Raw genomic sequence first — 57,671 nt, 5'->3', positions numbered from 1 at the left:
TTGCAGCCAGGGAGCTGCAGATCTCATAAAATCAACCACATTCCGGCTTGAATGACCTCTGGAGTAAGTGTTCCATTCTTCAGCAAATGCCTCTATTTTATTCAGATCATACGCTCCCCTTTGAATCAGGCTTACGACCTCTTCTGTACTTCGAGCTGCAGGTCCCGGTAAACCTTCAAGGTAATGCTTCTGCAAACCTCTTTCTTTCTGATACTGATTAAAATCATAAATATAGAAAATCATGGGTTTGTGGAGCAGCGCGTACTCAAACGGAATAGATGAATAGTCGGTTATTAACAGATCACAAGAGCACAGCAACGGATTAAGATCCGGCCAGTCCGTACAGTCAATCACAAAATCATCGCTCCAGCCGGATCGTTCCCTGGCGTATCTCAAATGATCCAAAGGATGCAATCGTAAAAATAAGAGATACTCTTTTCCTAATTCTCGCTCCATCAGATCTAAGTCAAGAGACAGCTGCAAGGGTTCTCCCTGGCCCTCGCGAAATGTCGGCGCATACAGGATCTTCTTTTTTTTGCCGTATCTGGATGTTATAGAGTTAACGGAATCCCTGATATAATTGCGATCATAAAACCGGTCTGTCCTCGGTACACCTGACCTGAGCATATGTTTATCATCCAGATGAAATGACCTGCTGAAAATCTCAGCCATACGATCGGATCCGACAACAATTTGGTCAAAATGACTGTAAACACGTAAAAAACGTCGTTTTGCCTGTTTCGATCTGAACGACACGGTGTGATCCTCAAGTCCAAATGTCTTCATGGCTCCTGCAGCATGCCATAGTTGGAGGCAACGAACCCCCTTTTTAAAATGAACAACCGAAAGAAACCCATAATAATTATCGACGAAAACTACAGATGCCGTGGCTAAATGATACGCCGATAAGAAGATGGTCACAGGATTGTCCGTTTCAAATGGCAGAACCTTTTGGCCTTTAAAATCATCGATACACTTTCCCCTGCAGAGAAAGATCAGCTGTGCCCGAATGCCTTGTCGCATAATTTCCCGGGCAACACATTTTGGGTTATCGCTGAATGAAACAACAAAGACAACTGTATTTTTCCTTCGGCAACAGATTTTGAAAACAAAAAAGATGATTCTAAAGAAAAGAAGATATAGAAAAACGGCTGCTTCTCTGATCATTTTTTCATTGAGTAAAGATCCCGTTTAATTTTAGTCGTTGAAATGCCGACAGTCCTCGGCAGATAAACCACCTGACAATAATCCTTCAGAAAATCAAATTTACCTTTCCAGTCGTCACCCATGACAAAAATATCGACATCATATTTTTTTACATCATCAACTTTTTGTCCCCAATTTGATTCCGGTATGACAAGATCCACATAACGGATAGCCTCCAGAATCAGTTTCCGATGTTCAAAACTATGATAGGCTTCCTTATGCTTCTGCGCATTGAACTCATCGGTTGATAAGCCGACAATTAAATAATCGCCTAATTCTTTCGCACGCTTTAACAAGTTAATATGACCATAATGAAGAAGGTCGAATGTGCCGTATGTCAGAATTTTTTTCATGTATATAATCTCCTTTGTTTAATCAACCTGCAGTTAATTACAATAAATTATTCGTTCATTGTAAATCTAAGGTTGCCGTAAATCAATTTTCCGTTCATTGCAGAATATCTGCTCTTCACCCTGTAATCTATCTTACATCGTATACAATGAAGCAAATAAATAAAGCGGCACTTTGCATCCTTTTCACAAGATCTACGAAGAACAAATTTATATAGCGCATCCCCGATGCATAGCGGGTAAGGCACAAATGATTATTTTTAACATAAATCTTCAACAGGTGAAACACGATACTGTAAGCTTTTAAAGATAATAACCGAATGGCATCAATCCGCCATTACTGATAAAAATCCAGTAACTCCATGATCATAATTTCCGATTATTTATGATGTATATATCAAAAAGTATATCATGATAAAAGGCAAACACCAATTGCAGTTATAGAACATTAATTTTTAAGCAAGTTCATCCATAAAATATTGTTCAGCTGCTTTACTAATTTCTGCTCTGTTAAGTGGATGATCGGTAATCCTGAGCATTGCATCTGCTAATTGTTCAATATTGCCTGGACTGACTAATTTACCGTTTTTTTTATGAATTAGATCGCTTGGACCATAATTTGAAGAGTAAGCCACAACGGGGCACCCATTGTTCAAACTTTCCATTACAGATAGACCTAATCCTTCACCAAAGCTGGCAGAAACGGAAAATAGAGAGCTTTGATATAACTTATCGACTTCATTGGAGTACCCTTTAAGAAACACACAAGAATCCAATTCCAGATGTTCAATCAAGTGCTTCAGTTCATCATAAGCTTCTCCCTCTCCATAAACTTCAAGAATGATATCAGACTTTTTCTCATGAAACAATTTAAATGACTGAATTACATGATCAATTCTTTTTACAGCGGCCAACCTTGAAACAACTACAATTCTTTTCTTAATATCCACATGATACTCGACAGGCTTAGATATTGAGTGAGGAACGATCTTCGTTTTATCAATTAACGAGGGATACAAGCTACAAATATCATTTTTCTGCCTTGGAGTTAAAGTTATCATAGTGCCATTTTTTATTTTAAGCTCATCAAATAGTGCCTTATAATCCGTCCGTAAAGGGGAATGAACGTTTAACGGATCTTTATAATGATAATTATGCAATTGAAAAATTCGCTTAATCGGTTTATCAACTTTAAATAAAGCAGGATCTAACCTGCGCACATCGCTGACCACAATAGAATTAGCGTTAATGATTTGATTAAACCAATAAAAGAAGAATTCAGTTTCATTTTGAAAAACTATAGTTTTCTTTGCTGTTGGATAATAAATAATCCTGTCAAGCTTTTTCCCATTGATCGAAGGAGAATATTCTTTGGTAAGATATACCTTGCCTTTATCATTCAGAAATGTATCAACATAACTTATTTTTATATCTTGTGAAAAATAACGGATTCTATGGATATTTCCTTTTCGATCAATTAGCAGACGTTTAACGGTATCTTTTCTTCCTTGCTCAAATACATCAATTTGGCGAACCATTTGAGTTTTGGGATCATATGAAATATTAAATATTGGTCTGCCTTCATTATAGTAATAAACTACGTGACTATTACTATACCCTTTAAATTTATGCAATTTTTTTAGATTAAATGTCTTCTTTAAGTACTTTAAATAATTATTTGAGACTGTTCCCTTACTTCTTTTTATATCTTCATAAATATTGCTGTATATCATTTTTTCGTTTCGTTTATTCTTCTTTTCAAAATCCTTATATACAAACTCAATATCAGGATCATAATGTACAGTTAATATATTGATTTTCGGAATTCCTCCTAATTCAGTTAATAACTTTGCCCGCCTAATGATTGATTTTGTTCTTCCACCATATTGAAAATCCAGCCAATCTGTCAAAAAGAAAATTTTATTGTTATTTCCCCGCATTTATCATTTCTCCCCAGACTATTCGTTTAATCATCCATATTTTATCAGGAACCAGCCCCAAGAGAACAACAAGAGAAGCCTTAACTAACTCTTTTGTATAGATTAAGTCCCGAAATGACCGGTTAAATTTCCATTTACAAGCAAAGAATTTTTATTCCAGGCAGGTCAAATTTCTTTACGTCTGGCCATTCATTTTAAACGCATCAATTGCATACACGTATTACTCCGATTATGGATGACTATATATTAATGTTAGATGTTAACTTTTCCATTACTTCATTATAATTAAAAATACGCACTCTATCTTTGATTTCATGAATAAGAATATGAATTGTGCGCGTTTACCAATTGAGATGATGCCTTGCTACCTTGCTAAACAGACATCTCCAAAAGTGAAATTACTGAGCGAGAAGCCTTGTGATTCACAGTTCTTCTCATCACTTTTTAGCCAAAGTATTTTTCAATTAATGATAGTATAACTCGTTTTGCATCATGATCATCCTCCATTTCATTTGGTGGGTACCTGTCGTATTAATAAGGGACAGGCAACCGCAAGGAAGAAGAGTCCTCATGTAAATGTACTTCATATTTTTATCTTTGCCTGTAAAAAAATGCACTTATCTGTTTTACTCGATTTTTAACAGATTTACATAGATCCCTGATCATTCTTGATACACTTTTCAGAAGATTGGACGAAAGTCCTGATGTTCTATCAAGTGGTCTTGTATTTTTTTTATGTGCGACCCAATGGGTGATGACTAAATGATCAAGACTGCTGAGATAATTTCTATAAAACTGAGATTCAAGATGATCTGGTGTCACGCTTTCTGGATGATTGTAAACTGAGTGATATTCTTTTTCTGTAGAATCTATAATCTGGACATGAGGCAGCACGTTAATAAAATAGTCTTCCATATATTCAAACAAATAATTGCTTCTCTTTATATGCCGCTCATATTCCTTAAATTTGTGTAGATGACCCTGACTATCCAGATAGTCAGCTGCTTTTTTTATTCGATGAAGAATGATTCGATCCTGTGGAATAATCTTTACAATTTTTTCTGCAAATGCTCTAATGCTTTCTTCCCATATTTTTAAATATAACTGAATATCTACATGTGTGAGCTTTGATGACCGACGGATTTTATATAAATACTCTTTGTTTTTTCTCAGCATATAATTTACAGAAATAGCATGATCCTTGTCGAAAAATATAACGTCTTTAGAACCATCAACATAAAAATCCAAAATTAAAAAATCAGGCTTTGCCTTTTTCAACTGAGCAAAAAAATCTTTTGAAAAATCACTTTTTAAATACTCTACTTCCCTTTTATTATAGCCCCTGAATAATTCGTCAGGAAATTGTGATGGCTGACTCATTAAACTGATAATTGAAGAATGATATTGCGTATAAACAACGTTATACTTATTTTTGTAGTCTGGATTATAAAAGTCTGAAGAAGAAAACGCCAGCCTTGAAAAACATGAGCCGCAGACCGCAAGTCGTACAGCCTTTTCATCAGGTAATATCCTTTTTTTATCTATCAATAAATGTATTTCGTGATTTTGAATAGAACCGATCAATGAAAAAGAATATGATAAACGATCTCTTTTTAATTGCTTAGCCTCGTTCAGATGCATCCCTTCATCAGAGTAAGCCACTGGTGATATTAAATGATGTCCTGAGGTATCGGAAGCTTCATAATATAAAATGAATTCCATATGATTTACATGCGCTTGACTCATCATATATTTAAAAGGGATTTTGACTATTATGAGCTGATCAGTCCCTTGAACATAATTTATTCTGTATCTTTTTGATTCGAGTAAACCGTTATCATAATGTTTCTTATTTATTAAAAACAAATCGTTTAAACTTAGAATTTCTGTTCCTTTTTTTAACCACAGGTTAATATTATGTTCGGTAAAGCGGGTATCAATTAAAACAAAATTATCAGGTGATGCCTTTATATTTATTGAGAGTTGATTTCTAAAATTGCCATACACAAAATAATTAAATGTTGTATTATTAATTGTTGTACTTCTGTAAGATTTGGAGACAGTTAAGTAATATTCAAGATTTGAATCGGTTTGTATAAAGAAATCCCATATTCCGTGTTTGAGAATACATCTATCATTACAAAAATCCTGTAAGGGTATATCCACAGAAGCAATTGCCTTTTCCTTAAAAGGGTACTGGATTGTAAAATGATAATAAATAATATCTGGTTGTATTCTGTTTTTTACCGTCAAAGACAGTTTTTCATTATCATAACTCTGATCAACTGAAAAACTAATATGAATATGATCATTAAATAACTTGATTGCTTTCACTGCAAATTTTGCCTGTTCTTTTTTTACCGCAAGACCAATAGAATGAAACTTAGTCATATACATTTTGGCCATCAAATGATGTTTAATGGGTCGATAATTTTCTGAAATTAGGCTTATTTTATTTTCTGAATTTATTCTTTTTACTTTATTTTTATATAAAAAACATAAGTCCCAGATTTGATGATCTGCAAACTTATGAATCAAACAATCCATATCAATTTGAAGTTTGAATATGTCATCCCCCCATGCGACATCTGGATAATATCTGACTGGAAAATCAAAATCATCTTTGACAGTATTACGAAGTTCTAAAAAAACAGAACAATTTTTTGAATTGATACGACCACCATAATGGCCTTCAATCATATACTGGTTACTATGCTTGTTATAAACTGCGTTTGTTAATTCTATCATAATAAAATAGCCCATCTCGTTAATTTTTGTTTTTTCCCTGAAGAAAGGTTTTTACTACCCGTTCTGAAGCATGTCCATCTTCCCATGAACAGAATTTATTATAGAATTCTGGATAAGGATTATCACCGTTATACGTCAATGCATCCCGCACTGCAGGGATTAAATGCTTCATATCTTCAACTATTGGTCCTGGTGCTTCCTTACGAAAATTAAAGTAAAATCCTCGAATCGTATTAGCATAATCATCCAGGTCATATGCGTAGAAAACAATCGGTCTCTTGAGATTAGCGTAATCAAAGAAGACAGATGAGTAATCAGTTATCAGAATATCAGAAACCAGATAGAGTTCACGAATATCTTCATACCCGGACATATCAAACGCAAAATTTTCATATCCACTGAGATCTAAATTCTCGGAGATCAGGTAATGTAATCTCATCAGTATCACTGCATTTTCGCCAAAAGATTTTCTCATAAGATCCAAATCAAGTTTTAGATCAAATGTGTAATGATCAATCATTTTATATTCGTTGTCACGCCACGTAGGAGCGTATAAAATCACTTTTTTTTCAAGAGGAATGTGCAGCTTTTTTTTAATTTGATTGATCATATATTGATCGTTTTTCTGATATAGCAGATCATTTCTTGGGTAACCTGAATTAATCATTTGACCCTGTACTTCAAAGGCTCTTTTGAAAATTTTTGATGAATATTCATTTGGGGCTATACAATAGTCCCATTTTCTGGCTTCTGAGGTGAACTGGCTATGATATTTTGCCAATGTCATTCCAGGCATTGTAATGTGCTGTATATCTGCTCCCAATGTTTTTAATGGTGTTCCATGCCATGTTTGAATATATATTGTGTGTTTTGGCTTAGGTAACCATAGTGGCCAGCGGCTGTTTGTTATCCAATATCTTGCTCTGGCCCATGACCAAATTCCTTTAAAAGAATATTTAATAACATAAGGCACATTATGCTTTTTAAAAGTTTCTTCATACCCTTTCTTTACATTCCATATCAATCGGTATTCGGGATAATTTTTTTTCATATACTCATAAATAGCACGAGGGTTGTCGGAATACTGTTTACCAAAAAAGCTTTCAAATAAAATCAGGTTATTCTTCGCCGGAAGCTGTCCGACTTTACGAAAAATTTTTGGATAGAATGATTTTATTCTGTTCTTTATCTTTTCACGAATATAAGGTTCTCCCCGTTGCAACTTAATGTCGGAATATAGAAGCTTTTCTGCAGCAATCCTGGATGAATCGCCTCTCCCAAAAGTACAGAATTTCTCATAGAAAGTACTATATTTAGATTTATAAGCTTCCAGTGCATCAGGATCAAGAATATGCTTAATGATCCCTTCAGTATTTTTAACTATTGGGCCAGGGACGGTTTCCTCATAATTTAGATAAATCCCCCGCAGGTCATTACGATAATAATCCAAGTCATAAGCGTAAAATATCATAGGTCGCTTCAAATGTGCATAATCAAACATTACAGAGGAGTAATCAGTAATCATCATATCCGAAATGAGATACAGGTCATTTATATCCGGGTAAGAAGAAACATCATATATAAAATCTCTGTATTTCTCCACGTTAATTCTACGTGCAATAAAATAGTGAAGACGCAAAAGTATAATATAATGGTCAGATAGCTTTTGCTGAAGCAAGTCAAAATTCAACTGAATATTAAACTGCCCCTTATTGCGAAATGTCGGCGCATATAAAATGATCTTTTTCTCATGTGGCAGATTTAGTTTTTCTTTAATTTTCCTGATTGAGTCAGGACTGTTTTTTTGATACAGTGCATCGTTTCTTGGAAATCCTGATTCAATAACCTGGTGCTTAAAGCAAAAAGCATTGGTTGCTGTTTTAGTCATATAAGGGCTTGGGGTAATAAGTAAATCCCACCGGCCTGATCGCTTCAACAGGGATTCCTGCTTTTTCTTCGTATTAAAGGTCACTTTCTCGTCCAATCCCATAGTTTTCAGGAATGTCCCATGAAGGGTCTGCATCTCTATTTGTCCATATCTTTTTACATAGAAATTAGGTAAATTCGTATTCTCAACAAAATACTTACCACGAGACAGGTAGTAAAAATAAAGCCAGCTGTTTCTTCTTACAGTTACTCCCGGTCCAGTTATTGGCGTATATTCATTATTGAGAATCCAAATGCACTTGTATTTATTTCCAAAGACACGTGAAATATATTCATATATAGCTTTCGGATTATCACTGAATGAACGTCCCCACAAGCTTTCAAAGACAATAACATTTTTTTTGATTGGGAGCAGTCGCATTAAGGGATAGAGGTACCATTTCACAAATTTTCTTCTTCTGGATGTCCGATCAATTCTGTCCCACTTTATGGATGTCCGAAAATAAAGTGACATATGCCTACCCTTAAGTGCTCTAAACAACAAATTATGGTACGTAAATGTGAAGTTCAGAGAGTCTGTCATCGATTCATCGATGATGACAGGGATTTGTTCAGCAATTTGTTTTTGCTCGATATTTACCCCAAAAATCTCTAAGAAGATGTTCCATCTTCCAGAAGTATACATTTTAAAATGACCGGAATCATCAAAGAGATTTATCGAAATATCAATAAGGTTTCTGTCATCATCTGAAAGATCCATAAAGAAACTTGGACCATTTTTCTCTGATTCAAACACCAATCTTCTCTTTTTTATGTTGATTTTTTCAGAAATAGTCCTGGCCGGAATATCAATTTTGATTTTCATTTTGTTTTCTGATAAGGAAATATCTTTTAATACTGGATGCATATATTTTGATGAATATAAATATATTTTTCCAGATTTGTTTTCAACCCAAACATTATGTGACCTCATATTGAAAATATGATGAGTTTTTTCTAAACATGCTGTAACAGGATATGCAATGGATTCGCCTGAACGATTATATTCCAATAGCCAGTCAGAATTTTGTTCACTCATAAGTTCAATTTGATGAGCAGGTATCGTTATACTGAATTGATGTGAGTTATTGAAAAATAATGCAGGGGAGAAATAGTTAAACTGCTTATTTACTGGATCAAATGTTTTAAAAGTGAATCCTTCAACTTTATCTTCACTTTTTCCTGCAATAACGAGTTCGTTATTATTAACAGAGCATTCAGTAATGATCGTTTTGGGACGAGTTACATCGATAGCCAGGTCCCATCTGCCATTATATTTAACATCCCAGGTAAAATCTCTAAATAATTTGAATTTTACTTCATTACTCCCTTTTAAAGGACTACCCAAACGAATCGTCCTTGTTACGCCCTTAACATTGATTGTAAGCATAACTGCCCATCTTCCACTATTAAGAAGATTTAACGTATTTTCAGTATCACATTTAATATTGAAATGTGACCAGTTATAGTTGTAAACTCTTCGAAGAGGATTTATTTTTCTTACTTTTGACACTCCCCATTTTCTGGTTATTGAGCGGTCCTTCGAAAGGGTTACTGGTAATTTTACACTTCGATTATTACTGAGGTTAACAATTTCTGCACTCATGGAAACGTGAATAGACCTTTTGGAATCTAAGCATTCAATATATGCGTGGCCAGTGATTTCAAGCTCGTTATTTTCATTCCATCTCACTTTATGAATTTTTGCGACAGGTTCTAAGGATTCATCAATGCAAACAGGCTGATCATTTAAGGTTTCAGAAAGTGAGTATCGTTTATACCATTTTTTTCCTTTGCGATAAGGTTTTATATTCAGGTCCTGTTTTCTATTCATTTTGCTTAGTTTTAGCACATCATCCATATTATTAGCCAGAACCTGTTTGTAGGACAAGGCTAATTGGGCGGGCAGTTTTCTAAACAAAGACTTGTTTATCTTCGTTAACTCTTTAGACAACATAGATTGAAACTGATTAATATAATTTGAATCCGCATATTTTAAATCTTTTAAATATATACTATAGTCGACTGTTAATAATTTGAATTGGTTTGCTTCAATTAATTTTTGCGTTGCATTATGTTTCAGAAATTCATCCAGCATGTGCAATGCTTTTAATCGATCTTTAAAATTAGTAATATCACTTCTATTTTGTGTAATGGACCCATCATTCGTCTCCCGAATTCTCCAATAATACACTGTTTGTTCAACTACAGAAACTGATTTTGCCAAAAAATGAGCTGGAATAGTTACAGGTATATCTTCGTAAAGCATTCGTTCCGGGAAAGAAAGTTTATATTGCAGCCAGAAAGAGCGTTTGTATAATTTATTCCATGCCGTTGTATCATAAAGAAGAGCAAAATTTTCAGTAATATGGGTTTTTTCTATTGTATCTGACACTGCTTTACTATGTAGCCAGGATTTTACATTCTTTTTTGAATTAAATCTGTTAACACCCCCTATAACGATGTCTGACCCTGTACGTTCAGCCATTCCATACAGGATTTCATAGGCGTTAAGGCTTACATAGTCATCACTGTCGAGAAAAGCAATATACTTTCCATCAGCATGTTTCACACCGACATTTCTGGCTGCACCAAGACCTCTGTTATTTTGATGAATAACAATAAAGTCATCATATCTGGACGCGTATTCATCCATTATCTTTCCTGTTTCGTTATCCGTTGATCCATCGTCAACCATTATGACTTGTACTTTTATACTCTGATGTACCAATGAATCAAGGCACTGTCTAATGAACTGAGCTACATTATATCCAGGTACAATGACGCTAACATTGTAATCCATAATTCATATCTCTCCTTAAGGACTTTACCAACCGATTAACACAATATATCTTATCATTTTTTATTATAAAAGATTATCCTGTTTGATCATATGTGGAGTTTATCTCGATCTATCACCATATCACCAACATTGATCAAGATAGTCAGCTATCCTTTCACGGAATAACACATGAACTGAAGCAGCCAATTGATCATTGAATTAAAAAGCTGTTCATATGATTTTCGATAAGAAAGGACCATTTAAGTCGGCTGATCTTCAAATAAGGGAAGTATCATTGGCTATAAATTTTCTAAAGTTATGGACGAACATGATCTATACGAATTCAAAAAAAATCTATCCTATTCGATAGTAATAATGGTGCAATCGACCATCAGGACGTAAAGACAATTATGGTTCGATTGGATGAAACGAGCTATCATTTTTTTCAAAATTATACAAGAAATACAATGTTCTGCCGTGTCTTTGACTAGTGGACTGAGCATTTATTTTATTAATCCCTGAACACCCACATTTTGCTCAGGACAAAATTAAACACCATTCCCACACCCGTACTGATCAGCTTATTCAGATAAAGCGGGAGGAACAGAAGGCTGTGCATAACAACAAGTGTGAGGCACAGCACAGAAATATTTAAAATGACAAATTTAATGAACCGGGTTCTGGATTTCCTGGAACTGGAGAAAGTCACCTTTGCATTTAAAAAATAACTGTTTAACATCCCTGAACCGTAAGAGGCGACCTGAGCTGCTGCATAAAAAATATGAATGAAATGGGTCAGCAGAAAGAAAACCAGAAAATCGACGACGGTGTTAGAGATACCGACCAGGCCAAAAATGAAGGCCTGTTTAATCACTTGCGGATTAAGCCGGCGTGCGAACGCTCTTTTCACATTTGTTCTGCTGTGATCACTCATAGCTGTGTGTCTGCCCTTGATTCAAGGGTTTTTCCTGTTTGTGACTTAATGTATTCCACTCAATGGTATATCTTGGGCGTCTTTTTGTTTCTTTGAATATTTTCCCGATATATTCACCAATCACGCCGATGGCAATCAGCTGCATCCCGCCCACCAGCCAGATGGACAGGATCAGCGATGTCCAGCCGCTGATCGTATGATCAAGCAGCCAGACGACAAAGGCATAGATCCCGATACCCATGCCAATCAGGACAAGAATCAGGCCAAGATTCATCACAAACTTGATCGGAGCTATACTGAATGAGGTAATACCGTCAATCGCAAAAGCGATCATTTTCTTCAATGGGTACTTAGATTCTCCGGCATATCGTTCTTTGCGGTCATAATACACCTTCGTGGATTTAAAACCCAGAAGAGGGACAATCCCTCTGAGAAACAGGTTTTCCTCTTTATACTTCATCAGTTCCGCAAGCGCACGCCGGCTCATCAGCCGGTAGTCAGCATGATTAGGAACAAGACGGACACCCATCCTGTTCATCAGTCTGTAGAATGTGAGTGCTGTATTTTTTTTGAAAAACGTATCCGTATCCCGTTTATCCCGGACCCCATAAACAATGTCATAGCCCTCATGGTACTTCTCGATAAAAGCGTAGATAGCCTGAACATCATCCTGAAGATCAGCATCAATCGATATGACGCAGTCCGAGTACTTCCCGGCTGTCTCCAAGCCGGCAATTAATGCACTCTGATGGCCGAAGTTTCTGCTCAGTTTCAATCCCTGAACGTATTGATTAGTCAGGGTATTCTGTTCGATGATCTGCCATGTGCGGTCTCTACTTCCGTCATCAACGAACAAGATCATACTTTCCGGGCTGATCTTTCGTTCCCGGACAAGTGTATCCATTATTTCCGTTAATTCTCTCATTGTCTCCTTAAGCACTGCTTCTTCGTTATAACAGGGGACAACGATGCTTAGCTTTGTTTGATAGGCTTCCGACATCATCTACCATCTTTCTAAAATTTAATTTCCCCGTCATTTAACTTCAGTATAACTTAATTTCAGTCTGTTTCATAAAAAATGTAAATCTAACCAAATGAAGCTGCAGATCAGCGGCTGAGAACATCCACGGCAAACACTGACCAGCTTTCCATCTTCTCTTTCTTTGCTGTCAGTTCATCAAGAGTCATCCATGCTCCCGCGAGCTTGTCTTTTTCGCGAACCGATACCGTCGCGGAATCGGGGAGTTCGATGGATATAAGGACGCCAATATGAACACGTCCGACTTCTGTTGCGTCATCATTAATCAGACCGATGGTACGAAGATCCAGCCGGTTTACTCCCGTAATGTTCAGTTCTTCATCTATTTCCCGGCGCAGGTTTACGTTCAGGACCTGATGAAAATCATCTGCTCCTGCTGCCTGGTTCATGTGACCGCCCACCCCGACAGACAGTCTGCCATGCAGTCTTTTTTCTCCGCCGCCGCCAAGACGGGTATATGTAAAAAAGTGATTTCCTCTATGCAGTACAGCATACGGAATCGGCTGTTTATATTCAGGATTTTCTTCCGCATCGCCACGTCTCATTACCTGGTAATGTCTGGCCATATTATGTTCCATTTCTGAAATAGAGTCACCGGATTGCTCCGTCCCCTGAAAAGTCAGATCACTGCCCTTGTTTCCGGTGAATAGCAGTGCCCTGTTGACTACGATGATCTGTTCATCCATTTTTCCCATTTTCCATCCTCCAGACACTTGATCATTAATAAGAATGAGGGAATGGGCAGAGGTTGTCAAGCCCACCTCAGGCCGGGCTTGAGTCTGTCCATCATGGGTGGCGCTTAGATCAGTATGAATCACATCAGCCGCACGATCCAAACGATCGACAGGATCATTATTTTCTGCTTAATAAGCGGAGATTCTCTTCTTAAATGCAGAACCGAACGAGTTTCGGCGTATCATAAGCGGAGGATTTCCGATTAGGCAATGTAATATCCCCCATTTTCATGTTTTTTGAGTCAACAGGCGGAATCTCTCCGTCTATTGAAGCTCGCTTGTATCCTTTTTCCTAAGTTAAGCGGAATTTCTCCGTCTGCTCATTTCAAGAGCCACCAGGTCTTGAGCGATGTCGGGCCCATTTTCTGCGCAACGTTCGCGATTGACCGGGATCATCCTTCTTTCTTCTCTTCCGGCCAGTCCTTGCAGACGTTAACCCCGGCTCTCCCTCTTTCCATATGAAAAAGCTTATCCACAGTCAGTTCAATAGCGGAATGACTGCTTCCACATGCCGAAAAAATGGTTTTAAACCTTTTGAGCGACTCATCCATATAGACCGGCCAGTCATGTTTTACAGCAAACAGGCGGACACTGCCAATGGGTACGTCCGACAAGATCAGTCGATTGCTTCCGCGGAAAGCATGTGCGCTTCTGTGAGGGCTTTTCGAGCGCACAGGACGCCCTTGTTTTTAGCCTGCGCGCATCCCGCATTGATTATCAGTTAAACCCATTGGGCTGCTGCAGACAGTTAAGCTCCATCTATAATCAGACAATAAGGCACTGCTAAAACGGTTCCGGAACGAGCCCGGGGTAAATCGCAGCAAGCTCTGCCTCGCTTATCGAAGCGCGTCGCAAGTATCCCCAAAAGTGCCGTACTTCTTCAGTATCGATGTCTTTCCTTTACACAGATGCATCTGGGCGTCCGCACATCTCTTCCCGGAGATGTTATTTTTCATCGCCAAATACCCGGGGACATCATAGAATATCATATCACTTGGTAAAGGAGTGACTTGAATGGGCAACTTTGGTTTTGGCGGCTATCCGTCCAACCAGGCTTACGGCGGCTATGGGGACAGCTGTGGCTGTAAACCTCAATACCCGGTAGGCGGGGTATCCTGCGGTAACAGCTTCGCGCTGATTGTGGTTCTGTTCATCCTGTTAATCATTGTAGGCGCGGCTTTCGTTTGTTGATCGCCTAAAAAAAATGTCCGGCTGAAACCAGCCGGGCATTTTTCATATGTCCTCATTAAATGACGCATCAAGCATGTGTTTTAAATGATCCGGAACATCCAGCTGATAGAGCCGGCGGTATCTTGGATACGTCCTCATTAAATGACGGTGATCCCCTTTCATACAGAATCGCCCGTTTTCCATGAAGAAAATCTGATCCATTTTTTCAGCCCCTGTCAGATGATGGGTAATCCAGATCAACGTTTTCCCTTTCAAAGTTGAAAATATCGTCTGCAGCAGCTTTTTCTCCGTGATCGGATCAAGCCCCACAGTCGGTTCATCAAGAATGACGACTGGCGTCTGTTTCAGCAGAATTCGTGCCAGGGCCAGGCGCTCCTGTTCTCCGCCGGAAAAAATCGATCCGGCTTCGTGCATCTGCGTCCGGTACCCTTTCGGTAACTGCTCAATAAGCTCATGCAGCCCGACTGCCTTGGCTGCCTGTACGAGTTCTTCTTCAGTCGCCTGCTCATTACCCAGAGCAAGGTTATTCCGGACTGACGTATCAAAGAGATGCGGGTTCTGATCCAGTACAGCAATATACTCCGACATGTTGTCGCCAAACCGGTATGCAAGTACCCCATTGAGCGTCAGAGATCCTCTGGACGGTCTGAGCGCTCCGTAAATGGTATGAATCAAGGTCGTCTTTCCTGCCCCGCTTCTCCCGATTAATGCGACGCGCTCACCCTGCCCGATACGAAAGGAGAGATCCTGCAGTGCCCATTCGTCCTTTTTCTTATACCGATAAAAGACATGGTTCGCCTCAATGACTATTTCGCGCATATCCGGCCGGACAGGCTGACTGTCCGCAACTGAGGGGAGATCCGGATCCCTTTTATCCACTTTAGAGAGTCTTGTAAAAGCCTCCCTGTATTGCGGCAGACGTTCAACTGCCTCTGAAACCGGGACAAATGATTCTGATATGGTAAACGTCACCAGGACAAATGCAGCGATCAGTGTGGACTGCATATGCCCGCCAGACGCCATATGTCCGGACCATATCAAGAGAAAAATAACGGCCAGTCCGATCAGCAGCTGACAGACAAAGTCACGCCAGATCTTGATCTGGTTCAGGCGTCTCGTGACGAGCATGGACTGATTTTCCAGTCCCTCATAACTGCTGATAAAATCCTTCTGACGGCCGGACATCATCCAGTCACCCGCGCCGAGAACGGCATCAGTCAGTTTGTCATACAGCCCGTGCCTGATTCCTGATAAGCGTTTATGTGCCTTCCCGGCCCACATCAGTGAGACCAGGGGAAAAACGACCAGTAAAATCAGAAAATATAAGCCCAGAAGAATCGCAAAGACCGGGTCAAACCAGCCGAGAAAGCCAATCCACAGCGCATAAATCAGAAGGGCCGTTCCCCCTGGCAGTGCGGTTCTGAGAAAAATATCCTGAAGATGCTCAATATCATCAGAAAGCACACCTAACAGATCTCCGGTACGAAACCTCGACCGGATAAACAGGGCCGCAGGTTCAAGACAGTGATACAGTCTGATACGCATTTCTGAAAGAATGCGCAGGATGGTACTGTGACTGGTCAGGCGCCCGGCATACTGGAAGACCGCACGGAAAATCCCGAAAGCACGGACACCCACAATCGGAACATAAATCATCAGGATGTTTTCCGGCTGAAGGGCCGCTTTTGAAATCAGGTACCCGGATGTAAAGAGCAGTCCGGCTGCACAAAAGAGTGCGAAGAACATCAGAACGGCTGAAAGAACGAGCCCTCTCCAATGTTTCTGTGCATAAGGTACAAACCATTCTTTCATGATTGTCCCTCCAATTGTGACCGTACCAGACGGGTGTACACACCATTTTTGCGGATCAGCTCATCCTGCGGCCCGGATTCAACAATCCGGCCCCTGTCAATGACCAGAATACGGTCCATCTGATCCATCCAGTGCAGTCTGTGTGTTGCCATCAATACAAGTTTCCCTTTGAATAAACGGATCATCGTCTGTTTCAGTTCATACTCAGTTTCAATGTCGAGATGAGCAGTGGGTTCATCAAGCAGCAGAACCGGCCGGTTACATAGAAAAGCCCGTGCCAGAGCGACCCGCTGTTCCTGGCCACCGCTTAATGGCCTTCCGCCTGCGCCAATCTTCTCATCAAGCCCGCCCGGAAATTCCTTCACCAGCTGATCCAGTCCGGCGGCGCGAACAGCCTCCCGGATCTGGTTTCCGGATGCATCCGGCTGATAAAAGGCGACATTTTCGCCAAGGGAGGCGCTAAAAATATAGGGATGCTGGGGAATATAGGTCACCTGTTTTCTCCAGGCTCCTGAAGCAAATGATCCAGGTACGCCATTGACTTCAATATGACCGGATGCCGTGGCCAGAAAACCACCGATGACATCAATTAAAGTCGACTTCCCCGCCCCGCTGGATCCAATGATCCCGATGGTTTCATCACCCCGTGCGGAAAAAGAGATATCATTCAGTGCCTTTTTCCCGTTGCTGTCCTGATAAACCGCCGAGACCTCATTTAGTTTCAGAATCGCGTGATCCGACCATTGCCACCGGTCGGCACTGGCCTCTTCCCCTGTCGTCTCTTCTTTTTCTTGCTGAGGGGCGATATGATTGATTTTTTCAGCAGCTTCCTTCCCGTCCAGAGTCGCATGGTAGTCCTGCCCGAGTTCACGGACAGGCGTAAAATATTCAGGGGCCAGAATTAGTACAGTGAGCGCCGGCTCGAGTAATATATGCCCGTCAATCAGCCGGAGACCCAGAGCAACAGCGACAAAAGCTATAGACAACATGGTAAAGAAATCAAGTGCAAATGAGGAAAGAAAAGCAAGTTTCAGCGTCCCCATCGTCATTTTTCTGTATTTATCACTGACTCTCTCAATGGTTTTGGCATGAATTTTTCCAAGTCCCAGATAGCGCAGGGTCGGCAGTCCGCGAAGCGAATCCAGAAAGTGGTTGGACAGCACGCGGTAAGAAGCCCACCTGTCATCCATCTTTTTCTGCGCGGCGAGTCCGAGCAGAATCATAAAGATAATCAGAACAGGCATGGTCAGAAAAAGGATTAAAGCGGACAGCCAGTCTTTTGTCAGGACATAGACCAGAATCATCAGCGGCAGGATCCCGTTCGCAACGATTTTTGGAATAAACAGCTCCAGGTAATGACGCACCTGCGCCACGCCTTCAAGGGTCAGCGTGACAAGTGTCCCGGATCCGCCTGTTCTGATCTGTTCCGATCCTGTGAAAAATAATCTGTTCAGGAACCTTTTCCGCATCGACTTACTGGTGCGCTCAGCAAAGCGAAAAGAAAGAGATTTAATCGTTAAGACACACAGATGCCTGATCGCCAGAACAATAAAAAAAAGAACGATCTGATTGCCCATTGAAGAAATCGATCGTCCTGTAAAAAGATCGGACACAAGACCGGCTAACAGCCCAGCCTGGCCGATAATACACAGCCCTTCGATTAAAGTCAGAAAAGCTGCTGAGACAAAGAGACGCCTGGCACCAGGATAAGTTAATATATCGCGATCCATAGACATGCTTGGCAAAAACCCGTGCTGGATGTCAGGATGGCCAAGCGTTCACGTCCTTTCTATCTGATTCTGATTTAATATTGTAAGGTTTCCTTCTTCGTGACTCTCTTTCTGAATACATAATAACTCCAGATCGAATAGCCGATAACGAATGGCAGAAGCGTCAGTGCGACAATCGTCATAACCGTCAGAGAATAGGAACCGGAAGCTGCATTGTAGATGGTCAGATTATTAGCCGGATTGATGTTACTGATCATGACTCTCGGGAAAAGTCCGATGAAGAGAGATCCGACGGTCAGAAGGATCACACCGACGTTCATGCCGAATGCCCAGCCGTCACGCTTTTTCGACAGAAAGACGGCGGACAGGATAAGCGCCAGGACATCGACCGCATAAATCGGATACAGCAAGGCGCCTCTGAGTTCAAAGATGTCAGTCACAAAGAATGAAACGACGATAAAGGCAACAGCAGCTGCGGCAAGCACCCAGAAAAGCCTTTTGGCAAGGCTCCGTGCCCGTGCCTGAATGTCTTCATCCGTACGCAGGCACAGGTAGACCAGACCATGATAAAGGCAAAGGAGCGTAATCAGGACCCCGCCGAGCACGGTGTACGGATTGACGAAGCTTGTAAACACACCATGCATATTCATCTTACTGTCAATAGGCAGGCCATAAACGAGTGCTGAGAAGACAACGCCCCAGAGGAAGGGCACGAGCAGGCTGGGAATAAAAATGGCCCAGTCCCACGTCCCGGTCCACTTTGGATGCGCGACCTTGGCGCGAAATTCGAATGCCGTACCCCGGGCGATCAGAAGCAGCAGCATGACCACGAGCGGAATATAGAACCCGCTGAATAATGTGGCATACCAGTTGGGAAAAGCGGCGAACATCGCCCCGCCGGCCGTAATCAGCCACACCTCATTAGCATCCCAGAACGGTCCGATCGTATTGACCATAATGCGTCTTTCCAGCTGATCTCTGGCAACAAACCGCGTCGCCATGCCCACACCAAAATCGTAACCTTCCAGAAAGAAAAAACCGACGAACAGAACAGCAATCAGTATAAACCACAGCTCATTGAGTGACAACGTGATATCCCTCCCCGTCAAATGGATCATTCGACTGAACCGTTTCTTTATTATCCAGTGATGGTCCCTGTTTAATGACACGAGCAAACAGGTAAATCATAACAACAGCCAAAATGGTATACATACTCATAAACGCAATGATCGAAAAAAGCAGGGCACCGGCTGAAACATTTGGCGATACGCTCGCTGCCGTCTGCATGAAACCAAATACCGTCCATGGCTGACGTCCAATTTCTGTCATGATCCAGCCCATCGTCCCACCGATAAACGGAACAGCAATCGAGGCGACCATGCAGTGCAGGAAGAATCTGCTCTTAACCAGTTTGTTTCTCCAGGCAAGAATGGCGCCGATAATAGCCAGGAGGCACAGAATGCCGCCCATTATGGTCATAATGCGGAAGCTCCAGAAGGTCGTCCGCACAGGAGGAATATAGTTGCCCTCGCCGTATTTTTCAACATACTGTTTTTGCAGGCTTTCCATCCCTTTTACACTTCCACTGAATTTACCATAGGACAGATAGCTGAGCAGATAAGGAATTTTTATTTCAGCTGAATTCTCATGATTCTTTGGATCAATTGAAGCCGTTACGGTCCACGCTCCCGGATCTCCGCTGTCCTTCCAGAGCGCTTCACTCGCAGCCATCTTCATAGGCTGTGTCTGTACGAGATACTGCGCCTGAAAATGACCGAAAAAGGTGAGCGCCAGACTCGAAATCAGACCGATTACAATAGCGATTTTGAATGATTTCTTATAGAAATCAATATGTTTCTTCCTGAGCAGGACAATCGCGCTGATTCCCGCGACAACAAAAGCACCCGTCGCAAAGGATCCGAATACAGTGTGCGGAAATTCCACCCAAAGCTGAGGATTGGCCAGCAACGCGAAGAAATCGTTCATCTCCGCCCGCCCATTATTAATGGTGAATCCGACGGGATGCTGCATAAAAGAGTTTGCTGTGAGAATCCACAGTGCTGAGAGCGTGGTTCCAGCGGTCACAAGCCAGATACACGCCAGATGCGCGCCTTTTGAAAGACGATCCCAGCCGAAAAGCCAGATGCCAATAAATGTTGACTCCATGAAGAAGGCAAGCAGCGCCTCAATAGCCAGCGGCGCACCGAATACATCACCCATGAACCGGGAGTATTCCGACCAGTTCATGCCGAACTGAAATTCCTGAAGAATCCCCGTTACAACACCTATTGCGAAGTTGATCAAAAACAGTTTCCCCCAGAACTGAGCCATTTTCTTATAAACCGGATTTTTCTTGACGACATACATCGTCTCCATGATTGAGACAATCAGTACAAGCCCGATGGACAGCGGTACGAAAAAGAAATGAAAGATAGTCGTTGCCGCATACTGAAATCTAGCCAGGCTTAAGACATCCATACATACGTCCCTTCTCTCTTTTAAATTAAGTTAGGAAGACATGTAAACGGTTAAATAATTGAACACCTGTAAATGTAACATCTGTCACACTTATTACTTTACAACTTCCCCGGTATGAATCTAAGCCGGTTTCCGCAAATAATTATGACTCTTCTATGTACGTTTTATGAATAATTTGTGAATAACCCACTGATTTTTACATGACTGGAAAATTTCTGCATCATCATCCTCTTTCTGACAAAAAAAATCCGGCCACTGCCGGATCGTTCAGTCCCGTTTATTAAAATAGGCGTTCAGCTGGCCGCGAATCATCCTTTCCCTCAGTTTACTGTCTACCTTTTTGTTTTCTTTCTTCTGCATTTCCTTACGTAATTCCGATGTCTGCATCCCATCCTCCATTTTATTGGCTATATCCATCAGTGTTTCAACATCGGAGAAGGAATATTTTCTGTTTCCGCGGTCTGATCGTTCAGGGAAAATTAATTTCCGCTTCTCATAGTAACGAATCTGGCGCTCGCTCAAACCTGTCAGTTCACAAACTGTCCCGATAGTAATGACCTTCTTAAACAGATAGGCGTCCTTCTTAGAGTGGTTAGCCACTTTATCTCCTCCACAGATTCTTTTTTTTTCGAAATTCTGATTTGTAAGATTATATTACATCAAAACGTCCGGATTAACAAGAACCTTGTTAGATCATATAACAAACAAGTAGACAGTTGATCTGTTATTTCGTAAAATTTACTCGGTGTGAATCAGACATATTTAAACGGGTCTTCTGGAAGGCTGAGCCCCTCAGTGACAGCAATCCGTGCAGCCCCGCGAATAGATAACTGTTACCGTATCCGGCGTGAACCCGGAAGGTGATCTGACCTGACCCAATAAGCATGCAGCCTTACTTCTCATAACAGAACTCAGGGACGGTGAAAGGAAGGGACCACAGCATGTCAGACAGAACAGCAAATGCCATCGATCGAAAAAAAGAATTTCTCATTGAAAAATTATTAGGCAGAGGGATATATAAAAGGAGAAACCATCAGCTCTATGAATTGTCGGTTAAAGAACTGGAAAATGAATACCGTAAATCGTGCAGAGCGAACTAAATAAAACGCCGGGCCATCATTTGCGGCCGGCGTTTTATTTATCCGATCACCTTATTCTCCGTATTCGGCGTCATCGTGATCTGTCGGACCGGGGACCCTGCCATGAAGACAGACATCAAGAATCCATGGCCATGGCCCGTATCCCGTTTTCAAATTGATATGTCCCATGTCGGGCAGCAGAATAATCGGCACCTGGTACACCGTATAGTCGAGAATCGAATGATCCGGCAGAAAAGGATCTGTTGATGAAGCGACAATCACGGTTCGATCTGCAGCTGACTGAAGGATGCCTGTCTCTGCCGGAAACGGGTAAAAACGTTGCACACTTTCTTCAGCCTGACGTTCCTTCTCCGGTGAATCAGGAAAAAATACACGAAGAGCGCCCGGCCTCAGATGTGGCGATGGCGGCGATACAAGAATCACCCTGGCAGCTTTTCTGCCCGCTTTCAGAGCCGCATAATGAAGCCAGAGCACGCAGCCGAGACTATGCGTCACGACGACCAGCTTCTCTTCTTTAATTCTGTCCATGGTCTCTTTTAACGCAGACAGCCAAGTGTCTTTATCCGGATGAAACCAGTCAGGCAATTGCGGGAAATAGACAGGAAAGCCTGCTTTCCGCAGTTTTTTTGCCAGCCACTCCTGCCAGTGACCCTCTGTACTTCCGCCAAAACCATGTATGATAAGAAAAGCAGTCACAGTCATCGCCCCATTCTGCATTTATCCAATCGTATTACTGAGAATTACGGATATTATAACAAAAAAGCACAGAAACGAAAAGATTCGATTCCGTGCTTTCGATTATTTTTTCCCTTTTTTAAATCGCTTTTCCTCTTCGTCTCTGACACGATGTGCCAGCCGGCTGGATGCATCGGCGGCAATACTTGCAACAAGGTCGTCGAGGAATGTGTTCACCCGGCCACCCTCTTCCAGATCGAGCTTGCCGATGATCTTCGGCTTCACTTTATCCAGATAACCAAAGGTCGTGGCGGCAATGCTGCCAAAACTGGAGACCGCCCCGAGCGCAATGGTTTCATCAACACCAAACAGACCTTCATCCTGATCTACGAGCGACTGCAGCGGCTCAGACAGCCTCTTCTTTTCCGCCAGTTTATCTAACTCAATGCCCACCAGGATAGCGTGCTGTAATTCACGTTTTGCCAGCGCGCCGTGCACATTCTCCTCACATTCCTCTTTGGTAAGATGCGGCATGAACGGCTTCTGAAGATCATACACGATTTCCGCTATATCCGAAACCGTGACGCCTCTTTCCTTTAACGCTCGAACGGCAGCTTCGGAAACCGCATGAGATGTGACCCTTTTTTTATGCGCAGAATAAAAAGTAGCGTCATCCGGCAGGCCGGGAGCATATGTCAGGCTCTTTAAATATTTTTCTTCCTTCATTCTATCTCTGTCTCCTTTCACAGACCACGATGAATCGATTTACCCGGCTGAAAATATCTCCGGACACAGATCTTCCGGTAGACAGTGTATGCTAATATATAATATAAAATGACTTTCTGGAGTGATCAAAAAATGAAACTATCCGGACAAATGTCAGATATGCAGATAGAAAGCAAATCCCTGAATCGAATACTTCCTGTTATTTGCTACACTCCTCCTGATTACACCACATATCAGAACTATCCTTTACTGATCGCTCAGGATGGACGGGACTATATTCAAATCGGACGCCTGGCCAGTACGGCAGATAAATGGATTACAGGTGGAGTAATCCGGCCAGTGATTATCGTTGCCATTCCCTACGAAACCCCGGCATCACGATGGGATCTCTACTATCCTGAAGGTTCGCTGTATCAGGCATACCTTTCTGCGTTATCTGAAGACGTGCTCCCGATTGTCGCGTCGACGCGGTCAATCAGTGAAGCACCAGAAGACCGCACATTAATCGGCGACTCTCTGGGTGGAACGATCTCCCTGATGACAGCGCTTAACCGGCCGGATCTGTTTGACAGTGTCATCATGCAGTCCCCTTACTGCGGCAGCCGTAAGATGATGCAGCAGATCAGGTCGGCCACGCACCTGCCTTCATTCATCTATCATTCAACAGGAAGAGGCGAAACGGCGGTGAAAACGACAAGAGGGACAACGGAAAACTTTCTGGAACCCAATCGTGAACTGCACCGCATCCTTTCCAGTCGCGAACCTGATCACTATATTTTTGTAGAAAGTGGCGGAATTCATACGTGGCGATTCTGGCAGCCGGATATAAAACGTGCCCTGATTGAAAAATATGGTTTAAAGATGTAACCATTATATCATAGCGCACCACTTATCCACGATGCAAGGAGACTGCCCGGTCACCCGATGCATAATCCATGCCGGAATGTACATGATAAGTCAGGCTTATATTCAGTTGCCGGCATGTACTTGTGAGGAGGGTCACTCGCTTTGGAGTCGTTCGGATCCATCATGATTGAACTTAGTGTGGGATTATTCGGGTTGATTTTATTGACAAAGGTGATGGGCAGGGCATCCATGTCGGAAGCCACACCTTTTGATTTTATTTCCATGATCGTTGTCGGCGACTTCGTCAGCGGTGCAATATATGATCCTGAAACGCATATCATCAAAATCCTGTTTGCTATTTTCTTCTGGGGCGTGCTCATTTTTCTGATCGATTTTATCACCTTAAAATTCCATCTTTCCCGCGGTTTCTTCGAGAGTCAGCCTGCACTCGTCATCAGTAACGGCAAGATCAACAGACAGGAACTGAAAAAAAATAAAGTAGATATAAATCATTTGCAGATGCTGCTCCGTGATCGAAATATCTTTTCTATAAAAGAAGTTCAATTCGCCGTTCTTGAACCTAATGGAAAAGTATCAATCATTAAAAAACCGGAATTAGATCAGGCGACACGCCGCGATCTTGATCTGCCTGCCCGTTCCGTTACCCTTCCGATAACGCTGATCAGTGACGGGATCGTGATCAAACGAAATTTGAGTCGGGCAGGAAAGAGTGAAGCGTGGCTGAATCAGGAACTGAAACGACTGAACATTGATAAGCCTGAAGACGTGATGATTGCCGAATGGACAAAGGAAGAAGGCCTTTTTGTCCAGTCTCGTTCAGAATAAGGAAAACTTTAATCAGTGGGGGAGCTTTATACCCCACTGATTGTTAGTTGAACCCATCAGGCAGCTGCGGGCAGTTACCCCCACCCGGTGCCAGTTCGTTTACCCTCATGGCCCTGTCTTACTGCCCGTTAATGCGGGATAAATGCATGCAGGAAAATAATCCGGCCCGTTTTCTGACCCGGACCGGGATTGATCAGGATGCTATTGTTTATTTTTCTTCTTTCGCTTTGGCATCCTCATGTTCTTCAGCAGGGCCCTCTGCTCTTGTTTCCTGTTCGTGAAATGTCCCCGGTATTGGAAATCCCCAGATATCCCGTCTGACAGGATGTCTGACTCCTCTGTCAAAATCGGAATGGGGATGCCGGCTGTTTTGCTGAAAAACCACTTCATCCGCTTTGATGATCAGTTTATCGACATGAATCGTTTTCGGTTCTCTTTTCTCCTCAGGCAATTTAATTCCCTCCCGCAAATGGTTTCGTGACACTATATGCACCTGCCTGTGTTCCGGTATAGTCATCGGCCCATTTTCGATCTTGAATGAAGAAAGACTGACCGCCTCGCGAGTAGCCGGCCATCAGGGGGCTTGCGTTATTGCGAATTTTTTTATCATATCTTAAGTGTGAACTAAAAAAACGTCCCCGGCCTCAGGATGAGGACAGGGACGTTATTCCGGATAGCATGCCGTATCAGAGTCCGACAATATTAAATCCGGCATCGACATGAATCGTTTCGCCGGTGATGTTTTTTGCAAGATCACTGAAAAGGAACAGGGCCGTGTTTCCCACATCTTCCGGGCTGATCGAGCGCCTGAGAGGTGCTTTCTCTTCGATCACCTTCAGTACATTGTTAAAGCCGGAGATGCCTTTTGCAGACAAAGTCCGGACAGGGCCGGCGGAGATCGCATTGACACGAATATTGTCCTTACCCAGGTCACCTGCCAGGTATTTGACACTGGCATCCAGGCTTGCTTTGGCTACACCCATGACATTGTAGTTGGTCACAACCCGCTCACCACCAAGATAAGTCATCGTGACGACGCTGCCCCCTTCCGTCATCAGACTTCTGGCTTCCTTCAGAACTGCTGTGAGAGAATAAGCGCTGATATTCTGAGCCAGGAGGAAACCCTCACGTGTCGTATTCATATATTCGCCGCCCAGTTCCTCTTTTCTGGCGAAAGCGATGCAATGAGCGAGTCCATGAATCACCCCGGCATCTTCTTTAATTTTTGAGAAAGTCGTTTTGATTTCTTCATCACTCGTCACATCGCACGGGTAAAACAGACTTTTTTTACCATGAAGAGTAGCTGCCAGCTTTTCAATCGACTCACGGAACCGTTCATTATTGTAGGTAAAAATCAGTCTGGCTCCGGCCCGGTCGAGTGCCTGAGCGATTCCCCAGGCAATACTTCTTTTATTTGCCACACCCATCACCACATAAGTGCGTCCTTCAAGTGTCAGTTCCATTTTCAAACCTCCCAGATATGTATCCCGAGATTATTATATCATTTAACCGGTACACGCGTCCTGACCCAGTCCGCGTTCAATAATTCACATGGAAACGCCGGCAGATATTTTTGACGACAGCGATCATGGATAGTCAGGAAAACAGGACTGATCAACGAATAATATTTTAATGGGCGCGTCCCCCTCCTTATTTCTTTTTTATTGACTTTAAGCTATGATTGGTAAAGTGCAGTTGACTTGTTTACATGATAAGAACGTAAAAAATATGCGAATTAGTGTGAGGGTAACTATGGCTCAGCAGGCGCCAGTTTTTCTTCATTAAACAGGAATCACAGTATAAAGGGATATCATTATGAACAGAAATGTGTTATCAAAAATTGACTATACAATGGTTTTTATCATCTTTCTTTTTGCCTGTATCAGTTTTATTTCCATATATTATGCACCTCTGAATGAAACAGGCAGTCGGGCGATGAGCCTTGCCTATCGGCAGATTGGATGGTATATATTCAGTTTTCTGATTGCTTCTTTAATTATGATCATGGACTATGATCGATTAAAACGCATGCACTGGATATTTTACGGATTGGGCATGTTCCTGCTTTTCGGGCTGACTCTGGCTCAGCTCGGGCTGCCGATTCCACTGGTTGATGATTCACATGGTGCCTGGAGCTGGTATGCACTCCCTGGTATCGGTCAACTTCAGCCATCAGAATTTATGAAACTGTTCTTGATTATCTCTCTGGCTGCAACGATCGATAAGCATAATGAACAGTATCAGATTCGCGGTATGAGAGAGGATCTTCTGCTGATTGGGAAACTGGCTCTGATTTCACTTCCACCGTTTATACTCGTTTTTATTCAGCCGGATCTTGGTATGTCTCTGGTCTTTTTCAGTATCATTGTATCGATGATCATCGTTAGCGGGATCAGCTGGAAATTAATCACGGCAATCATGGGAATGATCGTCAGTGGTCTTGTATTTTTCGTGATCAGCTGGTTTAAATTTCCCTTTATTATTGATCTGATACTGAAAAGTCACCAGAAAGACCGTTTCCTTGCCTGGCAGAATCCTTATCAGTTCAGAAACGAACAGGGATATCAGCTGATACAGTCACTGAATTCTATCGGTTCCGGTGAATTTTTCCATCACGGCTATAATGCGGCCATTTCACTTCCTGAAGCCTATAATGACTTTATTTTTTCTGTCATCGGCGGGACATTCGGTTTCGTCGGTGCGGTGACCGTCGTTCTGCTGTATTTCTTACTGATCTCGCGAATTGTCCGGACAGCAGTCGATACCCATGATCCGTTCGGAAGTTATATGTGCACCGGTATCGTGGGCATGATCATGTTCCAGGTCTTTGAGAATATCGGTATGACGATCCAGATCATGCCAATTACCGGTCTGACGCTGCCTTTTCTGAGCTATGGAGGCAGTTCCCTGTTGTCGAGTATGATCTGTATTGGAATCGTGCAGAGTGTGCGAATACAGACACAAAAGTTTATGTTCACGTAAGTGCAGAAAGAGGCGCGGGGAGCGGCCTCTTTCTTTGCGGTTTTTACGAGTGGAGGTGAACGGATATAGTGAATGTACATGAAGAAAAGGGAATTTTTAAAGCAACAGGTGCTAACGTGTATTATGAAACGAAAGGCATCGGTGAGCACTTACTATTCATTCATGCAGGTATTGCCGATTCTCGTATGTGGGATCATGAATTTCATGTATTGGCAAACCACTTTTGTGTCGTCCGATTGGATCTTCCAGGATATGGATTAAGCGAATTTGTTGGTGGAAACTTGTCTTATAATAAGATGATTCATGAACTGCTTCATCATTTGCGTATCAACAAAGTCCATATCCTCGGAGCTTCTTTTGGAGGAAAAATAGCGATTGACTATTATCTGGATCACCCTGAAAGTTGCTTGAGTTTAGCGCTGTTATCCCCTGCTATAGGTGGATGGAAAGATTCTTTGTTTCTGCAACAATTTGAAAAAGAAGAAGAGCATTTATTAAAAAATGGCAAAAAAGAAGAAACTGCTCTCCTTAACTACAAGACATGGGTACTGGGAGGGAGAGAGCCGAACGCTGTAGACCCAAAGATTAAAGACTTAGTAACAGATATGCAGATGCAATCCTTAACGAAACCAGAGCCAGATGCTCCTTGTGTTGAAATTGAAGCAGAGGACAATATTACCAAAATAAAAGATATTAAGATCCCGGTCCTCCTGATAAATGGGGCTTATGATATTCAGGATTTCCGTGATATTTCCAAATTTATATGCAAAGAAATACCTTCCGCTCAAAGATTGGTCCTACCCGATGCGGGACACCTGGCAAATTTAGAGTCTCCAGAACGATTCACTGAGATTGTTTTAAACTTTTTTCTGAAGAATACTCATCGGTCAGAATAGGCAATGATTCATTGGTGAAAATTCACTTGACAGCGTTTGTGAACCTGTGAATCAGATTTCGATCATGCTTAGTTTGGCTTTTACTTTTCGTGAATGATTCCACCCAATTTTATCGTCGCAAAAAAACAGCCCTTCAGTTCGAAGGGCTGACTACGGAAGAAATCTGTTTCAATCCGCTGTCATTGACAATACTCATTCATTCTGTGTCCGCAGCAGACCCATGACGATTGTGTCATAATAGCTGCCGTCAACATATTCATTGTCTCTGAGACGCCCCTCGATGATGAACCCGCATTTCTGATAAGCCTTGATTGCCCGGTGGTTGCCGCTCCAGGTATCCAGCTGAACGCGTCTCAGATTCATACTGCGGAACAGATGACGGATTAATGTCCGCATGGCATCCGTTCCGTAACCATGGTCCCAATAGTTGCTGTCGCCAATCGATATCCCGATGGTAGCCGCTCGTGTGACCAGATTGACATCGCGATAATCGCACTGGCCGATGTGCTTTTCATCGTCTAACGTATAAATTGAGAAGACACAGCCTTCCTTCTTATCGACCGTCGTAAGGTTTTTTTCATATGATGCTTCCATCGTTTCGAGCGGCGTGTTGTTGAATGAAAAAGACCATGAACCTGCAGCCAGATTGGCGAACGACTCAAGATTTCTCCATTGATACTGGTTTTTCAAATCCGACCGGGAAACCGGCCTCAGTTCGATTTTTTCTCCCGTTAACAATGTGATGCCTTCCCTTCATATAAAATTGAACGACCTGACGTGATCTGATAGCGAAGAGTTGTTGCATAAGACATCACACCTTTCATTTTGGAATACATAAATAATACCATAATTCTGAACTTTTTACAGTTGATCGGACTGAATCCGGACTTGGTTACCCTGATATAGTTTTCCATCGTCCCGCATTTCTCACAGTCAGAAAGATTTGTTGGGAGGAGCAGCATCACAACAAAGGGATGCGTGAAGAAGAGTTCATTAGCCGGTGAAACGGATTAAATGATGACTTTTCTCGGCTCGTCCCGGGACTTCACCTGAAACATCTCCAATAAGGACCATGACCCTTGGAATATTTATGATTTTACTCATCATGATAACCTCCAGAATACAAGCCCAATTGATACGAGACAAAGTCCCGATGATGTTCCCCTGAAAAATTTAACAAGGTACATTCCCCCGAGGAGGAAAATAAATGAACATGATAAACAAGGATCATGATGGACAGCAGCAACATCTAGCCTGGCACGAGACCCTTGACATGCACGAACTTGTCGCTTTTCAATCGATCAGTCTGATGCGATTGAAGTTCGCCAGTCCGATGGTTCACGATCCTGAACTTAAACAGATTTACACGAAAGCAATTGATGGAATCAGCAACAATCTCCGCGAATTACTGCAGTTTTACCCGTATGTTCCACGGCCAGAACGGGATAATGTAGCGCTTGATCCAGCATTTTATGCCGGAAATCTGTTAGGTTTCGCCAAAACGTCAGTCAGAAGTTATGCAATCGCGATTACCGAAACGGCAACCCCAGCACTCAGGCAGGTATTAACCCGGCAAATACTTGCTGCCATCGACCTTCATGCCACCGTTTTCAATTACATGCTGGAACGCAGCTACTATCCTTCCTATGACTTAACTCAACTTTTACAGAATGATGTAAACCTGGCAAACAAGGCACTTTCATATCAGCATTAAAGCAGGAATTGATCCTGCTTATCCATTTTTTTACTGACTACAGGCGGGATTTACCGTTGTACGAAGAGAAGCACTTGTTTGAGAAGAACTGTTAGCTTTCCATGCTGCCGATGAGAGAGGTCTTCATAGCAGCATACATCTTACTTTAGACAGGCAGAGAGAAATAATGGCATCATCTATCTGGAAGACAGTTATTACAAATGACTCTCTTCTTTTTTGCTATAAATTTCATAAGCAAAATACCCAAATAAAAGACCTATCCCAGGTCCCCAGGTCATTGCAGATAGTAAGGAAATTAGTGAAAATATACTTAAGAGTAGAGCAACAGCAAAACCAATCATCATTCCGAATGGTATTAAACTATCTAAAAAAATTTGTGCGTCTTTTTTTTTTTTTCTTACCCAATGTACCTTTCTTATATTTATGTTTCATTCTTAAAATTACAAATACTGCAATCCCACCAACAATTACAACAGGCCATACAGTAAGTGCAATATCCAATGCTAAGCCCATATTATAATCCCCCTCTCTTTCGCTTTTTCAATTTATTCAATTTTAACGTAACTGTTGTACGAAGGGAAACACTTGTTTGATAAGTACTGTTCAGAGCTTTCCATACTGCCGATAAGAGAGGCCTTCATAGCAGCATACATCTTACTTTAGACAGGCAAGGAGAAATAAATATCCTGCTCTGTACTTAATTTCATTTTTTTGCGTCAGTTTCTCCTTTATGGGCCATTTTGCCGGGCACTAAATAGCTTGTTGCCTGATTCAAGATCCATCTCCATAATGGTGCTCGAGTAGCTCAGGTATAATTTAAAGGCTCTTTGAATAAGCGTAGACTCGCGTCAATCGTCTTAAAATCTTTACCATTATTATGGAATTTATAAAGGAAAAAATGCCCTATCTCGTCACTCAAATGACGAGTTTGCGGTCATGGACTTCTTATCCATGAGATCATGATTGCCGTGTATCATGATAAGCATGAGACCGGATGATATCATTTTTCAAAAATCTTTTTCATCTTTAAAAAAGGATAGTGACCGCCGTTTGTTTCCTGAATATATGTTTCAACCGGCTGAAATCCCGCTTTTTCATAGACTTTAATCGCCCGTTGGTTAAAAGACGCAACGGATAACATGATTGTTTTCGGTGCATGCTGTTTTCGTGTCCATTCAATACAAGTCTGGACAAAAGATAAGCCATGACCGTGCCCTGTCAGCTCAGGCTTCATGCCCAGACCGATCTCTACTGTTGTTGTATCCACTCGACTGACAGACAAGAATCCAATTAACGTTTGATTTTCGATCACGGCATAACAGCTTTCCCCTCGTTTTTCTGAATCTATGAATTCGGCAAGGTCTTCCGGATCCGATTCCATGTCATAGAATGCATAGATTCCTTCATAATGCCAGTTGTAGGCGATCTCTTCCGCCTGCTGTTGATTCATGACCTGAAACTGATAGCCCATCTCGTATACCCTCACTTTTAATTATCGGAACGCATGCTTTTATACCTGTCGGGTTCTTAAAAAATTATTTGAAAGGATAATATTGCTCAGGTTCCATGCGAAATTCCTTGATTCTGATTATGTACATCTGATTGAACTGGACGATACTGCAGCCCTTAAAATAATGATCCCTGTGATCAGAATAACAGGCGAACGTCCATTCAAAAACAGCAGTCCGTGCCGGAAGATCAAAGAAACTGCCTAGTATATCCCACTGGCTGACCCGGTGATTTTTACTGATCCAGTCAATGATCCAACGCTCAATTTGCCCGATGCCGTGATATTTCGGACCGTAGCATTCAGTAATTTCACATAAGGGATCGCAAACGCTCAGGATCAGGCGTTTGTTGCTTGTCTTCCAGCCATTGACGTACTGCACAAATAAGTGAGACATCTCGTGTGTATTCATTGTCGTGGTCACCTTCTTTCGTTAAGTGTATAGAAATGCTCATAATCCTTCAACGCATCTTTTTTTCGGAAAATTTCATATTCATATGTATGACCTGGCGACTTTGTTATAGGCAACTTTCTGGAATCCCTCTTTGAGTGAAGAAAAACGGCACGCTTTTCAGGGGGGGATATAAGCGGAAATTTTCCAATTATTCCAGACAAAAAGCTTAATTTTCCCGTTTTTCAAGTTGATAAGCGGAATCTCTACGTCTATTTTAGCTGCTTTTCATTTGATTTACGAACTAAGCGAAATTTTTCCGTCTATTCATCTGATCGTGTGTTTTACCGGATCTCCTAACCATAAGAACGGATCCCGGGTAACCTCCCAAGTATTTTTCATAGTGTCGTCAATTTCCCTGATCGTCCCTGATTTTTAACCATACAACTTCAGACTTGCCCCCTGTTTTAGTTGAAGATAATTTCAGAACTCATTAAAAATTCCTTTGAACACATGGGGTTCCCACATCGCAATGAGCTCATACAATAAAACCGTACACCAAAATCAGTGCACGGTTCAGGAGAATTTATTAGATCCGAGAGTTGATCCTTTATACAGAGTACTTTTCGGCTTCAGCGACACGGGTGCCAATATCCAACTTGAGCTGCAGGGAATTGATCGGCAAACGGTTCGTGATTTTCCGCAGCAGGACAAGTTGTCTGAGCAGGGATTCGCCGCTCTCAATTTTAGCCAGTGACTCTGAAGCCAGCGTTTCCACCTGGTTAAAGCCTTCCTGCACGATGAGCTGTGTCATTTCGCTGCTGTTTTTCGCTTTCTCGGCACCCATTTTCTCCAATCGCTTTACGGATCGTAAAAATGAGCTCTCCATTGCGTAAATCTGAATGATCATGTCACTGAGATGGCTCAGCAGCTGTTGCTCAGATTGGAGCTTCACCCCGTACTTCTGGAATGCCTGGCCGAGTACCAGCAGGAAAACTTTCTTCGCCGCCGAAATCAGCCAGGCTTCCTGACCAGGTCCATGGGCTTCCGGTTTACCGGCCAGCAGATCCTCAATTTCCGCTTTCAGTGTTACCGCTTTTTCCAGCAGCGGCAGATCGCCTTTCATAACTTTTTTCTGCAGGGTGCTGATGATCACCAGACGATTGATTTCGTTTGTTCCTTCAAAGATCCGGTTGATTCTCGAATCCCGGTAGATGCGTTCGATTTTATAGTCTTTGGTGAACCCGTAGCCGCCGTGAATCTGAACCCCCTCATCGGCAACAAAATCGAGCGTTTCCGAGCCAAACACTTTGTTGATAGAACACTCGATGGCGTATTCAGCAATGCCCTTCGCTGACTGCAGCCCGATGTCCGGACTGCTGTAGTCCAGATCTTTCAGCGACGTGTCGATCAGCCCTGATGTGCGGTAGACCATACTTTCCAGCGCGTAGGTTCGCGTGTTCATCTCTGCCAGTTTCTGGCGGATCAGCGGGAAGAAAGAAAGCGGCTTTTTAAACTGTGTCCGCTCATTCGCAAATTTTGCGGCCAGACGGATCGCATCTTTGGCAGCACCCAGCACACCGGCAGCCAGTTTGAACCGGCCAATGTTCAGGATGTTGAATGCGATGACATGACCTTTACCCGCCTCACCGAGCAGATTTTCAACCGGCACGTTGACATCTTCCAGGATGACCGGTCGTGTGGATGAGCCTTTAATTCCCATTTTCTTTTCTTCCGGTCCGAGGCTGAGTCCGGGCATCTCACGCTCGACGATAAAAGCAGAGAAGTCCTTGCCGCCGATCCTGGCATACACGATAAAAATATCGGCAAATCCCGCGTTGGTGATAAACTGCTTTTCGCCATTTAAGACATAATACTTTCCATCATCGGAAAGCTTTGCAGTCGTCTTCGCACTCAGCGCGTCCGATCCGGACGACGGTTCAGTCAGGCAATATGCTGCAATCTTCACGCCGCCGGCCAAATCAGGGAGATACTTTTTCTTCTGCTCGTCATTGCCGAAGAACACAATCGGCAGTGTGCCGATTCCGGAATGGGCCGAGGCGGACAGAGAAAAGGAGGAGCCCCTTGCCAGCGATTCGGTAATCACAGTGGAACTCACTTTGTCGGCACCGAGCCCGCCAAACGCTTCCGGCACGTCGACCGCAAGAATGCCCAGTTCGCCCGCTTTTCGGATCAGCTCAACTGTCAGCTCATAGTCAAGGCGCTCAATCTGCTCATCGTTTGGCACCACTTCTTTTTCAATGAATGATTGGGTGGTTTCTGCAAACATTCGCTGTTCTTCTGAAAAATCTTCCGGGAAGATCAGTCCGTTCGGGTCAGTTTCTTCGATTAAAAAGTGTGCGCCTGTTTGTTTACGCTTCAGGGCCATTTGCCCACGCTCCCTTCGCACTTATGGCTGTTTCAACAGGATGATCTGAGATATTTCATGATTTGGGCAACATCTGTCTCACCAACACAGATTCCGTTCTGCTGCCGATCTACGGAGCATGGACTTCGAATACGCCGGCAGCTCCCATTCCTCCGCCGATACACATCGAGACGACTCCATATCCTCCACCGCGACGCCGTAATTCGTAAATCAGACTCGCTGTCAGTTTGGCGCCTGTACAGCCGAGCGGATGGCCGAGAGCGATCGCTCCGCCATTGACATTGACTTTTTCTTCATCAATGCCCAGCTCGCGAATGACTTGCACACATTGCGATGCAAATGCCTCATTGATCTCAAACAGGTCAATGTCTTCCAGAGTCAGCCCGGCGAGGTTCAACGCTTTCGGAATGGCCTCGACCGGACCGATTCCCATGATCTCCGGGTCGACACCGGCCACGGCGAAAGACCGGAATGTAGCGAGCGGGCTGAGTCCGAGTGCATCCGCTTTCTTTTGGCTCATGACGGCGACCGCTGCTGCTCCGTCACTCATCGGTGAGGCGTTTCCGGCTGTGACTGAGCCGCTCCTTGAAAAAGAAGGACGCATTGCTGCCAGCTTCTCCAGAGTCGTGTCGGGACGGACGCCCTCATCGGTGTCGAAGACGAAGGCTTTCTCCCAGGGGGTTCCATCTGGAGCAACACCTTTCTGAGTGACCGGCACCGGAACAATTTCCTCATTAAATTTTCCGGTTCGGATGGCAGCAGCTGCTTTCCGGTGACTGGAAAGAGCAAATCGGTCCTGATCTTCCCGGGTAACTCCGAATCGTTCGGCGACGTTCTCTGCTGTGTGCCCCATGCTGATATATATTTCCGGATATGCTTCCATAATCTTCGGATGGGGTGACAGTCTGAATCCGGTCATTGGTACCTGACTCATGCTCTCGACACCACCGGCAACAATGACATCTGCATGCCCCAGCATAATCCGTTCCGCGGCAAATGCGATCGCCTGCAGTCCGGAGGAGCAAAACCGGTTGACGGTCAGAGCAGGGGTCGACTCTGGATAACCGGCATAGAGTGAGATAATTCGCGCGACATTCATGCCCTGCGGACCTTCCGGCATCGCGCAGCCGATGATCACATCCTCTATGTCTTCGTTCTGCAGCCCGTCAGCGCGGTTGATGACAGCATGTAATACCGCCTTCCCCAGGTCTTCCGGTCTTGTCTGCGCGAGGCTGCCCTTGATCGCTCTACCAACCGGTGTCCGTGCTGCCGAGACAATAACGGCTTCGTTCACCTTTATCACCTCTCCCATTCGCGTGTTCCATTTTCTTCAATTTGTAAATAATAGCTTAATCTGACTCCCTCAGTTCCGGAGCGGTTTGCCTCCGGTCAGCATGTGCTGAATTCTCGCCTGGGTCTTCGCCTCACCGCACAGACTGAGGAACGCTTCCCGCTCCAGATCGAGCAGGTACTGCTCCGTAACACAGGAACCTGCAGGTACATTCCCTCCCGAAAGAACATGTGCCAGTCTGCCGGCAATCACCCGGTCGTAATCGCTGGCGTAACCGCTCCGGCGCATGTTATCGGCAGCCAGCAGCAGCAGGGCCTTCCCATCTTCGCCGATGACGGTGATTTTCTCTTCCCGAGGTGGTCTGTATCCTGTTGCAACAAGCGACAGAACCGTTTGTTTTGCTTCGTAAATCCGATTATCGCTGTTGATGATCACGCGATCGGTCTCACGAAACCAGCCGAATTTTTGAGCTTCATATGCGCTGGAAGATACTTTGGCCGTTCCAATCATTTCGAACGCTTTCAGAACGAATGGCTGTAGGTCGGCACGCGGATAGCCCTTGATCCGTCTTGACGCACGGAGGGCCATCTCTTTCGTTCCTCCGCCGGCGGGAATCAATCCGACCCCCACCTCCACCAGCCCGGCATACGTCTCGGCCGCCGGGTTAACCTGATCGACAGCCAGGCAGACTTCGAGGCCGCCGCCAAGGGTCATCTGATGAGGCGCAATCACCACCGGTTTCTCAAAATACTTCAATCGCATCAGTGTGTTCTGAAAGGTTCGGGTCATCTGATTAATGGCGGACCAGTTTTTACGGAATGCATGCGTTAATAACTGTAAAATATTGGCCCCGACACAAAAATGCTTGCCTTCGCCGGCAATGACCAGACCTTTGAAATGGTTCCGTACTTCCGCCAGGCTCCTGTCGATCATCGACAGGACGTCGTCGTTAATTGCATTGTTTGGCGAATGGAATTCCAGGCAGGCTACATCATCCCCCAGATCAATCAGGCTCGCTCCTTTATTCGCCAGAATGACTTTGTTCTGCTCTTTCAGCGATTGCAGGGAAATCTGCTCTGGCCGTGTCTCCATCCGCATGTAGCGCTGCACTCCGATCGTTTTCAGCGGAACCTTTTTGAATTCTGCTGAATCAGCTCCCGTAATGACACCGCTTGTTTGAGAAAAATGTTCGATATGACCGTTTTTTCGTCTGTAAAAAGAATCATGGCCCGCTTCGATCCAGGCACGGACCCATTCAGGAGGTGAATCCCCGGCCCGCTCCATGCGCTGGACAGAGGTTTTCAGACCGATGGCATCCCAGATTTCAAACGGACCGAGCGCCCAGTTAAAGCCCCATTTCATCGCTCGATCGATTTCGACGATGGAGTCGCTGATCTCGCCTGCTTTTTCCGCGGCGTAAAGGAGCACTTTGCGGGTCACGTTCCAGGCGAGCTGTGCATACCGGCCCTCTCCATAGACCAGTGTCTTAATCCTGTCGGCCATTTCTCCGGCTTCTTTTGCTTCCGCAAGATCCATCGACGTGACTTTCTTTCTTGGCTGATAGGTCATCGTCTCCAGATCAAGCGCCAGGATGGCTTTCCCTTTTTCCGTCATGACTTTTTTATAAAAACCTTGCCCGACTTTTGCGCCGATCCATCCTTTCGATACCATTTCCTGAATAAAGGCAGGGACGGTGAATACTGCTTTTTCTGCTTCATCGGTCACATGCTCAAAGACGTTCCGGGCCACATGCATGAATGTGTCGATGCCAACGACATCAAGCGTGCGCAGCGTGGCGCTCCTCGGCCGGCCCAGTACCGGACCGGTCACTGCATCCACCTCATCGACACTGTACCCTTTCTCTGTCATTTCCTGCAGCGTCACGAGCAGCCCGTATGTTCCGATCCGGTTGGCGATAAAGTTTGGTGTATCTTTAGCCATGACAATGCCCTTGCCCAGCGTTTTTTCACAGAAAGCGGATATCGCCGCAACGATTTTCGGATCTGTCTCTTTTCCGGGAATGATCTCCAGCAATTTTAAATAGCGTGGCGGATTGAAGAAATGCGTTCCTGAAAAGTGCTGCCTGAATGCGAGGCTTCGACCGGCGACCATCTCATTGATGGATATGCCTGACGTATTCGAGCTGACGATTGTCCCCGGCTGCCAGACGGTTTCGATCTTTGCCAGCAGTTCTTTTTTTACCGACAGATTTTCGACGACAACTTCGATAATCCAGTCGACCTCTTTCAGCTGGTCCAGATGGTCCTCAAGATTTCCTGGTGTAATCAGTCGGGCCAGCTCAGAATCATATAATGGTGCCGGTTTCGCTCTTTTCAGTCCGGTAATGGCAGCCGTTGCCAGGCGGTTGCGTACCTGAGGATCGTTTAACGTCAGACCCCCCGCTGCCTCTTTCGCGGTCAACCGGTCCGGCACGATATCGAGCAGCAGGCATGGGATGCCGGCATTTGCCAGATGAGCGGCGATCCCGGATCCCATCACACCGGATCCGATAACCGCAGCTTTGCGTATCGTTCGCGTCAATTGCTCTCCCTCCAGTGCTTCTGAGTACAGTCTGATCGGTCACGAAAAATTGTGTGCCTGATTAGAAAGATTGCCTCAAGCTGTGGTATCGCTTACATTATTAACATGCAGCATCTCCTCCGCCCGGAGAATCAGCGCACGGCGACTTATCGATTCGTCCAGAAAGGTTGACGCAGGTCGACCTTTCTCACCTTACCGGAAGCGGTCCGCGGCAGCTGGTTCACAAAGGCAACGGACTTCGGTGTTTTAAAAGAAGGCAGATGTTCCCGGCAAAAGGCCAGCAGTTCCTGATCCGTTGCCGTCTGTCCCGGCTTCAGCATACAGACCGCGTGCGGCACTTCGCCCCATTTTTCATGTGGGACAGCAATGACTGCTGCCTCCAGAACAGCCGGATGTCTGGACAGGACGCCCTCAACTTCAATCGATGAGATATTTTCGCCGCCGCTGATGATGATGTCTTTTTTTCGGTCGACAATCGCGACGACACCGTCTTTATCAATGGTAGCCATATCACCGGTGTAGTACCAGCCGTCCTTAATCGCTTTCGCCGTCTCTTCCGGCTGCTGCCAGTAGCCTTCCATGATGTTATTGCCACGGACAATGAGTTCGCCCATCTGCCTGCCGTCGGCGCTGACGTCACGCCCGGCTTCATCGACGATCCGAATATCCATATTCATCATGCAGATGCCGGCACTGGCTTTCAGTTTCTGCAGGTTCTCGGTGCCCTGCTCCATCGATGACTTGATCTGTGTGATGAGTACCAGCGGGGCTGTCTCTGTCGCCCCATACCCCTGGATGAATTCCCAGCCCAGAATGTCTTCAACCAGCTTGACATAGGATGGCGGCGGTGCCGATCCGGCAACAACGACCTTCATGTGATGTCCGGGCTGCGACGTTTTTGCGTTCGGATGATGCAGCAGCATATTGATCATTGCCGGAACCATACAGGCCAGCGTCACTTTTTCCTTCTCCACCAGTTCGAGGATCCGCCCGGGATCAATCTTGCGGATCAGCACGTGCGTACCACCGCCGGCTGTAAGGACAAAAGGTGTCCCCCACCCGTTGACATGAAAAAGAGGCAAGGTGTGAAGCAGGACATCCCGGTCAGTTGTACGGACGTGAATACAGCCATTAAGGGCGTTAAAATACATGCTTCGGTGTGAATGCATCACCCCTTTCGGTAATCCGGTTGTCCCACTGGTGTAAAGAATGGTAGCCAGATCCATTTCACTCATTTCCGGTACTGGCGGCAGGTCGGCCGGATACTTTTCAAGTTTTTCTTCGTAACTGATCCATCCTGTCCGGTCTTTCTGATCGGGGGATGGCAGCAGGATGAAATATTCCACCTGTTTCAGTTTATTTTTTACCGGTTCAATCAATGGCGCCAGTTCTGCATCAACCATGAGCACCTTTGCTCCACTGTGATTGATGATGTACGCGTAGGCGGAAGGAATCAGCCGGGTATTGAGCGGGACGGTGATGGCGCCGATCTGGTTCACACCGAACATTCCTTCCAGCATCTGGAGCGTATTCGGCGCCAGATAAGCCACACGATCCCCTTTTTTCACACCCAGATCAATCAGCAGATGGGACAGCTGATTCACCCTTTCCTCAAACTGGCGGTAAGTCAGGCGAATGTCCTGATCCACGACAGCTGTCTTATCTGGAAACAGCTTCACGGCGCGTCTAAGAAAGTCCGGCACAAAGAGCTGATGCAACATGTGAAATCCCTCCAGATATCATGAATTCAGAAACCTCAACAGATCGACACAACGGCGTGACCGGTTCCCGTCGGAATACGTTAAATTTTACGTTGGAAGGCAGTGTACGGGTTTCATGGCAACAGGGAGGTCTTTTTGACCGGGACGCGTGGCAGGGTGACTGGGCTGTATTGCAGAGGACTTGCACAGTAAGCGCTTACATATACATTCAGGAATGCTTAAATGACAGGCCGAATGTCAGAGGGTCACATCCATGATATGCAACGGGAAAAAAATTATTACTGCTCAACAGAACAATTGGCCTTCATAACAGCGAACCACCTTAAAAGGTGGTTCATCCTGACGAGCACGATTTACATTTTTTGATCGACAATTTCGAGATTAGCGATCAGGCAACCGGATCCTCCTGTTGTGCCGGAACCTGGCTGAGACCGTACACATTCGTGTCCAGATCTGCCTGCCCGGGCAGCAGCCGCAGGGCAGGCGTGATCAGTCAGTAAAAAAAGATCAAGAGGACACCCATTGACATGATACTGAATGTCAATGGGTGCTGATGACAGTCGCCCGAATGCCGCCGGCCGGCGCGCCGATTGGCATGGCAATCGCTGCCGGGCTCTAATGAATACTGAGCATTTTTCCCACTAATTGAGTCAGTACAAGTAAGCTGAGTCATACTGTTCAAGAAGATGTACATCGTGACCTCGTAATCGCCCGTTGATTTCAAGAAAACTTCGTGATCTTTAAGGAGGACAGCCATCCCGTTTTTTTTCATTGTTCCTATGCATGTATCCTGCTGACCTGCTGGATATTCCTTTACGTTTCGAAGCTGTCATATTCCCGGATAGCGATGTTTTCCTCTCGCGCTTCTGTCACAGGAAAGTAAAGATCATGTACGTGCAACCAGAGCTCAGCCGGCTCAGGTTTTCTTTATAATCTCTTCAAATCAAGAGTGAGATCTGTCAGTCTGGCCATATCTGCGGGAGGGGAAGCATGCAAATGAATGCTTTGTCCCGTAAAAGGATGGACGAAGGATAACTCAAAGCTGTGCAAGGCCTGGCGTTTAATCAAATTCATCGGTCCACCGTAAAGATCGTCACCGAGAAGCGGATGACCGATGGAGGAAAAATGAACACGAATCTGGTGCGTTCTGCCCGTCTCCAGCTGAATGACAAGCAGTGTCCGATCTTTGTACCTGTGAAGGACTTTAAAACGTGTTACTGATCTTCTTCCCAGAGACCAGTCCACACGTCGTTCAATGATGCTGCCCTCTTTTCGGCCAATCGGCATATCAAGGATTCCCTCATCCTCAGAAAGGACACCGGCAGCAAACGCCAGGTATCTCCGATGAATTTCCTTCTTCTTCTGCATGCGAAAAAACTTCTCGTGACTGAACCGGTTTTTGGCAACCAGCATAAGCCCTGAAGTATTTCGGTCCAGACGATTGACAATATGTACGGTTGAAGCCAGCTTCTCTTTTCTGAAGTAAGCAAGCAGGCCATTCGCCACTGTTCCGGAAGGATATTGATGTGAGGGGATGACGGCCATGTTCGGCGGTTTATTAACAATCACCAGATCATCATCTTCATACGCGATATCAAGTGGCACAGGTTCACTTTTCAGAAAATCGCTGGGTTCCTCAGGCGGAAAGATCACTTTCAGTACTTCCCCGCGCTTGAGTACATGCCTGACCGTACACACCCTGCCGTCAATTAACAAAAACCCGCCTTTATACTTAATGGCGGACAGCGCGCGTCTGGAGACATGCAGTTCTTTACGTAAATAATCACGCAGAGTCATTCCTTCGTGCGCTCTGCTGATTTTCTGTTCGATACGATAACAGTAGTTGTCCTTGTTCATTGTTGAATCAGCCCGTTTCACATCCTTTAACCAATAAATGAGTCCCGGACACGTCGCCAGAACGGGAAGGGGCGAAATCTGGCGAACCGGATCATCTCGTCAGCCACGCTGAATTCAATTCTCCTGACATTATCATGCTCGCTGGATAAATGATCAATGGTGAGATTAAAGCGCTGTTCGCCTACCGGCTCCACCTGACACTGATGATGTCTGGGAAGGATAAGCGGAGAGCCAATCGTCCGGTAGACTCTGTTATTAATGGACGCAATTTCTGCCAGTTGTATCGAAGCAAGTGACGGATGAATAATGGCTCCTGACAGGCCCTTATTATAAGCAGTGGAACCGGTGGGTGTCGAAAAACACAACCCGTCTCCTCTGAAACTTTCAAATTTCTCACCCCTGATCAACACATCGGCGACAAGAAGTCCATCATAGGCCCGTACCGTGCATTCATTCAATGCCAGCCAGGAGTTATCTGGAGATCCATTCAGATAGCTGATATTGATGCGCAAGAGCGGGTACTGGACAATGCTGCAACGATCTCTGGCAATAGATATGACTAATTTTTCCACTTCATCTGAAGTCCAGTCCGCATAAAAGCCCAGATGACCCGTATGCACACCGACAAATGTCGTGCTTGACAAGCTGTGCACATAACGATGAAAAGCCTGAAGCAGTGTACCGTCCCCTCCCACTGAAATGACGATATCCGGATGCTTATCATTGTATGTCAAACCAAAATCCGTCAGATAATGGCTGATTCGTTCCTTGAGTGTATTTGAAAAATCGTCCCCTCTGGTTTCAACCGCGAATGCCTTTAAACTTCCTGCCGGCAGGCCATCAGCAATTGTTGCATGCTTGTCATTCATCCGCGTCGAACCTCCTCACTGATCCGTTTCATCTTTTAGCTCACGTAACTCTCCGGGAAAAATCCATATTGTTTCTTATCACTCATTATGTCATAATTTAATCAAAAGTACGAGTGAATACCTATCCTCCATAATAAATCATAAAAAGTACAGGTGTTTTTCGGATATGTCTCATGAATTGGAAATTGAATTTAAAAATATGCTGACGGAATCAGAATTTAAGCAATTGTGCCGGTTATTTGATCTGAATGAGTCCTCTTTTTTCAAACAGATCAATGATTATTTTGACACGCCTACTTTTGGTCTGCGCAATAAAAAATCAGCTCTTCGGATCAGACATCTAAACGGACAACATGATTTTACTCTGAAGCAGCCATATAACGGGAATACACTTGAAACACACCAGGCGCTCAGCAAAGAAGAAAGTGATAAACTGATCCAACTCGGGATCATGCCCGCGGGAACGATTGAGCAGGCGATCTCCGGAAGTGGCGTAAACGTCGATCAGCTCGTACATATAGGGGAATTAATGACGCTTCGCAGCGAATTTCCTTATCAGAAAGGTACACTTTTTCTTGATCACAGTTATTATTTGAATCATGAAGATTTTGAGCTGGAATATGAAGCAGAAGATGATGCAGAAGGCCGTCAGATTTTCTCAAAACTGCTGAAAAAGGCTTCTATCCCTTTAAGGCCTTCAAAAAATAAAATTTTGCGCCTTTATGAAGCCATTCTTGAAGCGAAGGGAAAGGATCAGAATTGAGTATGGAGTCAGCTGAACTATACAGAGTCATGGCAATGCACATGATGAACAGCAGCAGCCCGCTGCTGTTTCAAAACGGATCAGATGCCGAAAATAAATCAGACAGCCTGTTCTCTGATTTATTAAATGTCCTTCTGATTTCAATTCAGAAAAATTCGGCAGAAACAGGCGATCTGAACGGAAGTGTCACACCATACTCCGCCAGCCAAAACACAACCGATGATGCACTCTGGCAGTCGATGGCGCAGGCATTACCTCCGCTGGATTTACGCCCGGTTCATCATCCGGGTAAACAGCCGGTCGCGGAGCCGGGCGGGTACGACGGATTGATCCGACGTGCAGGTGAGAAATACGCTGTTGATCCCCGGTTGATTCAATCGATTATCTCTGCTGAATCCGGGGGCAATCCATCGGCGGTCAGCTCATCGGGGGCGCTCGGTCTGATGCAGCTGATGCCCGATACAGCCCGGTCCATGGGGGTAACTGATGCCATGGATCCGGCTGAAAATATTGACGGGGGAACAAAATATTTCCGGCAGTTACTGGATCAATACAACGGCCGGGCTGACCTGGCCCTTGCCGCGTATAATGCAGGTTCAGGGAATGTGGATAAATATGCCGGGATCCCCCCGTTCCCTGAAACGCAGGCTTATGTCCGGCGTGTACTTGCCCAAGTCTGAATGATGAGAAACCATCTCTTTTATAAGATAAAAAGCAGCGGCCGGCCATCCGGTTCTGCTGCTTTTTATCATATCGGAGGATGGCATCTCCCCCGAAAGATATTTCACAATTTCCTGTCGTCCACCTGATCCAGCCATGAAGCTACAGCTGACAGGGTGGATTCTACGCAACCTTTTTCGAAGGGAGAAACCAGTCCCGCCGTTCGGACAAGATCAAGAAAGGACTGACTTCCTCCCTGTCTGCACAGGTGAAGATAATCTTTCCACGCCGAATGATAGTCCTCCTGAGATTTCTTCCAGAACTCAAACGCACAGACCTGCGCCAGCGTATAATCGATATAATAAAACGGATCTTCATAGATATGAGACTGACGCTGCCAGAAGCCCCCGCGTTCCAGATAATCAAAACCATCGTAATTCCGATGCGGGAGATATTTCTTTTCAATCTTTTTCCAGGCCAGCTTTCTCTCAGCCGGGGTCATCTCAGGATGTTCATACACAACATGCTGGAATTCATCGACACTCACACCATAGGGCAGGAAGAGAAGGGCTTCACTCAGATGAGCAAATTTGCGTTTTTCCGTGTCCTCTTTGAAGAACAGCTTCATCCATGGCCAGGTGAAGAATTCCATGCTCATTGAATGGATCTCCGCCCCTTCATAAGTCGGCCAGCGATATTCAGGAATATCTGAATGTGTGGTATAAACCTGGAAAGCATGTCCGGCTTCATGCGTCAGGACATCAATGTCGCCGGCCGTTCCATTAAAGTTGGAAAAGATAAACGGGGATTGATAATCGAATATATAGGTACAGTACCCTCCCCCTGCTTTGCCCTTTGTTGCCATCAGATCCATCAGATGATGATCCTGCATAAAATGAAAAAACTGATCTGTCTCCGGAGAAAGTTCATGATACATCTGTTCTCCGTTTTTCAAAATCCACTCGGCATTTCCCTTCGGCTTTGCGTTACCGGTTTTAAATGTGAACGGCTCATCGTAGATATACAGTTTATCGGTACCGATCCGTTTCCGCTGTCGTTCATACAGTTTATTCGCCGCCGGTACGACATATTTCCTGATTGACTCACGGTAATCGGCCACCATCGCTTTATCATAACCGATGCGTGACATACGATAATAACTGAGGTCGGCATAATTGGCAAAACCGAGTTTATGGGCGATTTCCGTCCGGATTTTTACCAGCCGGTCATAAATCTCATCAAATTCTTCCTCATGTTCGGCAAAATATCCGAATCGCGCTTCTGATGCGGCCTTTCGCGTTGCACGGTCCTCCGACTCCATAAAGGGTCCAAGCTGGGCAAGTGTGCGCTCTTCACCTTCAAACGGAATTTTTGCAGCGGCAACCCGTCTGGTATATTTGGAGGCCCACTTATTTTCCTGCTGCATTAATGGAATAATCTCAGGAGAAAATGATTTCAGCTGAGCCTCCGCTAATGCAAAAAGCTGTTTGCCCCATTTTTCTTCGAGTTCCCCGCGAAAGGGCGAATCCATTAACAATTTGTAATACTCAGTCGTCTTTCCCTCGAAAATCGGCATGGTCTCATCCATGAAGTCGTTTTCCCTTTTATAAAAACGATCCTCCGTGTTCACGGTATGTCTGATTTCCACCAGGTTAAATAGTGAATCCAGATGTTTGCGCAAATCATTAATCCGGTCTGCTGCTTTTTCCGCCTCCTCAGCAGAAGCTGCAGACTGAAATGACTTGAATGCAGCGGCAAATTGCTTATTCACTGCTTCCACGTCCGGACGTTCATATTTGTATTCTTCAAATACAGCCAATCCCGGCACCCCTTTTCTTCACTTGCAGGCTGAAGGTATTCCGTCCTTATTATATCAGAGGCTGAATCCTTTTCTACTTTTGGTAAAATCTGACTATAAAAGCCCGGGTCCTGGGCTTTGCTGGTATTTTCAGATATGTTGCCCTGCCACCTTATGCGGCCGATGATGTCTGACGTGTATTCCCCCTCTGAGGACCATTCTGCGGACAATCATCGTCAGGATCATCCCCGTGACACAGATAAAGCTGACTGAAAACACCACGCCTGCCCAGCCGAAATACTGGAGAAACAGTCCGCCAATTGACCCCACTACGCTCGATCCGACATAATAAAAGAGCAGGTAAAGGGATGAGGACTGTGCCTTTTCACGCCGGTTGGCAAGAATACCGACCCAGCTGCTGGCAACAGAATGGCCGCCAAAGAAACCAAATGTCAAGAAAGCAAGCCCTGTAATCTTCAGCACCAGAGAGTCGGCCATCGTCACGATAAGGCCAAAAATCATCAGAAAGAGGCTGAAGGCAATGACGCCTGAACGGCTGGTGTGGTCTGACAGTTTCCCCATCCAGGTCGAACTGAATGTTCCGACCAGGAAGATCATAAAGATAAAGCCGACAACCGTCTGACTCAGGTTATAAGGAGGCGCCATAAGTGGAATGGCAATATAGTTATACACCGTCACAAATCCGCCCATTAATATAAAACCGATCAGATACAAAAGGACCAGGGGAGGTGTTTCAATGTTCTCAATGAATCCGGCTGTCGTCCGCTTCAGCGAAACTTTTTTCGCATCAAAATGCCTTGACTTCGGCAGAAGATATAAAAACAGAGTACACATCACCAGGGTCAGCAGGCCAAGCAGCCTAATTGCCACCTGCCATGAAAAGACATCGCTCAAAGAACCGACAATCAGTCGTCCGCTCAGACCACCCAGGCTGTTTCCGCTGACATAAATGCCGATCACATAACCCAGAACTTTTTTATCAAATTCTTCATTAACGTAAGCCATCGCGATCGACGGGTAACCGGCCAGAAGCGCGCCCTGGATAAAACGAACCGTGATCAGAAACGGCAGAGAATCGATAAATCCGACCAGAATGGAAAGGCATGCTGAAGATATTAATGCCGCGGCCATCATTTTTTTCCGGTCAAACAGACCTGAGGTGAAGGAGACAAAGAGCAGCGAGACGGCGATCGCACCGGTTGCTGCCGATAAGGTCAGGCTGGCCATGGCCGGCGGCACCTGGAACTGTTTTGAAATGACGGCGATCACCGGCTGCGTACTGTATAAATTTGCGAACATAATAAAACTGCCCAGGAACAGGGCAATCAATGTTTTCTTAAATTCCCTGTTCCCCGGCGAAAGATAATCCATGTTAAGGTCCATCCTTTCTGTCTCTGTTGGTAAACTTCATACTATGCTAAAGCACTGATGATGTCTAATATATAAATTGAATGAAATTCATGCACCAGGTTCATCATATTGTGGTAATCTATTAAATGAGGGGACAGCGGTTCCATCTGATTCAGGCACCCATCCCTGTAAAAGAGGAGGGGGTTGAACATGGAGTGGCAGCAGATCGAATACTTTCAAAAGGTCGCGGAACTGCAGCACATGACCCAGGCGGCCGAGGCGTTGTCCATTTCGCAGCCTGCACTAAGCAGATCCATCGCCCGCCTGGAAGAAGAACTGGGCGTCAGCCTGTTTGAACGACAGGGACGCCGCATTATCCTCAATCAGTACGGGAAACTGTTTCTGGTTCATGTGAACCGTATTCTAAAGGAATTCAAAGATACCAGGCAGGAGATAAAATATCTCCTCGATCCGGAGCATGGTGAAGTTTCCCTCGGCTTTCTCCACACACTGGGCGTGAATATTCTTCCTGACATCCTGAGCGGATTTCAAAAACTGCACCCGGGAACAAAAATCAAACTGTATCAAAATAATAATGTCTCCCTGCTCAAACAACTGCAGGCCGGTGAAATTGATCTTTGTCTGGTCCATCACTCCAATGAGGACCCGCATATCCAGTGGGAAAAATTGTGGGAGGAAGAACTGTTTCTGATGGTCCCCGCCACCCATCCGCTGGCAGATAAAAAATCGATCACACTGGATGAGGTCAAAGATGACCCGATTATTTCCATGAAAAAAGGGTTTGAACTGCGAAAAATTGCTGATAAACTATGCCATAAAGCCAGCTTTATACCGAATATTGCGTTTGAAGGAGAAGAAGTCACCACACTTCTGGGGCTGGTTGCTTCCGGGCTTGGCGTCGCGCTGCTTCCCGATCAGAAGGACATCGACGAAAACAAAGTAAAAAAAATCCATGTCAGATGGCCGGGATGTACACGACAGATCGGACTTTCATGGTATGAATCAAGAACTCTTTCACCCGCCTCGAAGTCTTTTATGAAATATATCTTCACGCACTATCGGAACTGAGGATGAAAAAAGACGTCCAGTCCAGGACGTCTTTTTTTTTAAGACATATAATGATTCGGGAAGAATTGCAGAGCAGGCTATAGAATTATTTAGTCTGGAAGGGGAAAATCCGGTGAAAAGCGTGCACAGGCTCAAATGCGCCGGATTTTATCCCTTTATCCTCCCTGTGTTTCTGCGCCTGTATGGCTTTCTGCTGCTCTTCAGTATGAAAAACACCAATAATCTTATTCGTCTCAAGAATATCGGTAAAAGCCTCCGGATCTGTCCGCTTAATCAACTGCTCCATTTGATAAAGCTCATAATGACTGATGACCACCAGAATGGAGGTATTACCTGACCCCGTAAATCCGCCGTACGACGGAATGACCGTCATCCCGCGGTCAAACCGGTCACGAATCGCCTGAATCACTGCATCTTTTTTGTGAGTCACAATGATCACGGTCAGTTTCTGATATTTTGTATGAATCAGGTCAATCACATAGCTGTTTACAAATCTGGATATCAGCGTGTACAGTGCATATTGCCATTCATAGACCGCGCCGGCAATGATAATAATCAGTCCGTTCAGGATCAGAAAATATTTTCCCGAAGCTGCGTTTCTGTTTTTCCTTGTCAGATAAACGGCAATAATATCAAGTCCGCCGGTTGAAATACCAAATTTCAGTGCCAGACCGACGCCGACCGCTGAGATCATTCCGCCGAATATCGCATTAAGCAGGATATCGTCTGAAAGCGGATATACAGGTATGACGGTCAGAAATAAAGAGGTCAGTAAAACTGTGATAAAGCTGAAAAAGGTGAAACTCTTCCCGACTTTTTTCCAGCCCAGCCATGCAACCGGCAGGTTTAACGCTAAAATCAGCAGCCCGATGGGGAGATGAATCCCGAAACCGTCCCGCATGATATCAATCATCAGCTGCGCCGCGCCGTTAATGCCCGCCGCGTAGACCTGAGCGGGAATCAGGAACAGATTCATACTCATTGCACACAAAAAAGCAGCGATCAATGATATCCCTGTTTTTATCAAAAAGTCCCCAACATGATCTATCTTCAATCCCATACCTTCCTTAAACATCTTTTAACCGGTCGCCCGGGTCTCAAATTATAACACTTTTCCAGTGCCTTTCAACCCTTTTTGATAAGGTGACTGGTTAAAGAGTCCCATGTCCTTTGTCTCTTCTTGTGATTTCGGGGTAAACTAAAAGAGCAGGGTATCCGGCAGGATCAGGAGCAAAGCAGAGAGCCCTCCTTCAGTCCTCAATAGTTGCCCCGGGACATGGACTCTTGTTACAATATAGAAAGCCTGAAGATCAGTGAGCCGGACCATTCGGGTACTTTTTCCCATAAGATCAATGGCCCACAGGATCTGTCAGCAAAAAAGATTTATGCAAAAAGGCAGGTTGGCTTGACTAAAAATGAATACAAACAGGATGCACGCGTTAAAAATGATTCGAGAGGTGACATCCGATGAGATTACACAAAAACCGATCATTTTGTGAAGGGTCACCCGGAAACATGACTTGTTCCAGCGGTATTCATTCAGATAAACATGATCCATGTATTGAGATTCTGGAATTTATCGATCCTCTATGCCCCGAGTGCTGGGGCCTGGAGCCGGCAATGAAAAAGTTCATTTTAGAATATCATGATTATTTTAAACTACGTGCGGTACTGACAACGAAACATGACACGGCAAATCAATATCAGTTTTCACAGGTAAAAAAAATGGCTGAATCATGGGATAAATGTGCCCACATGACGGGTATGTGCTGTGACAGTAATGTATGGCTTGAAAACCCGCCGTCACCCTACGCTATCGCTATAGCCATTAAAGCTGCGGAATTTCAGGGTTCTACGGCCGGAAATCGTTTCCTGCGCAGAATCCGCGAGCAGGTCTTTCTTGAAAAAAAGGGATTGAACAGGTTTGAAGAACTGCAGGATGTCGCCAGACTCGCTAAGCTGAATGTGGAAGAGTTTTCCAACGACTTTCACTCCTGCCGTTCAATTAAAGCCCTTCAGGCGGACCGGCGCCTCGCAAATGAGATGTCCATTACTGAGCTTCCTGCACTCCTCTTTACCAATCTCTGCACTGATGATGAAGCCATTAAAATAAGCGGACAGTATGATTATGACGTCTATGTCCAGATCCTGGAAGATCTGCTCGGCTACACACCGAATCCCGCCCCACACCCGCCGCTGTCAGAGTATTTCAGACTACAGCTCTATCTCACAACCCCGGAAGTCGCTGTTGTCTATGACTGGAGTGAGGAGAAAGCATTGAAAGAACTGCGAAAAATGCAGCTCCTTCAGATTATTGAACCCGTCACAATTAAAAGCGGTGAATACTGGAGGTATATTACAAACGGATAAGACGTAAGCTTGTTTTAATAAAAGCATATACGTCGGAGGGATTCACATGCGCTATACTGCTGTATTCGTCCTCATCCTGATCCTCGGTTTCTGCTTTTATCACTATTTACTGGGACTTCTGCACCTTGAATCATTAATTCTGACAGGCGGTTTATTCTTTCTGTTCCTGTTTCTTTTTATCAGACTCATCACGTGGAAACAAAAGAATGAATAAGGGTTTAAAAAAAGATCCGAATAACACGGATCTTTTTTACATGTTCATGTATCATTGAAACATTAATGATTCTGTTTCATCAAGAACTTTTGCGAAGTGATCCATGGCCTGCTGAATGGGCCGGGGATCTGTCATATCTACTCCCGCTTTTTTCAAGACTTCAATCGGGTAATCAGAACTTCCCGACTTCAGATAATCCTTATACCGTGACACCGCAGGGGCGCCTTCATTCAGGATCTGACTGGAAAGCGCTGAAGCGGCACTGTATCCCGTGGCGTACTGGTATACGTAGTAATTATAGTAAAAATGAGGGATTCTTGCCCACTCGAGTCCGATCTGTTTATCAACCGTGATACCTGAACCAAAATAAGTTTTATTCAGATCATAATATTGGTTTGTCAGAAAATCTGCGGTTAACGCGACCCCTTCGCGCGCTTTCTCATGAATCAAGTGTTCAAACTCCGCAAACATCGTCTGCCGGAACACGGTGGCCTTAAATCCCTCCAGCTGATGATTCAGCAGAAAGAGTTTCTTCTTTTTATCCTCCGTGTGATGGAGCAGGTAATAATTAAGCAGTGCCTCATTACATGTTGAAGCCACCTCTGCAACAAAAATCGAATAATCCGAATAAGGGTATGGCTGATTCGTCCGGGAATAATAACTGTGCATGGAGTGCCCAAGTTCATGGGCAAGCGTGAAGACACTGTTCAAATTGTCCTGCCAGTTAAGCAGAATGTAAGGCATTGTCCCGTAGCTTCCCCCTGAATAGCCTCCGCTTCTTTTATTTTGTGTTTCACGGACGTCGATCCAGCGTTTTTTAAAGCCGTCCCTGATGACATCCAGATAATCCTCGCCAAGAGGAGCAAGACCTTTTAGAACGATATCCTGAGCTTCATCGTAGGTCACTTTGATCTTCACATCCGGAACAAGCGGTGCATATAGATCGTACATATGGAGCTCATCAAGTTTCAGCGCTTTTTTCCGCAGAGCGACATAGCGGTACATCAGAGGCAGATTTTTATGGACGACAGCGATTAAATTATCATATACCTTTTCAGGAATGTTGTTACTGAACAGGGCAGCCTCCCTTGCTGTTCTGTAGTGTCTCGCCTGAGCATAGAAATTATCTCTTTTGATCTGTCCGCTGAGTGTCGACGCGAGCGTATTTTTAAAAGACCCATACGTCTGGTAGATGCCTTCAAATGTATCTTTTCTCACCCTGCGGTTATCACTTTCCATAAACCGTCCGTATCGACCATGGGTAATTTCTGTCTCATTACCCTTTTCATCCTTAATTTTCGGGAATTTCAGATCCGCATTATTCAGCATTCCAAACGTCGTTGATGAGGCATCTGCGACATCACCGGCTGCTGCCAGTAAGGCTTCTTTTTCCGCGTCGAGAACATGCGGACGGGTGCGTGTAATTTCCTCAATGGCATGTTTATAAAGCTGCAAATCCTTATTTGTCGCGATAAATTCTTTCAGTTTTTCCGGATTAATAGCTAATATTTCCGGGACGATAAAAGCCAGACGACTTCCGGCAACCGTGGCAAGATTTCCGGCACGGTCATGGAGTGCCTGAAAGGTCGGGTTTGCAGTGTCTTCATCGTTTTTCATATGCGCGTAGACGTAAACTTTATATAATAATTCAGTCAGTTCATCCTGCTTTTTCAACAGGGCAAACAGGTTTGCTGAAGACTGGCCGGCTTTCCCCTTATAGGACTCGACTTCCCCAATCAACTCTTTTACTTTGCTGAAAGCAGCTTCCCATGCCTCAATATTGGGATAAATAGCTTCCAGATCCCATTTTTCTTTAATGGGTACGTCCTCTCTTTTCGGGAGTTCTGTTGTACTTTGACTGGCCATGTCGGCACCTCCATTGCACTTATCCTCATCAGGTATTTCTTTTATCGTACTCCATTTTTATCCAGTCCGTAAAGTGATTCACGGATTTACGGCACAGGTGAAGGATCAGGCCGTTCAGAAAGAGCTTTCAGGACGGCGGCATCTCTCTGAAGGAGCCTGTCCATATCATGCGCAACATGGATCGCTTCATCCTTCAGCTGATATGCCCCCTCCTTCTCCCTTACTGCGTTGAGAAAAACAAGCTGATTCAGATACGTTTTTATTATTGTTTTTAAAGAAATTTGCGGACATAACGGCAGTTGTCTCCTTCTTAAGAAACACTTAACTTTTTCTCCTCCGGATCTGTGGATCAGGTATTCCGGTGTGACCCATAGCCTGCGGTTTCCGCTCATGATCAGATAGATCCACATTTGCCACAGATGGGGCGGCGAAGAGAGATGGACATAATGTTCATGTGGAATGCCGACGAAGGCCGGAAAATAAGCATAATTGCTCCTCATCTGATAAGCCAGCACACGCAATAACATTTCTGACTCCGTCGTATGTGCCGATACATGGAGTCGCTGTCTTCTTTTATAATGCACCCATTTTTCCATAAAAGAAGAAGGATGAAAAGGCAGCACCGGCCTGATCAGATGGAAAGGTCTGATCTGCTGTAAGGGCATATACATTTCCTCGGAAATAAATTGTGTTTTTGATATGGAATGAATATGCCCGGAAAAACAGAGCAGCTTTTCTGAAGGAAAATAATAGCAGACGAAATAGGATGAAACAAAGGGATGACCGTCTTGTCTGTTATAAGCCATGGTCAGTGGCTCAAAGCCCGACAGCGACAGATAACTGCCCTTTTTCTTTTTACGACAGCCGCCCATGATCCAGACCGGGCGAATGCCGAGTTGCCGGTAGCCGGCTGTTCTATCCGACAGGGTTGTTTCCGTGATGGAACTGCATTGATACTCAATCGCTTCAGGCTGAATACCCGGGAGAAAAATGTCCGGACGCTGGCGGATCTCCTTCAGATAGTATTCCAGTTCCGCCTGATGTCCATTATCCCTTGTCCACTTAAATAAATCAGATTTTCCTGTCAGATGTATCTCGGACTCCGGTTCTGACTCCACAATACACTGATCTTTCGCGTAGTGGGAAAAATGCCATTTTTTCTGCAGGCCTAATTTCAGGCGTACAGGGGAACCACATACCGGGCAGCTAAAATTTTCTCGGTCACGCATCATCATTAATTCCCGGCGTGAGAGGCTGGAAGAAACAAGGGACAGTACCTGTCCATTATCCCGAAGCGCGACAAGCATAGCCTCACTCTTTCCACTGATCATTATCAGGTGTCCTGTTCAATAGCAACGACTGGCTCGAAATGGCACAGATTCATGAAATAAGACTGCAGACCGGAGACGGGCGGGGCTTGCGGAGAACAGGGGACAGCTCGAGCGGATCCGTATGACTGAACAGAAACATCCTGATCATAAAAAATTCGACAGGAAGTCTTTTCGATCCTGCCGAACGGCCTGAAAATTTATTCCACGAACGGGCAGTATCCCCTCAGGGTCATGAGGATAAACGAACATGCCCGGAACCGCCCGCAGCGACCGGTGGGTTCAGAGAACAATCAGGGGGAGATGAAGAAGACCCGCACCGTTTGAAGTTTCACTTTATTTCAATAAGGAAAAATGTTTTTTTATCACCTGGAGCGCAGATTGACTGATCAATTTTTTGCCATACTCCTCAAGCATGGCTGCCGTCAGGTTACTCTCAAGTCCATATTCCAGAATCCGGCTCAGATCATCATCCTGCTCTTCTTCCGGAAGCTGATCAGAAAATGTCACATTTAGAAAGTACTTTCCCTGATAAACATAGAGATCCATGTCCGTCCCCGGATGGGGCTTAAAAGCATGACTGAGTGAAATCATATCTTCAAATTCTTTAAAGTTAAACACAAACGACAGATCTTCCGAATCATCTTCTGAAAGATGTTCTTTACCTTCACCGTTCACCGGTATATGTTCCTGTCTGGCAGCAGAATGCTTATCTGTCAGCTGATCGATCTTTTCAGTCTGATCTTTTTCATGGCTGTTGCCGGCAGGCTCAGGCAGTTGAGGAGTGAGTCCTTTTTTCATAATCTGCGCGCGGGTCACAATGATCTCCATGCCCTTCTCTAATGCCTGTACCTGTATCCACAGAGGTCCCTCGAGAGAAAAAGATTCCTGACTGTGTGCCTCATCCATCATTTGCCAGAACAGTTCTTCACTTCTTTCCCTGTTATACCAGATTTCCTCACGATCAAATCCGCGATCTTCAATATCCAGATAGCTGATATAAAATTTCAGGGTATTTTCATTAATTCTTTCTATTTTCATCGCTATCTCTCCCTTCTCAATTCAATGGCATGGGGAGTGACTATCTTCAATGAGACAACTTCCTTCTTGTACTTTCATTGTATGATAAATCAGTAACGATTGAAATAGAAAACACATGGTCTGATGCATTTTCCACATTTGCCCGAAAAGTGCTGCACATGCTTCATCCTATTTCCCTTCTCAGTGAAATATGTCATCAGATATATGCGTGCCCTATGACGCCACTGGCATGATCAGGGACAAGTGTGCATAGGCTGGAATGAATGGAAGAAAGGAGTATTGATTCATGCCCTTTGAGCCTGATGTTCTGCTGTTTATTATGAAGATCATCTTCATTGATATCATACTCGGAGGCGATAATGCGATCGTGATTGCACTCGCCTGCCGGAAACTCCCTGAGAAGCAGCGCAATAAAGCCATTCTTATCGGAACCGGTCTTGCTGTCCTCGTTCGAATCAGCCTGACGGCAATCATTGTTTCATTACTTAGCATTCCTTACCTTCTGTTTATCGGCGGCCTCTTTCTGATTATGATTGCTTTCCGCCTGATCACAAGCAAAGAGGAGAAACATCATATTACAGCCGGGCCCTCCCTCTTCGGAGCCGTACGTACGATTGTCATCGCTGATGTCGTTATGGGACTTGATAATATGCTGGCCATCGCCGGGGCTGCCAGAGGCCATATTGGCTATATTGCCATCGGATTAATCATTTCGGTTCCGATTATTATCTGGGGCAGTAAGCTTATTCTGACCGCAATGGAGAAACTCCCGATCCTGATATACGGCGGCGGTGCCGTCCTGGTTTATACAGCATCAGAAATGATACTCAGCGAACCCAAACTCGAACACGTGGTTGCGCTCTTACCTCATGCAGCACATCTTCTCCCGGTCATTCTGATTTTGCTTGTCATCTTTTGTGGCTGGATGTTCAATAGAAAATCTACCGGTTTCACGACTGGAAGATGAAGAGGTAAAAATAGCTCAGTTAAACCCGTCCGTTTTTTCGCACCAGGTACCCGCTGCCCTCAAGAGTGTGAGCCTCCCCGCCCGATATCCTCGCTCCCGGGTTTCCGGATCCCGCGGAAGTTTTGCCCTTCCACTCAGGTTTCATAAGGTCATAATAGAGTCTTAAAGATAAAGTGAAACTTCAATCAGTGAAGGTTTTTCGGGCGCACAGGACGTGCTCGTGCAGGCGTTACGTCAGGGCGCCCTCATTTTTTGTCTGCGCCCATCCCTTACTGATTGTTCGCTGAACCCATCGGGATCTCCGGGCAGTGATCCCCCGCCCGGGACAGTTCGTTTCCCCTCATGGCCCTAAGGAACCGCCCATTCATGCGAGATAAACAAACAGGGCAACCATTCAATTAGAGTGGTTGCCCTGTTTATGACCTTAATCTGTATGCAGACAATAGAATCAGTTGACGAGACGCTGCGCTTCATGTAACTGGAATGTACGTACCTTACGCGGCAAGAAGCGGCGAATTTCGTCATCATTGTAACCAACCTGGAGTCGTTTATCATCAAGCATAATCGGGCGACGCAGCAATCCCGGATTATCTCTAATCAACTCAAACAGGTCCTGAATAGACATAGTATCAAGGTTTATGTTCAATTCCTGGAATGCTTTCGAACGTGTTGAAATAATCTCATCTGTTCCATCTTCGGTCATTCGAAGTATTTCCTTAATTTCTTCAATCGATAGAGGTTCGGAAAAAATATTCCTCTCCTTGAATGGGATGTCGTGGGCTTTCAACCATGCTTTTGCTTTTCTGCACGATGTGCAGCTTGGAGATGTATATAGTGTAACCATATCTATTTTACCCTCCTCGTATATTAGTAGTAAGAGCTCAATCCAAGAGAATTTCCAGTTGGATCCGGATACCTGGAATGACTCCTGGATTCCTATAGGATTTGTTTCAAAGCCTTTCGGCTTCCCTGTCCATTTAAGA

At 44.5% G+C, this 57,671-nt stretch carries 47 protein-coding genes and 1 pseudogene (1 of these 48 running past the window's edge); 13 read left to right on the top strand and 35 right to left on the bottom strand.

The window, feature by feature from the left end; all coding sequences use genetic code 11:
* The 9 genes from EWH91_RS10105 to EWH91_RS10065 all read right to left on the bottom strand — a co-directional run.
* Positions 1-1,167, bottom strand: partial view of a CDP-glycerol glycerophosphotransferase family protein gene (locus EWH91_RS10105; RefSeq protein WP_129929924.1) — the 5' portion only. The gene continues 39 nt to the left of window position 1, outside the view; the window shows 1,167 of its 1,206 coding nt (coding positions 1-1,167); the start codon lies at positions 1,165-1,167; its stop codon lies beyond the left edge, outside the window.
* The gene (tagD, locus tag EWH91_RS10100; RefSeq protein ID WP_129929923.1) at positions 1,164-1,559 is read right to left on the bottom strand and encodes a glycerol-3-phosphate cytidylyltransferase; all 396 of its coding nucleotides are present in this window, start codon (positions 1,557-1,559) and stop codon (positions 1,164-1,166) included. The genes EWH91_RS10105 and tagD overlap by 4 nt, the downstream gene beginning before the upstream one ends.
* 452 nt (positions 1,560-2,011) lie before the next feature.
* Complete coding sequence (locus EWH91_RS10095; RefSeq protein ID WP_129929922.1) at positions 2,012-3,496, bottom strand: glycosyltransferase; 1,485 nt, start codon at positions 3,494-3,496, stop codon at positions 2,012-2,014.
* 591 nt (positions 3,497-4,087) lie between these two features.
* Positions 4,088-6,244, bottom strand: a complete 2,157-nt coding sequence (locus EWH91_RS10090; protein WP_129929921.1) for a DUF6270 domain-containing protein — start codon at positions 6,242-6,244, stop codon at positions 4,088-4,090.
* A 19-nt stretch (positions 6,245-6,263) separates the two neighbouring features.
* A complete protein-coding gene (locus EWH91_RS10085) occupies positions 6,264-10,973 on the bottom strand; it encodes a bifunctional glycosyltransferase/CDP-glycerol:glycerophosphate glycerophosphotransferase (protein WP_129929920.1) in 4,710 nt (1,569 codons plus the stop codon).
* 490 nt (positions 10,974-11,463) lie between these two features.
* Complete coding sequence (locus EWH91_RS10080; RefSeq protein ID WP_129929919.1) at positions 11,464-11,886, bottom strand: GtrA family protein; 423 nt, start codon at positions 11,884-11,886, stop codon at positions 11,464-11,466.
* A complete protein-coding gene (locus EWH91_RS10075; protein WP_483315834.1) occupies positions 11,879-12,889 on the bottom strand; it encodes a glycosyltransferase family 2 protein in 1,011 nt (336 codons plus the stop codon). The genes EWH91_RS10080 and EWH91_RS10075 overlap by 8 nt, the downstream gene beginning before the upstream one ends.
* 104 nt (positions 12,890-12,993) lie before the next feature.
* Positions 12,994-13,620 carry a hypothetical protein gene (locus EWH91_RS10070; RefSeq protein WP_129929917.1) on the bottom strand — a complete coding sequence of 209 codons (627 nt, stop codon included), beginning with the start codon at positions 13,618-13,620 and terminating at the stop codon, positions 12,994-12,996.
* A 431-nt stretch (positions 13,621-14,051) separates the two neighbouring features.
* Complete coding sequence (locus EWH91_RS10065; RefSeq protein ID WP_129929916.1) at positions 14,052-14,333, bottom strand: YbaK/EbsC family protein; 282 nt, start codon at positions 14,331-14,333, stop codon at positions 14,052-14,054.
* A gap of 340 nt (positions 14,334-14,673) precedes the next feature.
* Here EWH91_RS10065 and EWH91_RS14920 point away from each other — a divergent pair, with 340 nt between their 5' ends.
* On the top strand, positions 14,674-14,850 hold the full coding sequence (locus EWH91_RS14920; RefSeq protein WP_129929915.1) for a YjcZ family sporulation protein: 177 nt from the start codon (positions 14,674-14,676) through the stop codon (positions 14,848-14,850).
* 42 nt (positions 14,851-14,892) lie between these two features.
* Here the strand turns inward: EWH91_RS14920 and cydC are convergent, their stop codons facing one another.
* The 5 genes from cydC to EWH91_RS10035 form a co-directional block, all read right to left on the bottom strand.
* The gene (gene cydC / locus EWH91_RS10055) at positions 14,893-16,662 is read right to left on the bottom strand and encodes a thiol reductant ABC exporter subunit CydC (protein ID WP_129929914.1); all 1,770 of its coding nucleotides are present in this window, start codon (positions 16,660-16,662) and stop codon (positions 14,893-14,895) included.
* Positions 16,659-18,392 carry a thiol reductant ABC exporter subunit CydD gene (cydD, locus tag EWH91_RS10050; RefSeq protein WP_129929933.1) on the bottom strand — a complete coding sequence of 578 codons (1,734 nt, stop codon included), beginning with the start codon at positions 18,390-18,392 and terminating at the stop codon, positions 16,659-16,661. The genes cydC and cydD overlap by 4 nt, the downstream gene beginning before the upstream one ends.
* Before the next feature lie 74 nt (positions 18,393-18,466).
* Entirely contained in the window at positions 18,467-19,510 is a 1,044-nt protein-coding gene (gene cydB, locus EWH91_RS10045; RefSeq protein WP_165364302.1) for a cytochrome d ubiquinol oxidase subunit II, read from the bottom strand.
* On the bottom strand, positions 19,467-20,870 hold the full coding sequence (locus EWH91_RS10040) for a cytochrome ubiquinol oxidase subunit I (RefSeq protein ID WP_129929912.1): 1,404 nt from the start codon (positions 20,868-20,870) through the stop codon (positions 19,467-19,469). Before EWH91_RS10040 ends, cydB begins: the two co-directional genes overlap by 44 nt.
* Positions 20,871-21,137: 267 nt before the next feature.
* Positions 21,138-21,470, bottom strand: coding sequence for a MerR family transcriptional regulator (locus tag EWH91_RS10035; RefSeq protein ID WP_129929911.1), 333 nt, complete (start codon positions 21,468-21,470; stop codon positions 21,138-21,140).
* Positions 21,471-21,811: 341 nt separating this feature from the next.
* On the opposite strand from EWH91_RS10035, the gene EWH91_RS10030 reads away from it, so the two are divergent.
* Entirely contained in the window at positions 21,812-21,970 is a 159-nt protein-coding gene (locus EWH91_RS10030; RefSeq protein WP_129929910.1) for a Fur-regulated basic protein FbpA, read from the top strand.
* A gap of 51 nt (positions 21,971-22,021) precedes the next feature.
* Here EWH91_RS10030 and EWH91_RS10025 read toward each other — a convergent pair whose 3' ends face one another.
* Together EWH91_RS10025 and EWH91_RS10020 are read right to left on the bottom strand one after the other, a co-directional pair.
* The gene (locus tag EWH91_RS10025) at positions 22,022-22,666 is read right to left on the bottom strand and encodes an RBBP9/YdeN family alpha/beta hydrolase (protein WP_240697331.1); all 645 of its coding nucleotides are present in this window, start codon (positions 22,664-22,666) and stop codon (positions 22,022-22,024) included.
* Positions 22,667-22,768: 102 nt separating this feature from the next.
* A complete protein-coding gene (locus EWH91_RS10020) occupies positions 22,769-23,371 on the bottom strand; it encodes a phosphatidylglycerophosphatase A family protein (RefSeq protein ID WP_129929908.1) in 603 nt (200 codons plus the stop codon).
* A gap of 132 nt (positions 23,372-23,503) precedes the next feature.
* Here EWH91_RS10020 and EWH91_RS10015 point away from each other — a divergent pair, with 132 nt between their 5' ends.
* Together EWH91_RS10015 and EWH91_RS10010 are read left to right on the top strand one after the other, a co-directional pair.
* Entirely contained in the window at positions 23,504-24,238 is a 735-nt protein-coding gene (locus EWH91_RS10015; RefSeq protein ID WP_165364301.1) for an alpha/beta hydrolase, read from the top strand.
* A gap of 141 nt (positions 24,239-24,379) precedes the next feature.
* Complete coding sequence (locus EWH91_RS10010) at positions 24,380-25,063, top strand: DUF421 domain-containing protein (RefSeq protein ID WP_240697330.1); 684 nt, start codon at positions 24,380-24,382, stop codon at positions 25,061-25,063.
* A 208-nt stretch (positions 25,064-25,271) separates the two neighbouring features.
* Here EWH91_RS10010 and EWH91_RS10005 read toward each other — a convergent pair whose 3' ends face one another.
* Both EWH91_RS10005 and fabI read right to left on the bottom strand, forming a co-directional pair.
* A complete protein-coding gene (locus tag EWH91_RS10005; protein WP_129929906.1) occupies positions 25,272-25,514 on the bottom strand; it encodes a hypothetical protein in 243 nt (80 codons plus the stop codon).
* 235 nt (positions 25,515-25,749) lie between these two features.
* A complete protein-coding gene (fabI, locus tag EWH91_RS10000) occupies positions 25,750-26,526 on the bottom strand; it encodes an enoyl-ACP reductase FabI (RefSeq protein ID WP_129929905.1) in 777 nt (258 codons plus the stop codon).
* 352 nt (positions 26,527-26,878) lie between these two features.
* On the opposite strand from fabI, the gene EWH91_RS09995 reads away from it, so the two are divergent.
* On the top strand, positions 26,879-28,045 hold the full coding sequence (locus EWH91_RS09995) for an FtsW/RodA/SpoVE family cell cycle protein (RefSeq protein ID WP_129929904.1): 1,167 nt from the start codon (positions 26,879-26,881) through the stop codon (positions 28,043-28,045).
* A gap of 68 nt (positions 28,046-28,113) precedes the next feature.
* Positions 28,114-28,941 (top strand): alpha/beta fold hydrolase, encoded by an 828-nt coding sequence (locus tag EWH91_RS09990; RefSeq protein ID WP_129929903.1) that lies wholly within the window; start codon positions 28,114-28,116, stop codon positions 28,939-28,941.
* Positions 28,942-29,133: 192 nt separating this feature from the next.
* Here the strand turns inward: EWH91_RS09990 and EWH91_RS09985 are convergent, their stop codons facing one another.
* The gene (locus EWH91_RS09985) at positions 29,134-29,679 is read right to left on the bottom strand and encodes a GNAT family N-acetyltransferase (protein ID WP_129929902.1); all 546 of its coding nucleotides are present in this window, start codon (positions 29,677-29,679) and stop codon (positions 29,134-29,136) included.
* Between the two features lie 475 nt (positions 29,680-30,154).
* Between EWH91_RS09985 and EWH91_RS09980 the strand changes: the two genes are divergently transcribed.
* A complete protein-coding gene (locus tag EWH91_RS09980; RefSeq protein ID WP_129929931.1) occupies positions 30,155-30,655 on the top strand; it encodes a spore coat protein in 501 nt (166 codons plus the stop codon).
* A 194-nt stretch (positions 30,656-30,849) separates the two neighbouring features.
* Here EWH91_RS09980 and EWH91_RS09975 read toward each other — a convergent pair.
* The 9 genes and pseudogenes from EWH91_RS09975 to EWH91_RS09935 all read right to left on the bottom strand — a co-directional run bounded on the left by EWH91_RS09975 (position 30,850) and on the right by EWH91_RS09935 (position 43,221).
* Positions 30,850-31,168 (bottom strand): annotated as a pseudogene (locus EWH91_RS09975) (hypothetical protein).
* A gap of 487 nt (positions 31,169-31,655) precedes the next feature.
* On the bottom strand, positions 31,656-32,126 hold the full coding sequence (locus EWH91_RS09970; protein WP_129929901.1) for a GNAT family N-acetyltransferase: 471 nt from the start codon (positions 32,124-32,126) through the stop codon (positions 31,656-31,658).
* A gap of 64 nt (positions 32,127-32,190) precedes the next feature.
* Positions 32,191-32,574 carry a nuclear transport factor 2 family protein gene (locus tag EWH91_RS09965; protein WP_129929900.1) on the bottom strand — a complete coding sequence of 128 codons (384 nt, stop codon included), beginning with the start codon at positions 32,572-32,574 and terminating at the stop codon, positions 32,191-32,193.
* A gap of 589 nt (positions 32,575-33,163) precedes the next feature.
* Positions 33,164-34,942: an acyl-CoA dehydrogenase family protein gene (locus tag EWH91_RS09960; protein WP_129929899.1), complete on the bottom strand. Its 1,779-nt coding sequence runs from the start codon at positions 34,940-34,942 to the stop codon at positions 33,164-33,166.
* A gap of 109 nt (positions 34,943-35,051) precedes the next feature.
* Positions 35,052-36,236 (bottom strand): acetyl-CoA C-acyltransferase, encoded by a 1,185-nt coding sequence (locus tag EWH91_RS09955; protein ID WP_129929898.1) that lies wholly within the window; start codon positions 36,234-36,236, stop codon positions 35,052-35,054.
* A gap of 69 nt (positions 36,237-36,305) precedes the next feature.
* Positions 36,306-38,774 carry a 3-hydroxyacyl-CoA dehydrogenase/enoyl-CoA hydratase family protein gene (locus EWH91_RS09950; protein WP_129929897.1) on the bottom strand — a complete coding sequence of 823 codons (2,469 nt, stop codon included), beginning with the start codon at positions 38,772-38,774 and terminating at the stop codon, positions 36,306-36,308.
* Between the two features lie 146 nt (positions 38,775-38,920).
* Entirely contained in the window at positions 38,921-40,495 is a 1,575-nt protein-coding gene (locus EWH91_RS09945; RefSeq protein WP_129929896.1) for a long-chain-fatty-acid--CoA ligase, read from the bottom strand.
* A 927-nt stretch (positions 40,496-41,422) separates the two neighbouring features.
* Positions 41,423-42,352 carry an RluA family pseudouridine synthase gene (locus EWH91_RS09940; RefSeq protein ID WP_129929895.1) on the bottom strand — a complete coding sequence of 310 codons (930 nt, stop codon included), beginning with the start codon at positions 42,350-42,352 and terminating at the stop codon, positions 41,423-41,425.
* A gap of 26 nt (positions 42,353-42,378) precedes the next feature.
* A complete protein-coding gene (locus EWH91_RS09935; RefSeq protein WP_129929894.1) occupies positions 42,379-43,221 on the bottom strand; it encodes an NAD kinase in 843 nt (280 codons plus the stop codon).
* A 166-nt stretch (positions 43,222-43,387) separates the two neighbouring features.
* On the opposite strand from EWH91_RS09935, the gene EWH91_RS09930 reads away from it, so the two are divergent.
* Positions 43,388-43,984 carry a CYTH domain-containing protein gene (locus tag EWH91_RS09930; protein ID WP_129929893.1) on the top strand — a complete coding sequence of 199 codons (597 nt, stop codon included), beginning with the start codon at positions 43,388-43,390 and terminating at the stop codon, positions 43,982-43,984.
* Entirely contained in the window at positions 43,981-44,664 is a 684-nt protein-coding gene (locus EWH91_RS09925) for a lytic transglycosylase domain-containing protein (RefSeq protein ID WP_240697329.1), read from the top strand. The genes EWH91_RS09930 and EWH91_RS09925 overlap by 4 nt, the downstream gene beginning before the upstream one ends.
* A gap of 104 nt (positions 44,665-44,768) precedes the next feature.
* Here EWH91_RS09925 and EWH91_RS09920 read toward each other — a convergent pair whose 3' ends face one another.
* A complete protein-coding gene (locus EWH91_RS09920; RefSeq protein ID WP_129929892.1) occupies positions 44,769-46,463 on the bottom strand; it encodes a M3 family oligoendopeptidase in 1,695 nt (564 codons plus the stop codon).
* A 129-nt stretch (positions 46,464-46,592) separates the two neighbouring features.
* Positions 46,593-47,834: an MFS transporter gene (locus EWH91_RS09915; protein WP_129929891.1), complete on the bottom strand. Its 1,242-nt coding sequence runs from the start codon at positions 47,832-47,834 to the stop codon at positions 46,593-46,595.
* Between the two features lie 189 nt (positions 47,835-48,023).
* On the opposite strand from EWH91_RS09915, the gene EWH91_RS09910 reads away from it, so the two are divergent.
* Positions 48,024-48,902, top strand: a complete 879-nt coding sequence (locus EWH91_RS09910) for a LysR family transcriptional regulator (RefSeq protein ID WP_129929890.1) — start codon at positions 48,024-48,026, stop codon at positions 48,900-48,902.
* Between the two features lie 85 nt (positions 48,903-48,987).
* On the opposite strand, the gene EWH91_RS09905 is transcribed toward EWH91_RS09910, so the two are convergent.
* On the bottom strand, positions 48,988-49,962 hold the full coding sequence (locus EWH91_RS09905) for a YitT family protein (protein WP_240697328.1): 975 nt from the start codon (positions 49,960-49,962) through the stop codon (positions 48,988-48,990).
* Positions 49,963-50,369: 407 nt separating this feature from the next.
* Here EWH91_RS09905 and EWH91_RS09900 point away from each other — a divergent pair, with 407 nt between their 5' ends.
* The gene (locus EWH91_RS09900; RefSeq protein ID WP_129929888.1) at positions 50,370-51,272 is read left to right on the top strand and encodes a DsbA family protein; all 903 of its coding nucleotides are present in this window, start codon (positions 50,370-50,372) and stop codon (positions 51,270-51,272) included.
* 46 nt (positions 51,273-51,318) lie between these two features.
* A complete protein-coding gene (locus tag EWH91_RS14485; RefSeq protein ID WP_165364300.1) occupies positions 51,319-51,486 on the top strand; it encodes a hypothetical protein in 168 nt (55 codons plus the stop codon).
* 51 nt (positions 51,487-51,537) lie between these two features.
* Here the strand turns inward: EWH91_RS14485 and pepF are convergent, their stop codons facing one another.
* The 3 genes from pepF to mecA all read right to left on the bottom strand — a co-directional run bounded on the left by pepF (position 51,538) and on the right by mecA (position 55,721).
* On the bottom strand, positions 51,538-53,352 hold the full coding sequence (pepF, locus tag EWH91_RS09895; RefSeq protein ID WP_129929887.1) for an oligoendopeptidase F: 1,815 nt from the start codon (positions 53,350-53,352) through the stop codon (positions 51,538-51,540).
* An 86-nt stretch (positions 53,353-53,438) separates the two neighbouring features.
* Positions 53,439-54,683 (bottom strand): competence protein CoiA, encoded by a 1,245-nt coding sequence (locus EWH91_RS09890; RefSeq protein WP_129929886.1) that lies wholly within the window; start codon positions 54,681-54,683, stop codon positions 53,439-53,441.
* 333 nt (positions 54,684-55,016) lie between these two features.
* Positions 55,017-55,721 carry an adaptor protein MecA gene (gene mecA / locus EWH91_RS09885; RefSeq protein WP_129929885.1) on the bottom strand — a complete coding sequence of 235 codons (705 nt, stop codon included), beginning with the start codon at positions 55,719-55,721 and terminating at the stop codon, positions 55,017-55,019.
* Between the two features lie 286 nt (positions 55,722-56,007).
* On the opposite strand from mecA, the gene EWH91_RS09880 reads away from it, so the two are divergent.
* Positions 56,008-56,688, top strand: coding sequence for a TerC family protein (locus tag EWH91_RS09880; RefSeq protein WP_129929884.1), 681 nt, complete (start codon positions 56,008-56,010; stop codon positions 56,686-56,688).
* A 448-nt stretch (positions 56,689-57,136) separates the two neighbouring features.
* Here the strand turns inward: EWH91_RS09880 and spxA are convergent, their stop codons facing one another.
* Positions 57,137-57,532 carry a transcriptional regulator SpxA gene (gene spxA / locus EWH91_RS09875; RefSeq protein ID WP_129929883.1) on the bottom strand — a complete coding sequence of 132 codons (396 nt, stop codon included), beginning with the start codon at positions 57,530-57,532 and terminating at the stop codon, positions 57,137-57,139.
* Positions 57,533-57,671 lie beyond the last annotated feature (139 nt).

It is taken from the genome of Sporolactobacillus sp. THM19-2 (assembly GCF_004153195.1).
Classification (GTDB): Bacteria; Bacillota; Bacilli; order Bacillales; family Sporolactobacillaceae; genus Sporolactobacillus.
Note: the sequence above shows the minus strand (reverse complement) of the source record. Positions and strands in the feature narration are given on the sequence as shown.

Excerpts from the sequence above, each read along its gene's own strand:
- cydD (WP_129929933.1), bottom strand. The coding sequence starts at position 18,392 with ATGGATCGCGATATATTAACTTATCCTGGTGCCAGGCGTCTCTTTGTC.
- EWH91_RS09880 (WP_129929884.1), top strand. The coding sequence starts at position 56,008 with ATGCCCTTTGAGCCTGATGTTCTGCTGTTTATTATGAAGATCATCTTC.
- EWH91_RS14485 (WP_165364300.1), top strand. The coding sequence starts at position 51,319 with ATGCGCTATACTGCTGTATTCGTCCTCATCCTGATCCTCGGTTTCTGC.
- spxA (WP_129929883.1), bottom strand. The coding sequence starts at position 57,532 with ATGGTTACACTATATACATCTCCAAGCTGCACATCGTGCAGAAAAGCA.
- EWH91_RS10075 (WP_483315834.1), bottom strand. The coding sequence starts at position 12,889 with ATGATGTCGGAAGCCTATCAAACAAAGCTAAGCATCGTTGTCCCCTGT.
- EWH91_RS09970 (WP_129929901.1), bottom strand. The coding sequence starts at position 32,126 with ATGGGCTATCAGTTTCAGGTCATGAATCAACAGCAGGCGGAAGAGATC.
- EWH91_RS10080 (WP_129929919.1), bottom strand. The coding sequence starts at position 11,886 with ATGAGTGATCACAGCAGAACAAATGTGAAAAGAGCGTTCGCACGCCGG.
- fabI (WP_129929905.1), bottom strand. The coding sequence starts at position 26,526 with ATGGAACTGACACTTGAAGGACGCACTTATGTGGTGATGGGTGTGGCA.
- EWH91_RS09900 (WP_129929888.1), top strand. The coding sequence starts at position 50,370 with ATGAGATTACACAAAAACCGATCATTTTGTGAAGGGTCACCCGGAAAC.
- EWH91_RS10040 (WP_129929912.1), bottom strand. The coding sequence starts at position 20,870 with ATGGATGTCTTAAGCCTGGCTAGATTTCAGTATGCGGCAACGACTATC.
- EWH91_RS10030 (WP_129929910.1), top strand. The coding sequence starts at position 21,812 with ATGTCAGACAGAACAGCAAATGCCATCGATCGAAAAAAAGAATTTCTC.
- EWH91_RS10070 (WP_129929917.1), bottom strand. The coding sequence starts at position 13,620 with ATGGGAAAAATGGATGAACAGATCATCGTAGTCAACAGGGCACTGCTA.
- EWH91_RS09940 (WP_129929895.1), bottom strand. The coding sequence starts at position 42,352 with ATGAACAAGGACAACTACTGTTATCGTATCGAACAGAAAATCAGCAGA.
- EWH91_RS09965 (WP_129929900.1), bottom strand. The coding sequence starts at position 32,574 with ATGAATACACACGAGATGTCTCACTTATTTGTGCAGTACGTCAATGGC.
- EWH91_RS09905 (WP_240697328.1), bottom strand. The coding sequence starts at position 49,962 with ATGGGATTGAAGATAGATCATGTTGGGGACTTTTTGATAAAAACAGGG.
- EWH91_RS10090 (WP_129929921.1), bottom strand. The coding sequence starts at position 6,244 with ATGATAGAATTAACAAACGCAGTTTATAACAAGCATAGTAACCAGTAT.
- tagD (WP_129929923.1), bottom strand. The coding sequence starts at position 1,559 with ATGAAAAAAATTCTGACATACGGCACATTCGACCTTCTTCATTATGGT.
- EWH91_RS09930 (WP_129929893.1), top strand. The coding sequence starts at position 43,388 with ATGTCTCATGAATTGGAAATTGAATTTAAAAATATGCTGACGGAATCA.
- EWH91_RS09910 (WP_129929890.1), top strand. The coding sequence starts at position 48,024 with ATGGAGTGGCAGCAGATCGAATACTTTCAAAAGGTCGCGGAACTGCAG.
- EWH91_RS10015 (WP_165364301.1), top strand. The coding sequence starts at position 23,504 with ATGAAACTATCCGGACAAATGTCAGATATGCAGATAGAAAGCAAATCC.
- cydC (WP_129929914.1), bottom strand. The coding sequence starts at position 16,662 with ATGAAAGAATGGTTTGTACCTTATGCACAGAAACATTGGAGAGGGCTC.
- EWH91_RS09890 (WP_129929886.1), bottom strand. The coding sequence starts at position 54,683 with ATGATCAGTGGAAAGAGTGAGGCTATGCTTGTCGCGCTTCGGGATAAT.
- EWH91_RS10095 (WP_129929922.1), bottom strand. The coding sequence starts at position 3,496 with ATGCGGGGAAATAACAATAAAATTTTCTTTTTGACAGATTGGCTGGAT.
- EWH91_RS10020 (WP_129929908.1), bottom strand. The coding sequence starts at position 23,371 with ATGAAGGAAGAAAAATATTTAAAGAGCCTGACATATGCTCCCGGCCTG.
- EWH91_RS09980 (WP_129929931.1), top strand. The coding sequence starts at position 30,155 with ATGATAAACAAGGATCATGATGGACAGCAGCAACATCTAGCCTGGCAC.
- EWH91_RS09960 (WP_129929899.1), bottom strand. The coding sequence starts at position 34,942 with ATGGCCCTGAAGCGTAAACAAACAGGCGCACACTTTTTAATCGAAGAA.
- mecA (WP_129929885.1), bottom strand. The coding sequence starts at position 55,721 with ATGAAAATAGAAAGAATTAATGAAAATACCCTGAAATTTTATATCAGC.
- EWH91_RS14920 (WP_129929915.1), top strand. The coding sequence starts at position 14,674 with ATGGGCAACTTTGGTTTTGGCGGCTATCCGTCCAACCAGGCTTACGGC.
- EWH91_RS10085 (WP_129929920.1), bottom strand. The coding sequence starts at position 10,973 with ATGGATTACAATGTTAGCGTCATTGTACCTGGATATAATGTAGCTCAG.
- EWH91_RS09995 (WP_129929904.1), top strand. The coding sequence starts at position 26,879 with ATGAACAGAAATGTGTTATCAAAAATTGACTATACAATGGTTTTTATC.
- EWH91_RS09915 (WP_129929891.1), bottom strand. The coding sequence starts at position 47,834 with ATGGATTATCTTTCGCCGGGGAACAGGGAATTTAAGAAAACATTGATT.
- pepF (WP_129929887.1), bottom strand. The coding sequence starts at position 53,352 with ATGGCCAGTCAAAGTACAACAGAACTCCCGAAAAGAGAGGACGTACCC.
- EWH91_RS09945 (WP_129929896.1), bottom strand. The coding sequence starts at position 40,495 with ATGTTGCATCAGCTCTTTGTGCCGGACTTTCTTAGACGCGCCGTGAAG.
- cydB (WP_165364302.1), bottom strand. The coding sequence starts at position 19,510 with ATGATCCATTTGACGGGGAGGGATATCACGTTGTCACTCAATGAGCTG.
- EWH91_RS09935 (WP_129929894.1), bottom strand. The coding sequence starts at position 43,221 with ATGAATGACAAGCATGCAACAATTGCTGATGGCCTGCCGGCAGGAAGT.